Here is a 56,797-nt window from a genome sequence, read left to right as displayed (position 1 = left end):
GACCGTCGTACCCTCGCGCACCTCCACCTCGCGGCGCTCGACCGGGAGGCGTCGAAGGCGATCGGAGTACGGAGAGGGGACGCTCATGGACCAAGTCTATGGGCGGCTCCTCGACGCTGTCCGTGTGCCTTCGCACGGATGTCGGCACCTCGATCTACGGTGTTTCCATGCCCCCGGCTCCTTCGCTTCCGCACTGGATCACGCGCGTCGGCGTCTTCGACCTCGAGACCACCGGGGTCGATGTCGAGAACGATCGCGTCGTCACCGCACACGTCGGGCTTCTCGACGCGGACGGCCGCGAGATCGCAGCGCGCGACTGGCTCGCCGATCCCGGGATACCGATCCCCGAGGGTGCGACCGCGATTCACGGGGTGACGACCGAGCGGGCGCGGCGTCTCGGGCGTCCGGCGGGCGAGGTGGTGGGCCAGGTGACCGCAGCTCTGCGCTCGCTCCTCTCGCAGGGCGTCCCTGTCGTCGCCTACAACGCGGCGTACGATTTCTCGCTCCTGGCGCACGAGGCCCACCGCCACGGCATCGAAGCGCTGACGAATCCCGCACCGATCATCGATCCCCTCGTCATCGACAAGGCGTACGACCGATACCGCCCCGGCAAGCGGACCCTCCAGGTCGTCGCGTCGCTCTACGCGGTGCAGCTCGAGGACGCACACGAAGCCGCCGCAGACGCTGTCGCGGCCGGCCGCGTGGCTCAGGCGCTGGCGCGCCAGTTCGTGTTGCCGGAGACACTCGAAGAACTGCACACGCGGCAGGTGGGCTGGGCGCGCTCACAGGCCGCAAGCCTGACGGAGTACTTCATCCGCATCGGTCGGCTCGATCCCGAAGACCGCCTCGACGGCACCTGGCCCGTTCGTGCCCGCCGCACCGCCGAGGGGGTGGACGCGGATGCGATTCCGAACGGCTGATGTCGCGCGCGTCGAGAGCACCTGGAAGCAGTTCGTGCCCTCGGCGGTCCTGCACGATGTGGATCCCCACCGCCTCTACTTCGACTGGAAGTCCGTCGAGCTCGGCGAGTTGACTCTGGTTCGATATGACCTCGCGGCCAAGGTCCGCACGACAGCCGAACCCGAGGATCAGTTCATCGCGTGCCGTGTCGAGGGCCCCGATGCTCAGTTGCGCTCCGACCGGTCCGAGCTCGTCGCGAGTCGCCCCTGGCTGTCCGACGGCCCTCGAGTGCACGCGCAGTGGGAGCGTGGCGCCAGAGTCACCGCGCTCATCTTCGAGCGTGCCTCCCTGCAGAGCCTCGCCCAGCAGATCAGCGGAGACGACACCGTGGCACTGCACGTGGCCGACCTCGCCCCGCGTTCGGATCGCGCCGCCGACGCGTGGTCTCGCATGTTCGCGTACCTCGAGCAGAGCGCCGAGTCTCTCGACGATGACGGTGACACCGAGCTGCTCAGGAGCGAGCTCGCCCGACATGCGGCAGCGACGACTCTGGCCACCTTCTCCACGACGGGCCGGCTGCACAGGCATCGACCCGCTCAGACGACCCCTGCGCCCGCGACAGTGCGTCGCGCCCTGGACTTCATCGCAGAGAACGCGCATCGCCCGATCACCGTCGACGACGTCGCATCAGCCGTCCACATCTCGACCCGCGGGCTGCAGTACGCGTTCCGGCGTGCGCTCGACACGACCCCGGCCGAGTGCCTGAGGCGGGCGCGCCTCGACGGCGCCCACCGTGATCTCCGTTCCGGAGCCCAGAGCACCGTCGCGGCTGTCGCGCGGAAGTGGGGATTCTCCCATCCTTCGCGGTTCGCGGTCGCGTACCGCGAGAGCTTCGGCGTGCTTCCCTCCGTGACAGCGGCGACCCACCGTCGATGACACCACGCGAACAGAGTGTTCGCATCGCTCGCGCGCCGGGGCGGTCCTGTCGGGTCGGTTCCTCGGAGCGTCCTAGATTCCGAGGTATGGGTTCCCTCTACTACGGCGGCTCGGAGCCGATCCAGATCGAAGACCGAGCGCTCGCCCACCTCAAGGTCGTCGTCGCCACCAAGCTGCGCCGTAACGAGAGCTTCACCCTGACCTGGAAGCACCAGGACGGCCAGTCCGAGGGGCGCTCGACCGTCTGGCTGCATCCGTCCATCCCGCTCCGATTCGTGTTCGACGAGACCGAGGCACCGGAGCTGAGCCGCCGATGGATCGAGGATCTGGCGCACTCGGCGAACTCGAGCGGCGGGATCACTCTCGTCGACGAGCTCCTGGAGCCCGCAGGACAGCCCGACGCGTCCAAGACCCACTGACGCGCCGCGACGGAGTCTGACGCGCCGCGACAGACTGCACGGAGAGTAGGGCGGGCGGGACTTGAACCCGCGATCGTTGGGTTATGAGCCCACTGCCTTAACCAGCTTGGCCACCGCCCCGTGAGCACCAGCCTACCGGTCGACCCTGGTCAGATCGGCGTCGCCTCGGCGTGCGTCCGGAGGTGTCCCAGATAGATGTCCGCGTTCGCGATCAGTCCAGCTCTCTCTTCGTCGCTGAGCATCCTGCGCACCTTCGCAGGCACTCCGGCCACCAGCGAGCCGTCAGGGACCTCGGTACCACCGAGCACGACAGCGCCGCCCGCGATGAGGCATCCCGCACCGATGACCGCACCGCTGAGGATGACGGCGCCCATGCCGACGAGCGACCCGTCTCCGATCGTGCACCCGTGGACCACCGCGTTGTGACCGATGGAGACCTTCGCCCCGACGACGACGGGGTGGCCGGCGTCCACGTGCAGCGACACGTTGTCCTGCACGTTGCTCGCCTCGCCGATGACGATGGCGGCCGAGTCGCCGCGGAGGACCGCGTTGTACCAGACGCTCGCGCCCGCCGCGAGCGAGACCTCGCCGATGATGCGCGCGCCGTCGGCGACGAAGGTGTCTTCGGCGATCGAGGGAGCCTTCCCCGGGAGTGCGAGAACGGAGGCTCCGGCTGCGATGCTCATGAGGCGAGACTACCCTCACCTCCCCTGACTTCCGCGTGATTCCGCGGCACTAAGCCGAGCCTTCGCTTGCTTGCGGAATGTTCTCAGCTGAGTAGCGTTGTCTTCATCAGGTACGAGAAGAGCACTTCAGAGGAGCCGAAGATGAGCAAGGTACAGACCGTTTCCACCACCGCCAGCGACCCGACCGTGGCAGCTGCAGCGGCTCAGTTCCTTTCGCCCGTCGTCCTCGGACTTCAGGCTCTCACGGTCAACGGAAAGCAGGCTCACTGGCACGTCCGCGGCGCGAACTTCGTCGGTGTCCACGAGCTGCTCGACACGATCGTCGCCCATGCCGGCGACTTCGCCGACACGGCCGCTGAGCGCATCGTCGCCCTGGGCCTCCCGATCGACGCACGCATCAGCGCGGTCGCCGCGAAGGGCAGCGCGACCTCGGTCCCCGCCGGCTTCACGCAGTCCGACGAGCTCGTCCGTGCGGTCATCTCCGACATCGACGCGATCCTCGTCGACACCAAGGCCGCGATCGACGGCCTGGACGAGGTCGACCTGACCAGCCAGGACGTCGCGATCGAGATCATGCGTGGACTCGAGAAGGACCGCTGGTTCCTCGTGTCGCACATCGCCGCGTAAGCACCACGTCGAAAGGGGCACCGGGTTCTCCCGGTGCCCCTTTTCTCGTTGAGGCTCGAGGTCAAGCGCCGTGGGTGACTCGCCCGGCCACGAGCGTCGCGAGGACGGGCATACCGCGCAGATCGACACCAGACGCGGTCAGCGGGTCGAGCCCGCACAGGACGATGTCGGCGATCTCGCCCGGCCGCAGGGCCGTGCGCACGCTCGCCTGGATCGACTGCTCTCGCGTGAGCCGCTCCTCGGGATGCCACGGGTCGCGATCATCATCGGTACGCGTGACGGCCGCGGCGATCGCCTGCCACGGGTCGAGAGGCGCGACGGGGGCGTCAGAGCCGAACCTCAGCTCGACCCCTGCGTCACGCAGAGCGCCGAGGGGATACCCGATGGATGTCTGCCCCGCCCAGTGCTTCCCGACGAGGTCGCGGTCGTCCAGCGCATGCTGCGGCTGGACGCTCGCGATCACGCCGAGGCGACCGAAGCGTGCGAGATCCGCGTGCCGCACGAGCTGGGCATGCTCGATCGTCCCCACGGCACCCGACACGGTGAAGGCATCGAGAGCCCCGGTGACGGCTCGATCACCGATCGCATGCACCGCGACCGCGAGACCCGCGCCTGTCGCGACCGTCAGCAGCTCGGTGAGCTCCGCCGGCGGAACCGTGAGGATACCGAAGTTCTCGGGGTCGCCAGGGTAGGAGTGCGAGCATGCCGCCGTCCGCGTTCCGAGCGATCCGTCGCTGATGATCTTCAGCGGTCCGACGTGCACCAGACCGCGCCCGGCCTCCGGCGCGTCCGGTGCCTCGTGGAGTTCGCCTGTCCTCAGGCCCGCCGCGATGGCGCGGGTCAGATCGAACGGGTAGACGGCGAACTCGACGCGATGAGAGGCGAAGCCCGCCGCGACCCGCCGCGGCCAGGCGTCCGCGTTCCACGCCATGTCGAAGTCCACCAGGCCCGTGACACCTCGGGATGCCGCTCGCTCCCCCGCTGCACGCACAGCGATGTCGCCGCGCTCGGGATCCACGGCGTTCAGCCGACGGGAGATCTCGAACGCATCCTGCTCGCGCAGCATCCCATCGGAACTCGTGAAACCTTCGAGCGACAGCGCTGCGGAGTTGAGCCACGTGCTGTGCACGTCGGCATTGATGAGGTAAGTCGGAATCGATCCGGTCGCGTTGTCGAGGAGGTCGAGAGTGGGCGCGTCCGGCCACATCGCGTCGCGGAATCCGCTGCCGACCTTGCGACCGTCGGGCAGCGGCGCGGATGCGGACATGATCGCCGCCGCCTCCGCTGCAGACGCCGCCCCGCCCAGAGCGACGCGTTCCGTCGCGAGAGCCCACTGCACCGTGTGCACATGATTGTCCCAGAGACCAGGCACCACCCAGGCGCCGTTCCCTTCGAGCACCTCACCCCGGGGAGGGATCGCTCCCGCCGGTGCGATATCGCTGATGAGGCCCTCGTCGATGAAGATGTCGACCGGTTCATCGTCGATCAGGAACTCTCGTCCCGGTCCCGCGATCCGTACGGAGGTGATCGTGCCGATCAGAGAGTCGATGCCGGTCATCGGAGCCCACCCGTGCGCGCTTCGTGCGCGCGCCTCATCTCGGCGGCAAGCCCGGGATGCGCGTAGGGCCCGTCGCCCTCGAGCTCCGCGATGACCGTCTCGACCGTTTCCGCAGACTTGTTCTGACTGAGTTTGCGCTTCGCCACCACGCGCGTCGGAGTGAGTCGGAACCCGACCGTCCCCGAGGCGAGGCGGGTGACGAACGCGGGATCGTTGGGACGCTCCCACATGCGCCGAGGCTCCGGCATCCTTCCCTCGAACCGGTCGACGAGCCGATCGAGAACCGCGAGGTTCTCCTCGTCGCTCAGGATCTCGGGGACTCCTGCCAGGTGCACCGCCGTGTAGTTCCAGGTCGGCACGGCCTGGACATCGCCGTACCACCCCGGCGAGATGTAGCCGTGGGGCCCCTGGAAGACGACGAGGAGCTCCCGCTCTCCCATTCCGTGGATCAGATCGTCGGGACGCCCGACATGTCCGACGATCGTCAGGTCGTCACGATCGTCGTCGAGCAGCGCCACATAGTGCGATGACACGAGTCCGTCCGGACCGTTGCTGACGATCGTCGTCCACGGGTTCGCATCGATGACCCGCCGGATCTCGGTGACGTCCGCGAGCGTGAAGCTGGGGTTCTGACGCATCCTCTCAGCCTATGGCCGAAGGCTCACGCCTGACAGCGCGGACACCAGTAGAGCTTGCGGGCACCGATCTCCTCCAGCGCGATCTCCGTTCCGCAGACACGACACGGAAGTCCCGCCCGGTGGTAGACCCAGTGCCGGTCGTCGCGGCTCGCCATCGCCGCGCGATACTGGTCGGGCGAGAGGTCGTCCATGGTCATCATCTGCCCGGTCTCGACCCCGATCGCCAGCAGGGTCACCCAATCACGCCAGAGCGCACGGACCACACCCTCGGGCACGTCGCGGCCCGGCGTATGCGGGTTCAGCCTCTGACGGAAGAGCATCTCGGCGCGGTACACGTTTCCGATGCCGCTCACCACCGCCTGGTCCATCAGGAGCAACGCGATCACGGTCGGCTTCTTGCGCACCGCCTGCACGAAACGCTCTTCGTTCAGCGCCGGGTCGCCGACCAGCGGGTCGGGGCCGAGCTTGGCGACGCTGGCGAGCATCTCCTCCGGGGTCTGCAGCACGCACGCGGTCGGCCCGCGGAGGTCGGCAGCCGTGATGTCGGTCATCAGACGCAGGCGCACCTGGCCGACCACCGGAGGCGGCCACTCCATGCCCTCGTCCGCGAGTCCCTTCGTCTGCTCGGACATGCGCACGTGCACGCGGGTGCGCCGAGGGGCGCCGATCGATGCGAGGGAGTTCTCCCCCGCGTCGTCGAGGATCGCCTCGCCGACGTCCGTCCCTCGCTGATTCGTCTGTCCCATGCGGCCGTTCGCGGACGCGATGGTGGGATCGACGAGGATCTCCCCGGCGAAGTCCCATGCCCCGTACAGGCCGAGGTGCACGCGCAGCCAGAGGTCGCCCTCGGCCTCGAGGAACATCTGCTTGCCGACCGCCTGGACGCTGAGCGCCTCGCGGCCGTCGAGCACGGCTGCTCCCTCCGCGAAGCGCCCTTGCGGGCTGGACGCCCTCATCGTCTTGCCGACGAAGTTCCGCTCGAACTGACGAGCGATGCGGTGGACGGAGTGTCCCTCAGGCATGTCAGGCCCGCGGATCCGGAAGGAGCGAGCCGTCGCGTTCGAAGTCGGCGATCTGACCGATCCGGCGCACGTGACGCTCGTCCTGCGAGAACGGCGTCACGATGAACGTGTCGATGAACGAGGTGACCTCGTCGAAGGTGTGCTGGCGCGCTCCGATCGAGATCACGTTGGCGTCGTTGTGCTCGCGCGCGAGTTCGGCCGTCGAGGTGTTCCACACCAGAGCGGCGCGGATTCCCTCGACCTTGTTCGCGGCGATCTGCTCGCCGTTGCCCGATCCTCCGAAGACGACGCCCAGAGTCTCGATACCGGCCGCCTGATCGGCGACCACAGCCTGCGCAGCACGGATGCAGAACGCGGGGTAGTCATCCAGGGCGTCGTACTCCACCGGCCCGTGGTCGACGACCTCGTGACCGGCGCCGCGCAGGTGGTCCTGCAACTGCGTGGAGAAGTCGAGACCGGCGTGATCGGTGGCGATATGGATGCGCATGGCATCCATCCTAGAAGCGCAGAGGGTCAGCCGGTGATCATGGGGCGACGCCGGCGGCGGCCGGCTTGAAACCCGCACGGACGTTCTCGCAGCATCCGGGACGGCACACGTCGAACGCACCGGGCAGCGCGGTGACGTGCGGTCGCTCCGCGTTCGGCCGTCCTTCGAGACGCTCGACGATCAGATCGACGATTCCGGTGACGAATGACGGCGCCACACCGGGCGTCGGCGTGCGCGTGAAGGCGAGCCCCGCCTCCTCTGCGGCTTCCGCCGCCTCGGTGTCGAGGTCCCACAGGACCTCCATGTGGTCGCTCATGAAGCCGACGGGAACCACCGCGACCGCCTTTCGGCCGCGCGCGGGGAGCTCGCCGATCACGTCGCACACGTCGGGCTCGAGCCACGGCTGCGACGCAGGACCCGAGCGGGACTGGTACACAAGTTCCCACGAGACGTCAGCGGCGGCGGGGATGCTCTCGCGAACCCGGTCCATGACCCACGCGGCGACGGCGAGATGCTGCGCCGCATAGGCGCCGCCTTCGCCCCATTCGATGTCCCGGGCGCCCGAGCGCTCGGCATCCGCGGTCGGGATGCTGTGGGTCGAGAAGAGGATCTGGATGTCCTCGGCGGCGATGCCCTGCGCGAGGAACGTCTCGACCGCCTCGCGCACGCCCGTCTCGAACGACTCCACGAAGCCGGGGTGGTCGTAGAACGGACGGATCTTGTCGATCGTGACCGTGTCGCCGAGACCTGTCTCCTCGAGCACGCGGGCGAAGTCCTCGCGATACTGACGGCAGCTCGAGAACGAGCTGTAGGCGCTGGTCGCGAAGGCGAGCAGAGTGGTGCGGCCGTCGGCCGCCGCCTCGGTCACCACCTCCTCGAGGTACGGGCTCCAGTTGCGGTTGCCCCAGTACACCGGCAGGTCGATGTCGCGGCGCGCGAGTTCCGCCTCGAGTGCGTCCTTGAGGATGCGATTCTGACCGTTGATCGGGCTGACGCCGCCGAAATGACGGTAGTGGTGCGCGACCTCTTCGAGACGCTCGTCAGGGATCCCGCGCCCCCGGGTGACGTTACGGAGGAAGGGGATGACGTCATCCTGTCCTTCCGGTCCCCCGAACCCGGCGAGGAGGATGCCGTCGTAGGCCACCGGGGTGGTCACATACGGCGCGCCGGAGGCAGCGGCATCGGAGGCAAAGCGGACGGTGTTCGGCTCGATCGCGGTCACCCCTCCATTCTTTCATCTCCTGAGAGCGAGAGCGTCCGTCCCGCTGGCGTAGGCTGTCATGGTTGCCGTGGGCGCCAACTGCGCTGGGTTGCGGCAGCATCCCCTCACCCCTGGGAGTACAGCTGTGCCTGGAGAGAACCTCACCCGCATCGAAGCGCAGGAGCGCCGCGACGTCGTCGACACCCAGTCGTACGAGGTCTCGCTCGACCTGACGAAGGGTGCCGAGGTCTTCGGCTCCCGCAGCGTCGTGCGCTTCACCGCGACGCCGGAGAGCTTCACCTTCATCGACCTGATCGCCCGCGAGGTCCGTGAGATCTCGCTGAACGGCGAACAGCTCGACCCCGACGACGTCTTCGCCGACTCACGCATCGCTCTCTCCGGCCTCCAGGTCGAGAACGTCCTCGTCGTCGACGCCGACTGCGAGTACACGAACACCGGCGAGGGGCTGCATCGGTTCGTCGACCCGGTCGACGGCGAGGTCTACCTCTACTCGCAGTTCGAGGTGCCGGATTCGCGCCGGGTGTTCGCCGTCTTCGAGCAGCCCGATCTGAAGGCCACCTTCCAGTTCACGGTGACCGCACCGGCCTCCTGGAAGGTCGTCTCCAACTCCCCCACGCCCGAGCCGATCGTGCATGACGACGACACGGTCGCCACGTGGGGCTTCGAGCCCACTCCTCGCATCTCCTCGTACATCACGGCCCTCGTCGCGGGTCCCTACGAATCCACGTTCTCCGAGCTGACCAGCGCGTCGGGTCGTGTGATCCCGCTCGGCGTCTACGGCCGCAAGAGCCTGTGGCAGCACCTCGATGCCGACTACATCTTCGACAAGACCCGTGAGGGCTTCGCCTACTTCGAGTCGAAGTTCGGCGTGCCGTACCCCTTCGCGAAGTACGACCAGCTCTTCGTCCCCGAGTTCAACGCGGGTGCCATGGAGAACGCGGGAGCGGTGACGTTCACCGAGACCTACGTCTTCCGCAGCAAGGTGACCGACGCCGTCAAGGAGCGTCGCGTCGTCACGATCCTGCACGAGCTCGCGCACATGTGGTTCGGCGACCTCGTCACGATGAAGTGGTGGAACGACCTCTGGCTCAACGAGTCGTTCGCCGAGTGGGCGTCGACGATCGCGACGGCCGAGGCCACTGAGTGGACAGAGGCGTGGACCACGTTCAACGCGATGGAGAAGACCTGGGCGTATCGCCAGGACCAGCTGCCCTCCACGCACCCGATCGTCGCCACGATCAACGACCTCGAAGACGTGCAGGTCAATTTCGACGGCATCACGTATGCCAAGGGCGGCTCGGTCCTCAAGCAGCTCGCCGCCTGGGTGGGCATCGAGGAGTTCTTCGCCGGCGTCTCGCAGTACTTCCAGAAGCACTCCTGGGGCAACACCGAGCTGAGCGACCTCCTCGTCGAGCTCGAGGCCACCAGTGGTCGCGACCTCAGCACCTGGTCGAAGAAGTGGCTCGAGACCGCCGGTGTGAACACGCTGGAGCCGGTCATCGCCGAAGACTCCGACGGCACGATCTCGCGTTTCGCCGTCACCCAGACCGCACCCGCCGACTACCCGACGATCCGCCCCCACCGTCTCGGAATCGGGTTCTACACGCTCACGGACGGTGCGCTGGTGCGCACCCACTACGCCGAGGTCGATGTCGACGGCGACCGCACCGAGGTGCCGGAGCTGCACGGCCACAAGCGCCCCGATCTCGTGCTCCTCAACGACAATGACCTCGCATACGCGAAGATCCGCCTCGACGAGCGTTCCCTCGCCACCGCGATCGCGCACCTCGCCGACATCAGCGACCCACTGGCCCGCGCGCTCGTCTGGGGCGCCGCCTGGGATCAGACGCGTGACGCCGAGACCGCCGCGTCCGACTACATCGACCTCGTCCTGGGCAACATCGGTCGAGAGACCGAATCCACCACCGTCCGCACCACGCTCGCGCAGCTGCGCACGGCGGCGACCCTCTACGTCACGCCGGCAGATCGCCGCGCGGCACGTCAGAAGGTGGCCGACGGACTCTGGAACCTCGCGGAGTCGGCGGAATCAGGCAGCGACAGTCAGCTCCAGTTCGTCACGGCATTCGCCGGGGCACTGGTGACGCCCGAGCACGCCGGCATCATCGGTCGTCTGCGTTCTGGCGAGGAGACGCTTCCCGGACTCGAGATCGACGCCGACCTGAGCTGGCAGCTGCTCGTCGGCCTCGCCACGATCGGTGCCACGGACGCGGCGTCGATCGACGCCGCACTGGCTTCGGACAACACGTCGAAGGGTGGCGAGTTCGCCGCTCAGGCCCGCGCCGCTCTACCCGACTCTGCGTCGAAGAAGGCCGCCTGGGCATCGCTGATCGAACGCGACGATGCCCCGAACACGATCGTGCGCTCCGCAGCGCTCGGCTTCGTGCACCCGGCCGGCGCCGATGCACTCCGTGAGTTCGTCCCGGCGTACTTCGACATGCTGATCCCGATCTGGGAGGCGCGCACCTACCAGATCGCGCAGTACCTCGTCGTCGGCCTGTTCCCGACCGCGATCGCCGATGTCGAACTGCGCAACGCGACCCGCGCGTGGCTCTCCGCGCACCAGGACGCCGCTCCCGCGCTGCGTCGCCTCGTACTCGAGAACCTCGCCGACGTCGAGCGCGCGCTCGCGGCACAGTCCCGCGACGCGGAGGACTGAGACCCGGTTCCACGATCAGGCCTCTGTGCGGTGCATCCAGCCCGCACAGAGGCCTGATCGCTACTCTGGAGGTGATGATGCAGCCATTCGAAGCCACTCCCGAGCCCGTCGCGACCGAGGTCCCCAAAGTGTGGTCCGACATCCTCAGTGTGCTCGGCGTCGTCGGAGGAAAAGCGCTGCAGGTCGCGCTGATCATCGTCGCCTGCGTGGTCATCGCCCTGGTGCTGCGTGTGGTCATCAGGCGTGTCGTGCACCGGATCGTCGACAGCGCGAAGAACAAGGCCGCGGTCGACGACACGCAGGCCCTCGAGCGCTCCCCGCTCGCGGACATGCGACTCGTGCAGCGCACGCGCACTCTCGGGACGATCCTGCAGAACATCGTCAACGTGATGCTCGTCGTGATCGCGCTGGTCCTGGTCGTGAACGCCCTGGACAACAGCCTGCTCGGCTCCCTCACCCTCCTCACGGCAGCGGTCGGTGCCGGTCTCGGTTTCGGTGCGCAGAACATCGTCAAGGACGTCCTGAACGGCATCTTCCTCGTCGCCGAGGACCAGATCGGCATCGGCGATGTGGTCGACCTCGGCCTCGCGACGGGAGTCGTCGAGTACGTCAGCGTGCGGATCACTCAGGTCCGCGATGTGAACGGAACGCTCTGGTATGTGCGCAACGGCGAGGTGCTGCGCATCGGCAACATGTCTCAGGGCTGGGCGCGCGCGATCATCGACCTCGGCGTGCCGGTCGATTCCGACCTCGACAAGGTCGAGAAGATCATGCTCGAGACCGCTCAGGGGCTCGCCAAGGATCCGAAGTGGCGCACCCGCATCATCGAGAAGCCCGAGCTCTGGGGCCTGGAATCAGTGGGCGGCGATGCCCTCGTCGTGCGCCTGGTGATCAAGGCCCGCGCGAATGCGAAAGACGACGTCGCGCAGGAACTGCGCAAGCGTCTGCGTGCTGCCATGCTCGAGAACGAGATCTCCTTCCCGAGCATGACCACCGTCATCCCCACCGGTCTCGACGGGGCTCGTCGCGTGCGTGGCGCCAATCCGCCCAAGACGCGCCCGAACGCGGTCACGGGTGTGCCCGTCATTCCCGACCGCGGAATCTGGCGACGCAAGAAGACGACCGATGACGGGAGCCCCCAGAAGTGACGTTCTACGACGAGGTCGGCGGTCGCGAGACGTTCGCGAAGATCGTCTCGGTGTTCTACCGCGAGGTCGCTCTCGATCCGGTGCTCAAGCCCATGTATCCCGAAGACGATCTGGGTCCCGCCGAACAGCGGCTGCTGATGTTCCTCGAGCAGTACTGGGGCGGTCCGACCACCTACGGCGAGACACGAGGTCACCCTCGGCTGCGGATGCGGCACATGCCGTTCCACGTCGACCCCGATGCCCGCGACAGGTGGCTTCGACACATGCGGACCGCGGTGGACGAGGCACAGTTGTCGCCGCTCCACGAATCCACGCTGTGGGACTATCTCGAGCGCGCCGCATATGCCATGGTGAACACATTCGAGCCGTCCGGCATCGGCACGTCCGCCGCCGGGCGCCCCACGCTCGAGACGCGATCACGTCAGGAATCAACGGAGAACACATGACGCACACGCCCCTGTCTGCAGACGTCCTGATCATCGGATGGGGGCTCGCCGGTCTTGTCGCGGCGAGTGAGGCGCTGGATGCCGGACGCCGCGTGATCCTGATCGATCAGGAGCCACGCACGAACCTCGGCGGACAGGCATGGTGGTCGTTCGGTGGGCTGTTCTTCATCGACTCCCCCGAGCAGCGACGCATGGGCATCCGCGACTCGCTCGCTCTCGCCACTCAGGACTGGTTCGGGACGGCAGCTTTCGATCGCCCGGAAGACGACTGGCCCAGGCGCTGGGCCGAGGCCTATCTGCAGTTCGCCGCGGGCGAGAAGCGTGCATGGCTGCGTGAGCGCGGAGTGAGCTTCTTCCCCGTGGTCGGATGGGCCGAGCGCGGCGGATACGGGGCACTGGGGCCCGGCAACTCCGTGCCCCGCTTCCACATCACCTGGGGCACCGGCCCCGGTGTCGTCGCGCCGTTCGCCGCCGCCGTCGAGCAGGGCGAGAGAGAGGGACGAATCACGATCCTCCCCCGCCACAGGGTGACGGAGCTCATCACGACGGACGGAGCCGTGACCGGGGCTCGCGGGAGCATCCTGGAATCCAGCCCGGCGGCTCGAGGCGTCGAATCCTCCCGCGCGGTGATCGGCGACTTCGAGATCAGCGCCGGCGCGACGATCGTGTCGTCCGGAGGTATCGGCGGCAACCACGACCTCGTGCGTGCGGCCTGGCCGGCGAGCCTCGGGGTGCCGCCCACCCAGATGCTCACGGGTGTGCCCGCGTACGTCGACGGATCGATGCACGCCGTGTCGGAGGCCACCGGAGCGCGCCTGATCAACGGTGACCGGATGTGGCACTACGTCGAGGGGATCAAGAACTGGGATCCGGTGTGGCCGTCGCACGGCATCCGGATCCTGCCGGGGCCGTCCTCCCTCTGGCTGGATGCGACGGGCAAGCGACTGCCTGTTCCTCTGTTCCCCGGGTTCGACACCCTGGGAACTCTCGCGCATCTGCGCACGACGGGATACGACCACTCGTGGTTCGTCACGTCGCGCCAGATCATCGAGAAGGAGTTCGCGCTCTCGGGCAGTGAGCAGAACCCGGACCTGACCGGCAAGGACGTGGGCCTGCTGCTCAAGTCGCGGCTGGCCAAGGGGCCCACCGGGCCCGTCCAGGCCTTTCTCGACGAGGGCGAGGACTTCATCGTCGAGAACGATCTCGAATCTCTGCTGGAGCAGATGCACCGTCACCCGGGCGGCGATGCTCTCGACATCGATCACGTCCGCCGCGAGATCGTCGCACGCGACAGGGAGATGGACAACGAGTTCACCAAGGATGCGCAGATCGGCATGCTCCGCTCCATGCGCGGATACCGGGGCGACAAGCTGATCCGCACCGCCGCGCCGCACCGTCTGCAGGACCCCGCAGCAGGCCCTCTCGTCGCGGTGAAGCTGCACGTGCTCACGAGGAAGTCGCTCGGCGGCATCAACACCGATCTCGACGGACGCGCTCTCGGCGCCGACGGCGAGCCGATCCCCGGGCTGTTCGCCGCGGGTGAGGCGAGCGGCTTCGGTGGAGGCGGTGTGCACGGGTACCGCGCTCTCGAGGGCACCTTCCTCGGCGGCTGCCTGTTCTCCGGGAGGCAGGCGGGGCGCGCCGCAGCGCGATGACGCCGCGGCGTCGCGGTATGACGCCGAGCTAGTCGGTCGCGCCGGTGCCCCGCACGGCCGTGAGGCCGCTGGCGACGGGCCCGCGGGCGAGCACATGACCGCGGCGGAAGGCGAGGCGCGTCCATCGCCCCGAGGTCATGACGGACACGTCCTCTTCACCGGAGATGAAACCGAATGCATCCGCTGCGAAGGCCACTCCCCTCGGCAGACCACCGAGGTCCTCATCGGGCTCGCCCCAGATCGCCGCGCGCAGCGCACGAACGGCTTCTTCGCCGGATCCCGGTGTCGCGCCTCGAGCGACGGCGCTGATCCCCCACTGCGCGCGCTGGGCGATGACGGATGCCGCAAGGCTCGACGTCGCCTGCCACTGGCCCCGCGGCGGTGCGACCCCTGCCCACGCGGGAGAGAGACCGGTTTCGGGGAGCGTGAGCACGCGATCGTCATCCGTGGCGCTGAGAGATGCGACGACCACATCGCACTCGAGCTCCGGGTCGACCCGCACGATGCGCATCGCGAGCACCGTCGGGGTCTGATCGAACAGGCCGTGGGGCGCGAGAGCAGCGCCCGTGAGTGCGAGAACTCCGTCCGCCGCCTGGAGTCGCACGCCTTCGTCGGAGATGCGCGTCGCTCGTCCGAGGAACGTCAGGACGTCTTTGGACGTGTCGGAATCGGCGAGAAGGAGCTGGTGCGGCACACCCTCTAAACTAGCAACGCCAGCGGCATCCGCAGTCGCGGAAAGGAAGTCATGACCGCCGACGCACACGCGATCCGCACCGTCGAACAGCTCCTCGAAGTGCTGGACCTCGACTCCACGCAGGCACGCACGACCGAGGACATCTTCACCGGCTCGTCGCACGCGATGCCGTCAGGCCGTATCTACGGGGGCCAGGTTCTCGCTCAGAGCCTTCTCGCCGCCGAGAGGACCCTTCCCGAGGACCGCGCGGTCCACTCGATGCACGGGTACTTCCTTCGCCCGGGCGACGCCGACCAGGGCATCACGATCGCCGTCGACCGCATCCACGACGGCCGCTCATTCTCCACGCGTCGCTCGCAGGCCTACCAGAACGGCGTTCCGATCTTCTCGATGATCGCGTCGTTCCAGGACGAGGGTCCCGGAGTCGAGCATGCCGTCTCGATGCCCGACGGTGTGCCTTCGCCGGACTCGCTGCTGCCCGACGAGCAGCGTGTCGAGGGACTGCCGCCGGGAACCGCGCGCATGCTGAGCGACCGAGCAGCCGACGTGCGCCACATCGATTCGCCCCTGTTCCTGCCGAGTGATGACGCCCGCGTGCCCCATCAGGGTGTGTGGATGCGGCTGCGCGCTCCCCTGCCGGACGATCAGCGCATCCATCGCGCGGCTCTCGCGTACCTGAGCGACATGACCATCCAGGAGTCGATCCTCCGCGCGCATGGCGTGTACTGGGCGCTGCCCGGCCTCAAGGTCGCGAGTCTCGACCACGCGATGTGGTGGCATCGCCCGGCTCGGGTCGATGACTGGCTGCTGTACATGCAGGAGTCACCGAATGCCCGGGGCGGGCGCGGCCTGGCGCAGGGGCGGATCTACACGCAGGCCGGCGAGCTCGTGGCCTCGGTCGCGCAGGAGATCATGGTCAGGGTCCCGTCAGAGGACTGACGTCGCGCGCTCCATTCGGGCCGAGCACACGAGCCATACGTGTCCACCGATTCAGGTCGTGCACCCGGTCGCCTCAGACCGCCGGTTCGCGGCCGGTCAACGCGCCGGCCTGGTCAGCGGTGCGAGTACTCGATGGAGGCGCCGGTGAACGGCTGCCACGCATCGCGCATCTCCTGCGTGAGGCGGGTCGGGCGTCCTGTCGCGGCGTCGACGAGGACGATGACGGCCGTGGAACGGGCATAGATCGTCCGAGGTTCCGCCTCCGGGGAGTTGTGCACCTCGTAACAGACCTCGACGCTCGAGCCGCCCAGCTTGCCGAACCACATCTGCACCTCGAGAGGACGACGCTGGTAGGGCACGGGGGCGAGGTACTCGATCTCCTGGCGCGCGATCAGCGTCAGGATCCCCTCGTCGAGCCCGGAATCGAGCACGGCGGTGGACGGTGCCTGCTCACCGGGGCCCGCACGCCAGAACGCGCGTACGCGCGCCTCCTCGAGCAGCTTGAGCATCGAGGTGTTGTTGACGTGATTGAACGCATCCAGATCGCCCCAGCGGAGGTGGATCGGGATGTGCAGGCGGGGCCCCGGTGTCAGGTCGGACATCGTGGTCTCAGTCGCGGGTGAGCTTGCGGTGCGTAGAACGGTGCGGCTTCGCCGCGTCAGCACCGAGACGCTGGATCTTGTTCTCCTCGTACGCCTCGAAGTTACCCTCGAACCAGTACCACTGGTCGGGCTTCTCGTCGGTGCCCTCGTAGGCCAGGATGTGCGTCGCGATGCGGTCGAGGAACCACCGGTCGTGAGTGATGACCACGGCGCAGCCGGGGAACTCGAGAAGCGCATTCTCGAGCGAGCTCAGGGTCTCGACGTCGAGGTCGTTGGTCGGCTCGTCGAGGAGGAGCAGGTTGCCACCCTCCTTGAGCGTCAGAGCGAGGTTGAGACGGTTGCGCTCACCACCGGAGAGCACGCCTGCCTTCTTCTGCTGATCCGGACCCTTGAAACCGAACTTCGACACGTATGCCCGTGACGGGATCTCAGTCTTGCCGACGGTGATGAAGTCGAGGCCGTCGGAGACGACCTCCCACAGCGTCTTGTCGGGATCGATGTTCGAGCGCGACTGGTCGACGTAGCTGATCTTGACGGTCTCGCCGATCTTCAGGTCACCGCCGTCGAGCGGCTCGAGGCCGACGATCGTCTTGAAGAGGGTCGTCTTTCCGACACCGTTCGGGCCGATCACACCGACGATGCCGTTCGGCGGCAGGCTGAAGCTGAGGCCGTCGATGAGCGAGCGTCCGTCGAAGCCCTTCTGAAGCTTCTTGGCATCGATCACGATGCTTCCGAGACGAGGACCCGCAGGAATCTGGATCTCCTCGAAGTCCAGCTTCCTGGTCCGCTCCGCCTCCGTGGCCATCTCCTCATAGCGAGCGAGACGCGCCTTCGACTTGGTCTGGCGGCCCTTCGCGCTGGAGCGGACCCACTCGAGCTCCTCCTTGAGGCGCTTGGCGAGCTTGGCGTCCTTCTTCCCCTGGATCTCGAGGCGCTCGCCCTTCTTCTCCAGGTAGGTGGAGTAGTTGCCCTCGTAGCCGATCAGGCGACCACGGTCGACCTCTGCGATCCACTCGGCGACGTGGTCGAGGAAGTACCGGTCGTGGGTGATGGCGATGACAGCGCCCTTGTAGGCCTGCAGGTGCTGCTCGAGCCAGAGCACGCTCTCGGCGTCGAGGTGGTTGGTCGGCTCGTCGAGGAGCAGCAGATCGGGCTTCTGGAGGAGCAGCTTCGCCAGTGCGACGCGACGCTTCTCTCCACCGGAGAGCGGCGCGATCGCAGCGTCTCCCGGTGGCGTGCGCAGTGCGTCCATCGCCTGCTCGAGCTGCGAGTCGAGGTCCCAGCCGTCTGCCGCGTCGATCTCCTCCTGAAGTGTTCCCATCTCGGCGAGAAGCGAATCGAAGTCCGCATCCGGATCGGCCATCAGCATCGAGATCTCGTTGAAACGATCGACCTTCGCCTTGATCGCGATGCCGTCCTGGACGTTCTCCAGCACGGTCTTGGTCTCATCGAGCTCCGGCTCCTGCATGAGGATTCCGACGGAGAACCCCGGGGAGAGCTTCGCCTCACCGTTCGACGGCGTGTCCATGCCGGCCATGATCTTGAGGATCGTCGACTTGCCGGCACCGTTCGGGCCCACCATGCCGATCTTGGCACCGGGGAGGAACGCCATCGTGACGTCGTCGAGGATGAGCTTCTCGCCCACTGCCTTGCGCGCACGAACCATCGAGTAGATGTACTCAGCCACCGAAAAACGCTCCTTCTGTTGGCGTCGAAGATCGACACTCCAGCCTACCGGCCTCTCAGCGGGTCACCGTCGGATCACACTCAGGGTCGGTGAACGTCATGCTCCGACGCCGGAGCGATGATCACCAGTCGATGGCGCGAGTGGCACCGATCAGACAGCGCCCCTCCGCGAGCTGCGGCATCACCGCCGTCACGGGCGCACCCGTCGACGGGCCCACCTGCCCGACCAGGCACTCGGAGTCTCCCCAGCGCACCGAGAACTGGATGCTCTCGGCCGGATTGCCGACGGTCGACACATCCTGTGTGACCTGCATCGCTTCGCGATCGAACCCCGCGGCGATGAGCGCGTCGATGTAGGCGCGGCCCGAGACCTTCTGATCGGAGGCCCACACCTGCGCGGTCACCGCCGCGAACAACGGCAGGTTGTCATCGGCAGTCCCATCCGCCACGTACACCGGCGTCGTCGGAGTCGCCGACGGAGTCGGAGAAACACCAGCTTCCGTCGGTGCGGGCGTCGGGGACGGTGTCGGTCCGCACGAGGTCAGCACGGCTGTGAGCACGACCGCGATACCGGCCATGATTGCCGCACGCGATGCGGAGGAGTCCGGTCGTCGAAGCACGACCCGAGTCTACGGGCGGACTCCCCCGCTCGCGCGAACGCCGATATCGAACCGGCGCCGAGTTCTGAGACCGCGATCTCGGCCCGCCGCCTCAGAAAGTGAGCCTCGCGGAAGGCGACGACTGATCGACGAGCTCGCGGTCTGGACCGGGGACGGCGTCTCTGTCCGCCCACGACGTGTCGACATCCGCCGGCTCCCTGCGAGACGACGCGGGCGGAGCATCGTCGCCGTCCTCGACTCGGCCCCTCTCCTTCTGATCCGGGGTCGACCGCGCGCTGCGACGGTACGCGGTGGTGCCCCAGCGCAGGTCATGACCGATCACATCCGCGTCGATGTCGACGCTCGTACCCTGCTTGCCGTTGTTCTCCCACGCCCTGATCTTCATCCTGCCGGTGACGATCACGCTGTCCCCCGAGCGGAGCGACACCTTCGCGTGCTCCGCGAGCTGGCGGAATGCGGCGACGGAGTACCAGTTCGTCGCCACATCGATCCAGGTCTGGGTCGCGTCATCGAATCGGCGATGCGTGCTCGCCAAGCGGAAGTTCGTGACGGGAATGCCACTGGCGGTCCGCCCCAGCGTCGGATCGGTGGCGACGTTGCCGACGATTGTCACGGTGTCATGCATGATCTTCTCCTCAAAGACCCGGGTCGCTCGCCCGGATGCCTCCAGAGTGCGCGCTCACTCCCTACGCTCCGGGTGCAGAACACGCGATCGGCGCACAACGAACGAACGATCCGGGCCGTGCAGGACGAGTGACAGTCATGCCGTGGCGCATGCGGAAGAGCAATGTCGGTGGTCGGTCATATGTTCGAACGACGAAAGGAGAGATCGAATGTCCGACGCCCTGATCACATCCCCGCCCGAGGTTCCGTACGCGACACCTCGGCTGTCGAGCCCGCGAGAGCACCTGGTTCGAGCCGCAGCTCACCTGTGGCGTGTACAGGACGCGAGAGGCCGGGTGCTCGGACACCTCCGGCTCGTCCACCACCCGCTCGGAGTGCGGTATCGGGCCGAGCGTCTGCACCTCGCCACCGCGACTTTTCGCCTCGTCGGAGACTTCTGGAAGGCAGATGACGCCGTGGCTGCCCTGCGCAACGGCTGAACAGACACCCGGCAGAGGATGTGCCCCCGGCAGGATTCGAACCTGCGACCAAGAGATTAGAAGGCTCCTGCTCTATCCCCTGAGCTACGGAGGCGCACAGATATACCGTACCGCCCCGGCTCTGATGTCGGTGCCGTCGATAGGATGGCCGAATGGTATCTGCGTCAGAGAACGACCGTCTCGTCTGGATCGATTGCGAGATGACCGGCCTCGATCTCTCAGTCGATGAGCTCGTCGAGATCGCCGTCGTCATCACCGACTTCGAGTTGCGCCCCGTCGATCCGGGCTTCCAGGTCGTCATCCGCGCGAGTGATGCGGCGCTCGAGAACATGAACGACTTCGTCACGAAGATGCACGAGACGTCGGGGCTCATCACCGAGATCCCCGACGGCATCTCGCTCGCCGACGCCCAAGAGCAGACCCTCGCCTACATCAAGCGCTTCGCGCCGCTCGAGCGCAAGGCACCGCTGGCCGGCAACACGATCGGCACCGATCGGATGTTCCTGGCCAAGTACATGCCTCAGGTCGATCAATGGCTGCACTACCGCAACGTCGATGTGTCGAGCATCAAAGAGCTGTCGCGACGCTGGTATCCGCGCGTCTTCTTCCAGGCGCCCGCCAAGGACGGCGGCCACAGGGCGCTGGCCGACATCCTCGAGTCGATCCGAGAGCTTCGCTACTACCGCGAAGCGGTGTTCGTCGACGAGCCGGGGCCGTCGAGCGACGATGCCCGAGACATCGCGACGCGCACCGTGTCAGAGTTCACTCCAAACATGTAATAGACTCGTCTGGTTGCCAACTCCGGTTGGCACATGGTGGGTATAGCTCAGCTGGTAGAGCGCTGGCTTGTGGTGCCGGATGTCGCGGGTTCGAGTCCCGTTACTCACCCCATCAAGAAGAGGTCCGAGTCTGTTGACTCGGGCCTCTTCTGTATTCGCGATCCCGCAGTTCGGAATACCCCTAGGGGGTATCTGGTTCCTCTGAGTGACCACACCGAAGGGACCGGACATGACTCATCTGGCTGAATCGACACCGACCGATCATTCCTCACACGACATGGGACACGGAACACCGACTCCGGCAGAGCACACCGGGCATGACGCTCACACAGGCCATCGCGCTCATGCCGGGCACACAGGCCATACCTCACGATTCCGACGCCTGTTCTGGATCATGCTCGCCGTGGCCGTCCCGGTCGTCGCAGCATCCCCGATGTTCGCGATGATCATCGGGTACGACGTACCGGGGTGGGCCCGATACATCGCACCAGCCCTCGGCTCCGTGATGTACGTCTGGGGTGGTGCACCGTTCCTCACCGGTGCGTGGAGTGAGCTGCGCGGCCGCAAGCCCGGGATGATGCTTCTGATCGCACTCGCGATCACCGTTGCCTTCCTCGCATCGTGGGGAGCGACCCTCGGCCTGCTGCATCATGAACTGGAGTTCTGGTGGGAGCTGGCGCTGCTGATCGTCATCATGCTTCTGGGCCACTGGATCGAGATGCGCTCGCTGGCGCAGACGACCTCCGCGCTCGATTCTCTCGCCGCGCTGCTGCCGGACGAGGCCGAACGCATCGAACACGGCGAGACGGTCCGGGTCTCCCCCGCCGAGCTCAGGATCGGAGACATCGTCGTCGTCCGGCCGGGCGGGCGCCTGCCCGCAGACGGACGCATCACCCAGGGTGCCGCGAGCATCGACGAGTCCATGATCACGGGCGAGTCACGAGCCGTCGGCCGGACCGTCGGCGATCAGGTCGTCGCCGGAACCGTGGCGACAGATTCGGGACTCCGCGTCGAGATCACAGCTGTCGGTTCGGATACGACTCTCGCCGGCATCCGGAGACTCGTCGCAGAGGCTCAGGCGTCGTCATCACGGGCGCAGCGGATCGCCGATCGCGCGGCCGCATGGCTCTTCTGGTTCGCGCTCGGAGCCGCCGCGATCACCGCCATCGCCTGGTCCGCCGTCGGCATGCCCGACGAGGCCGTCGTCCGCACGATCACCGTCCTGGTCATCGCGTGCCCACACGCTCTCGGCCTCGCGATCCCTCTGGTCGTGTCGATCGCGACCGAGCGTGCGGCACGCGCAGGCATCCTCGTGAAGGATCGGCTCGCCCTCGAGACGATGCGCACCATCGACACCGTCCTCTTCGACAAGACGGGAACGCTCACGAAGGGCACGCCGGCCGTCACCGCCATCGAGCCCCTCTCTCCGTACACGAGCGACGACCTCATCTCCCTCGCGGCGGCGACCGAGCAGGATTCCGAGCACCCTCTCGCGAAGGCGATCGTGAACGCCGCACATGATCGAAACGTGAAGGTGCCGACCGCCAGCGACTTCCGATCGTCGCCCGCCGTCGGAGTGAGCGCTCTCGTCGACGGCCGCTCGGTGAAGGTCGGCGGACCGCACCTGCTCAGCGAGACTCGTTCCTCGGAGCTTCCGATCGCCGAAGCATGGCGCACGGAGGGCGCGATCATCCTCCACGTTCTCGTCGACGATCAGGTCGTCGGTGCCCTGAGGCTCGCCGACGAGATTCGTGCTGAATCGATCTCGGCCGTCGAATCGCTGCACGCAAGGGGCATCGAGGTCGTGATGATCACGGGTGACGCGCAGGCCGTCGCGGAGAGCGTCGCAGGCCGGATCGGCATCGAGCGGGTGTTCGCCGGGGTACGACCGGAGGACAAGGCCGCCAGAGTGCGCTCGCTGCAGTCCGAGGGACGCAGAGTCGCGATGGTGGGCGACGGTGTGAACGACGCGCCCGCGCTCGCGCAGGCCGATGTCGGGCTGGCCATCGGCGCCGGGACGGATGTGGCGATCGCGTCCGCCGGCGTGATCCTCGCCGGCGATGACCCCCGCGCGGTCCTCTCGGTCATCGATCTCTCGCGGGCGGGATACCGCAAGATGACCCAGAACCTCTGGTGGGCAGCGGGGTACAACCTCCTGTCCGTGCCGCTGGCCGCAGGCGTCCTCGCACCGATCGGATTCGTGCTCCCGATGTCCGTCGGTGCGGTTCTGATGTCGCTTTCGACGATCGTCGTGGCTCTGAACGCACAGATGCTCCGCCGACTCGACCTGCGTCTGCCGAACATCGCCGCCGACGGCTGAACACGGCGAAGGAGCGAGAGCCCTAGGATTGCGTGGTGTCACTCGCCGTGTGGTTCTCGCTCCTGACCGCCTGCGTGGTGATCAGCTTCACGCCGGGCGCCGGCGCCATCAACACGATGTCGAACGCGCTCAGCCAAGGATGGCGTCGGTCGATCTGGGGAATCGTCGGCCAGCAGCTGGCCCTCATCGTTCACGTCGCGATCGTCGCCGCCGGGCTCGGCCTGATCGTGTCGCAGTCGGAGATGTTGTTCAATGTCATCCGCTACGCCGGAGCCGCCTACCTCGTGTTCCTCGGGATCCGACTGATCCTGGCCAAGCCGGCCGTCACCGACATGGAGGATGAGACCGGCATCGATCTGCGCGAGGGGCACTGGTCGATGATCCGTCGCGGATTCTGGGTGAACCTCCTCAATCCGAAGGCGATCGTCTTCTTCCTGGCTTTCATCCCCCAGTTCATCCGCCTGGACGAGCCCCAGCTGCCCCAGTACCTCACACTGATCATCACCGTGATGGTCGTCGATGTCGTCGTGATGTGGGGCTTCTTCGCGACAGCAGCCCGGCCGTTCCGCCGCCTGACCCGCTCAGTGCGGGGGCAGCGGATCCTGAACAGCGTCTTCGGCATCCTGTTCATCGCGGTCGCCGCACTCCTCGTCTTCCTGCACTGACGCCGGGCGGGCGCTCGCGGCAATAGGCTGGAACCGATGGAGATGGATGCTGCGCCCTTCGAGGAACTCGTGATCGACGAACTCGACCGGCTGCCCGATGAGATGGTCGACGGACTCGAGAACGTCGTCTTCGTCGTCGAGGACCGCCCCGAGGACGGGAGCCTCGACCTCCTCGGCCTCTACGACGGTCTGGCATTGACCGAGCGCACCCAGTACGGGTCCGGGGAGCTGCCCGACCGGATCGTCGTCTACCGCGAGCCGCACCTCGCGGTCTGCGAAGACGAGGACGATCTGCGCGACGAGATCCACACGACCCTGGTGCACGAGATCGCCCATTTCTACGGCATCGATGACGCGCAGCTGCACGAGCTGGGGTGGGCATGAGTCCCCTGGCCACGCCCGACATCGAGGAGGTCACGAATCTCGCGGCCGCGCCCCTCGAGCCGTGGGAGGTCGTCGTGTGGAACGACCCGGTCAATCTGATGAGCTATGTCGTGCGCGTGTTCCGCACCTACTTCGGGTACTCGCTCGAGCGCGCGACGCAGCTCATGCGTGCCGTGCATCACGAAGGCCAGGCCATCGTGGCCACGGGGCCCCGCGAGACGATGGAGGTGCACGCTCAGGCGATGCACGACTACGGCCTGTGGGCGACAGTGCGAAAGGCCGCGCGATGACCGAACACATGGTGCACGTGCGGATGGCCAGGGTCGAGGGCGCGCAGCTCGCACAGCTGGTCGACGATTTCCGTGAACTCGTCGGCACGGACCGGGACGTGACCGACCCCGCGATCGAGCGCATGGCACCCGACCCGTATCCCGAAGACGCTGATGCATCGAGCGCCTTTCGGGAGGCGACGCGCGACGACCTGCTCGACCGACGAGCTCTCGATGCCGACATCGTCCGGACGGCGCTGTCGGAGCTCCGGGGTGATCTGGACTCCATGTCTCAGGAAGAGGCGTTCGCCGAGCACGATCTGTTGATCCGACTCGCCGATGTCGACGCGTGGTTGCGCACCCTCACTGCACTGCGCCTGGTGATCGCGGAGCGCCTCGGCATCGAGAACGATGACGATCATGACCCTGACGATGCGCGATTCGGCGTCTACGACTGGCTCGGATACCGGCTGGAACTCACGATCGAGGCTGCGGACGAGTTCCTCTGAACCCTCAGAGGAACTCGACCCCTCAGGGGATCTCGATCACTCGGGTCGCGAGCGCGCGAGGATCATCTCTCGCGATATGGGCGCGTTCCTGCTCGGCCCAGCGTTCCCAATGCGGCCGATAGGTCTCACCGTCTCGGTTCAACGCTCGCGCCTTGCGACCGGCCTCGCCGGACTCCAACCAGACGCGCACATCGGCGATGGCGGCGGTCTTCGGGGTCAGGATCCCACTTCCTTCGATCAGCACTCCGAGCGACGGGTCCACGGCGTGGCTCTCCGCTTCGGCATGGCGTTCCCAATCCCACCGGCGCCATTCCCCGAGGTAGCCGCGGCCGTGCGGACGGAGGATGCCGTCGAGCGCGTGCTCGACACCGGCCTCGAGGCCGTCCCAGCCGGGATAGATCGAGTCGAGGGCGACCAGCTGCACCCTGCCGACGATCGGCCAGCGCTCGACCAGCATGCGCGCGAGGGTGGTCTTGCCGGCTCCGCTGCGGCCGTCGAGGATGACGACGGGGTTCGCCGCGGAAAGGGCGTGGATGTCGTCGACGATCAGCGTCGCGGCGCGCTCGAGCGCCGCCGCGACGGGATCGTCACTTCTTGAGGGCACGGATGATGCGAGAGAGTGCTCGTCCGGCGACCCAGACGAACGGCACAGCGACGACCAGCAGGGTCACGATGTTGGGCTCGAACCGAAGCCCCTCTTCGCGACGCACGTAGACGCCGACCGGCACGGAGATTCCCCCACCGCCGCCGCCTTCGGCACCGTCACCGCTTCCACCGCCGAATCCCGAGTATGTGAAGGCGACCGGGGTGATGCTCACGCCGTCGACGTCCTGCGGCTCTCCGTACGCGGTCTTGACGCCGAACGAGGCGGCCTGCTTTCCGAGTTCCAGTGCAATGTTGGGCATGGCTCCACGCTAGCCCAGGAATCGAGCCACGGAAGGGTCAATCCAGCCCGTGCGCCTTCGGGTGCTGAGCTGCTCCTCGCCCCTCACCACGGCCGATGTGTCTGGCGCGACCGATCATCGCCGAGCCGAAACGCGCGACCGCATCGTCCACCGCGCCCTCGACCCGTCGCCAGTCCTCATCGTCGTCCCACAGCCCGATACCGCCGCCGCCTGCCGGTCGCAGTTTCTCGGCGCGCACACCGACGAGTCGTACGGGATCGCGACGGTCGATCTGCTCGAACAGTGCCTGTGCCGCCTCGCCGATCCGTCGACCGACCGCCGTGGGCTCGGCGAGGGTCTGCGACCGACTCAGGGTGCGGAAGTCGTCGAACCTGATCTTGATCGCGACCGTCGACGTCTCCCAGCCGGCCTTGCGCAGACGTGCGGCGACGCGATCAGCCAGCCTGAGCAGTTCGGCACGCAGGTACGTGCGGTCGGTGACATCGGTGTCGAAGGTCTCTTCATGACCGATGCTCTTCTCGATGCGCTCGGTCTCGACCGCGCGCGCGTCCTCGCCCCGAGACAGCTGCACGAGCCGAGCGGTCAGCGCCGGACCGACCGCTCGGTCGAGCATGTCGATCGACGACGTGCGAATGTCGCGGATGGTGCGGATGCCGCGCCCCTCCAGGGCCTCGGCGGCCTTCGGGCCCACGCCCCACATCGCCCGCACCGGTCGAGGGTCGAGGAAGTCCTGCGTCTCGGATGCGGCGACGACGAGCATGCCGTCGGGTTTGGAGATCGTCGACGCCATCTTCGCGACGTGCTTGGTGGCCGCGACGCCGACACTGCAGGTGATGCCGACCTCGTCGCTCACCCGCTCACGCACGAGCCTGGCGATCTGCACGGGACTCCCCCACAGCCGCCGGACACCACGCACGTCGAGGAACGCCTCGTCGACCGAGAGAGGCTCGACCAACGGAGTGATCGATTCGAAGATTCCCATCACCTGGCGTGACACCGCCTGGTAGCGGTGGAAATGCGGCGGCACGACCCTCGCCGACGGACAGAGCCGAATCGCCTGCGACACCGGCATCGCGGCGCGGACTCCGTACCGACGAGCCTCGTAGGAGGCACTCGACACGACGGACCGGCCGTCGGGCGCGCCGATGATCAGCGGGAGCCCGCGAAGACTCGGATCGTCGAGCACCTCGACCGCCGCATAGAACGCGTCCATGTCGACGTGCAGGATGCTCGTACCGGTGTCGTCAGCGTCGGCGGACGACACGATGCGCCCTCTGCCGTCACCGTGTCCCATGAGACCATTCTCCCCCGGACCTCAGACATGAGGCCCGGGGGATGCGGTCACTGCGCAGCGCGCTCGAGGACGAGTTCGCGGACCCTGGCGGCATCCGCCTGGGCCTTCATCGCCTTCATCACGGCGCCGATGACGGCGCCGGCCGCCTGGACCTTGCCGTCCTTGATCTTCGCGAGCACGTCGGGCTGTGCAGCGAGGGCCTCGTCGATCGCGGCGATCAGCGCACCGTCGTCCGAGACGACGGCGAGTCCGCGGCTGTCGACGACTTCCTGCGGCGTGCCTTCGCCCGCGATGACGCCCTCGAGCACCTGACGAGCCAGCTTGTCGGTGAGGGTTCCGGCATCCACGAGCTTCTGCAGGGCGGCGACGTTCTCGGGCGATACGAGCTCGGTCGCGTCCTTCTCCTGCGCGTTGGCGAGGCGGGTGATCTCACCCGTCCACCACTTGCGCGCGGTGGCAGGAGTGGCGCCCGCCTCGATGGTCGCGACGACGACGTCGAGGAGACCGCCGTTGCGCACGTCCTGGAACTCGAGGTCGGTGAAGCCCCACTCGGCCATCAGACGACGTCGGCGGGCGACCGGCTGCTCCGGGAGCTCGGCGCGCAGCGCCTCGATCAGCTCGGGGGCCGGCTCGACCGGAACCAGATCGGGCTCGGGGAAGTAGCGGTAGTCATCGGCGTCCGACTTCGGGCGACCCGGCGAGGTCGTTCCGGTGTCCTCATGCCAGTGCCGCGTCTCCTGTGTGATCGTCCCGCCGTCGGCGAGGATCTGTGCCTGACGCTGGATCTCGTACCGGACCGCTCGCTCGACCGACCGCATCGAGTTGACGTTCTTCGTCTCCGTGCGGGTACCGAGCTTCTCCTGACCACGGGGACGCAGCGACACGTTGGCGTCGCAACGCAGGTTTCCGCGCTCCAGGCGAGCCTCGGAGATCCCGAGGCTGCGCACGATGTCTCGGATCGTCGCGACGTAGGCCTTGGCGACCTCGGGGGCACGATGCTCAGTGCCGAAGATCGTCTTCGTGACGATCTCGACGAGCGGCACGCCCGCACGGTTGTAGTCGACGAGCGAGTATTCCGCGCCCTGGATGCGACCGGTCGCGCCGCCCATGTGGGTGAGCTTGCCCGCATCCTCCTCCATGTGCGCGCGCTCGATCGGGATCTGCACGATCGTGCCGTCTTCGAGCTCGACCTCGACGGATCCTTCGAAGGCGATCGGCTCGTCGAACTGCGAGATCTGGTAGTTCTTGCCGAGATCGGGGTAGAAGTAGTTCTTCCGCGCGAATCGGCTCGACGGGGCGATCGAGCAGCCGAGCGCAAGCCCCAGGCTGATCGACGACCTGATCGCCGTCTCGTTGACGACGGGGAGCGAGCCCGGAAGACCGAGGTCGACGGGCGCGATCAGCGTGTTCGGTTCGGCCGCGTGATAGAGCTCGTTGGCCGGGTTCGGCGCGTCCGAGAACATCTTCGTGTTCGTGTTGAGCTCGACGTGCACCTCGAACCCGAGGACGGGCTCGAACATCTCGAGAGCCTTGTCGAAGTCCATGAGCTTTGCGGTGGCCATCAGCGGTTCCCTCCTGCGAGCTGGGGTGCACGGGTGAGGAGCGGCGCACCCCACGAGTCGACCAGCAGAGTCTCGACGGCGGCGCCGACCTTGTAGAGTCGCGCGTCCTCTCGTGCCGGTGCGATGAACTGGATGCCGACGGGAAGACCGTCTTCCGCGGCCAGGCCGCTCGGGATCGAGATGCCGGGAACACCGGCGAGGTTCACCGGGATAGTCGTGATGTCGTTGAGGTACATCTGCAGCGGGTCGTCGATCTTCTCGCCGATCTTGAACGCGGTCGTCGGAGCCGACGGCGTCGCGATGACGTCCACCTCGGCGAACGCCTGGGCGAAGTCCTGCTGGATGAGCGTGCGGACCTTCTGCGCGCTGCCGTAGTAGGCGTCGTAGTATCCGGCCGACAGCGCGTAGGTGCCGAGGATGATGCGGCGCTTGACCTCGTCGCCGAAGCCGGCGTCACGCGTCGCCGACATGACATCCTCGACCGTCGGGTTGCCGTCGGGGGTCACGCGCAGGCCGAAGCGCACCGAGTCGAACTTCGCCAGATTGCTGGAGGCCTCGGCGGGGAGGATCAGGTAGTACGCGGCGACACCGTATTCGAAGTGCGGAGCGCCGATCTCGACGATCTCCGCTCCCTGCGCCTCCATCAGTGCGAGTGCGCTGCGGAACGACTCCGCCACACCGGCCTGGAATCCGCTGTCGGGCAGCTCGCGGATCACGCCGACCCTGAGCCCCTTGAGCACGTCTCCGCGGGCACCCTCACGAGCCGCGTCCGCGAATGAGGGCCACTCGTCGCGCAGCGACGTGGAGTCCTTCGGGTCGTGGCCGCCGATGGCGTCGTGCAGCAGACCGGCGTCGAGCACCGTGCGGCTCACGGGTCCGACCTGGTCGAGGCTCGAGGCGAGGGCGATCGCGCCGTAGCGGCTCACGCCGCCGTAGGTCGGCTTCACGCCCACCGTGCCGGTCACATGAGCGGGCTGGCGGATCGAGCCACCCGTGTCCGAACCGAGAGCGAGGGGTGCCTCGAAAGCGGCCACCGCAGCCGCGGATCCGCCGCCCGAGCCGCCGGGGATCCGGTCGAGATCCCACGGGTTGCGGGTGGGGCCGTACGCGGAGTGCTCGGTGGAGGACCCCATCGCGAACTCGTCCATGTTGGTCTTGCCGAGCGGGATCAGTCCGGCTGCACGCGAGCGGGCGACGACAGTGGCGTCGTACGGCGAGCGGTAGCCCTCAAGGATCCGCGAACCGCTCGTGGTCGGCTGGTCGGTCGTGACGAGCACGTCCTTGATCGCCAGGGGCACGCCGGCGATCGGTCCGAGCTGCTCGCCCGCCGCACGCCGCGCGTCGACGGCCGCGGCGGCATCGAGCGCGCCCTCGTTGACGTGCAGGAAGGCATGGACGTCGCCGTCGACGGCGGCGATCCGGTCGAGGTGAGCGCGAGTCGCCTCGACGCTCGAGATCTCGCGGCTGGCGAGCTTGTCCGCAAGCTCCGCCGCGGTCATGCGGATGATGTCGCTCACTGCTCTTCTCCCAGGATCGCGGTGACGCGGAACCGGCCGTCCGCCTGGTCCGGCGCGTTCTGGAGCACCTGCTCATGCGTGAGGGTCTCGCCCACCACGTCGGGGCGGTAGACGTTGCTCAGCGGGATCGGATGACTCGTCGCGGCGACGTCGGGGCTTGCGACCTCCGACACCTTGGCGATGTTGTCGACGATGGCGTCGAGCTGGCCCGTGAGCCTCGTCACCTCGTCGTCGTTGAGCTGGATGCGCGCGAGCACGCCGAGATGGCGCACAAGATCAGGGGTGATTTCAGACACACCCCGAGTCTAGTTGCCGTGCCCGCCGAGTCCCTGCAGTCCGGCGACGCCCGCCCTATGCTGGGCGGGTGAGCTCGTATCAGCCTCCTCGTCCGTGGGTCGCCAGCTACGCCGAAGGCGTCCCGGAAGACCTCTCCCCCGTGACCGGATCCCTGGTCGACATCGTCGCCGCATCCGCTCGCGATTACCCGGACGCTCCCGCCCTGCAGTTCTTCGGGCGCGAGACGACGTACTCGGAGCTGCAGGAAGCGATCGCCCGCGCCGCCTCGGGCCTGCGGGATCTCGGGGTGCGGGCGGGCGACCCGGTTGCGATCGTCCTTCCGAACTGCCCACAGCACATCGTGGCGTTCTACGCCGTGCTGCGCCTCGGCGCTGTCGTCGTCGAGCACAACCCGCTCTACACACCGCGGGAGCTGCGCAAACAGTTCGAAGACCATGGTGCGAAGCATGCGATCGTGTGGAACAAGGTCGTCTCGACGGTGCAGGAGTTCCCAGCCGACCTCTCGGTGGCGAACCTGATCTCGGTGGATGTCACTCGCGCGATGCCGTTCCTCACGCGGGTCGCGCTGCGACTTCCGGTCGCGAAGGCCCGAGAGTCGCGCGCGGCCCTCACGGAGAAGGTGCGTGGGACGGTCACCTGGGACTCGCTGGTTCAGTCCGTGCCTCTCCCGGCATCGCACCCGAAGCCAGCCACCGACGACCTCGCCATCATCCAGTACACCTCCGGCACCACGGGCACGCCGAAGGGCGCAGCTCTGACACACCACAACCTGCTGGCGAACGCCGCACAGTCGCAGGCCTGGGTGCCGTCGATCCAGCGGGGCAAGGGATGCGTCGTCTACGCGGTGCTCCCGATGTTCCACGCCTACGGTCTGACGCTCTGCCTGACCTTCGCGATGTCCATGGGCGCACGACTCGTGCTCTTCCCGAAGTTCGACCCCGACCTCGTGCTCGATGTGATGAAGAAGCACCCCGCGACCTTCCTGCCTCTGGTGCCTCCGATCGCCGACCGGCTGCTGGCGGCCGCGAATGCCAAGGGCGTATCGCTCGACGGCATCGAGGTCGCGATCTCGGGTGCGATGGCGCTGCCGCACGAGCTCGTCGTCCCGTTCGAGGCGGCGACCCACGGATTCCTCGTCGAGGGCTACGGACTCAGCGAGTGCTCGCCGGTGCTGATGGCGAACCCCGTCGCGGACAATCGCGTGCCCGGAACCGTCGGGCTGCCGCTGCCCGGCACCGAGTGCCGCGTGGTCGATCCGGAGAATCCGACCGTCGATATGCCTTCAGGATCCGCCGGCGAACTCCTCGTACGCGGGCCCCAGGTGTTCACCGGGTACTACGGCAAGCCGGAGGAGACCGAGGCCGTCTTCGTGGATGGGTGGTTCCGCACCGGCGACATCGTCACAGTCGACGACGCAGGCTTCATCCGCATCGTCGACCGCATCAAGGAGCTCATCATCACGGGTGGATTCAATGTCGCGCCCACCGAGGTCGAGAGCGCACTGCGTCAGCATCCTCAGGTCTCGGATGCCGCCGTCGTCGGGCTCCCCAGCGATCACTCGGGCGAGGAGGTCGTCGCGGCGATCGTCGTCGACGGCGATTCGGATGTCGATGTCGAGGCGATCCGCGAGTACGCGCGCAGCATCCTCACCCCGTACAAGGTGCCCCGCCGTATCTTCATCGTCGATGAGCTGCCCAAGTCCCTGATCGGCAAGGTGCTGCGCCGTCAGGTCAAAGAGAGGCTCCTCGCCCTCACATCCGGCTCCTGAGGGCGCCCTCACAGGCGCGGAATCCCGCGAAGCGCTACCCTTGGTCAGTGACTCCTGAAGACGCTGTGCCCACCGACGCCCCCGAGACCCCTGGATTCGAGGAGCTCGGCATCACCGGCCCCGTCCTCAAGGCCATCAAGGACCTCGGCTACGAGACCCCCTCCCCCATCCAGGCCGCGACCATCCCGACGCTCCTCTCGGGTCGCGATGTCGTCGGCATGGCGCAGACCGGAACGGGAAAGACCGCGGCCTTCGCGCTCCCCGTCCTCGAGCGCCTCGATGTATCGCAGAAGACCCCGCAGGCCCTCGTGCTCGCACCCACCCGCGAACTCGCCCTACAGGTCTGCGAGGCTTTCGAGTCGTACGCCTCGAAGATGAAGGGCGTCCACGTCCTCCCCGTCTACGGCGGACAGGGCTACGGCGTGCAGCTGTCGGCGCTCCGCCGAGGCGTGCATGTGATCGTCGGAACCCCCGGTCGCATCATGGACCACCTCGCCAAGGGCACGCTCGACCTGTCGCAGCTGCAGTACCTGGTGCTCGACGAGGCCGACGAGATGCTGAAGATGGGCTTCGCTGAGGACGTCGAGCAGATCCTCGCGCAGACGCCCGAGGAGAAGCAGGTCGCCCTGTTCTCGGCGACCATGCCTCCGCAGATCCGCCGCCTCGCGCAGAAGTACCTGCGCGAGCCCGAAGAGATCAGCATCAAGTCGAAGACCGCGACCGGCACGAACATCACGCAGCGCTATCTCGTGGTGTCGTACGCGCAGAAGGTCGACGCGCTCACCCGCATCCTCGAGGTCGAGAACTTCGACGGCATGATCGTGTTCGTCCGCACGAAGAACGAGACCGAGACGCTGGCCGAGAAGCTCCGCGCTCGCGGATACTCCGCTGCCGCGATCAACGGCGACGTCCCCCAGGTGCAGCGAGAGCGCAGCGTCAACCAGCTGAAGGCGAGCAAGCTCGACATCCTCGTCGCGACCGACGTCGCGGCCCGTGGTCTCGACGTCGAGCGCATCAGCCACGTCGTCAACTTCGACATCCCGACCGACACCGAGTCCTACGTGCACCGCATCGGTCGCACGGGCCGTGCCGGTCGTACCGGTGACGCGATCAGCTTCATCACGCCGCGTGAGCGCTACCTGCTGAAGTCCATCGAGAAGGCGACGCGTCAGCAGCCCACGCAGATGCAGCTCCCGACTCTGGACGACGTGAACACCACACGTCTCACCAGGTTCGACGACGCGATCACGGCGGCTCTCGGCGATGCCGCGCGGATCGAGAAGTTCCGCGACGTCATCGACCACTACGTGCGCAATCACGATGTGCCGGAGGCCAATGTGGCTGCTGCTCTCGCTGTCGTCGCGCAGGGAGACACTCCTCTACTGCTCGACCCGGCCGATGACCCGCTGTCGAAGGCCGTCGAGTACGACAATCGTCCGCCGCGTGAGAACAGCAAGGGCGATCGTCGTGAGAGTCGTGAGCCTCGCGAGCGTCGTGGGCGCGGCGACTACAAGCCGTACCGTATCGAGGTCGGACGCCGTCACCGCGTCGAGCCCCGTCAGATCGTCGGCGCCCTCGCGAACGAGGGCGGTCTCGGTCGCGACGACTTCGGCGCCATCAACATCCGCCCGGACTTCACCGTCGTCGAACTGCCCGCGAACCTCGACTCGTCGGTGCTCGACAAGCTCAAGGACACCCGCATCTCGGGCCGTCTGATCGAGATCAAGCCGGACCGCGGACCGGGAGCCCGTCGCAACGACGGTCCTCGTGACGGCGCTCGTGGTGGGTTCGACCGCCGCGACGACCGCCCGCGATACGACCGGGACGAGCGCCCGGCTCGCAACGACGAGCGAGGCGAGAAGCCGTACCGCAAGCCCCGCCACAAGGACTGACAGGCACGAACGTGCACATCGAGCGCGCCGGCTCCCGGGACATCCGGGGGCTGGCGCGCGTCAGGTGGAGAGACCGATCCGACCACCCCGCGGATGACGAGGCCTTCGACTCGTTCGTGAGCGACCTCTCGTCCTGGTGGGAGACGCATCACGACACCCACTCGGCGTTCGTCGCCCGCACCGACGACGGGGTGATCATCGGTGCCGCCTGGGTCGCCCTGCTCCCCCGCGTACCGAGCCCCGGTTCCACCTCCCGCCTGTCGGCGGACATCCAGAGCGTCTTCGTGGTTCCCGAGCACCGCGGTGAAGGTCTCGGCACCGCTCTCGTCGACGCGGCGAGCAGGCACGCCGAAGACGCCGGCGCCCTTCGGATCACGGTGCACTCGAGTGCACGGGCGGTATCGCTGTACCGACGGCTGCAGTACGCCGGGTCTCCGACACTGCTCCAGCGCACCGCCGAGGCCTGAGCACACGGTTCCGTGGCCGACTCACTCGCGAGTGAGCTGCTCGACGACCTCGAGAAGCGGTTCCCTAGTCAGATGAGCACGAGCGTGGCTCCGGCCGTCACTCGGCAGCGCCCCGGGATGATGATCGCGACCTTCACGCGTCACCCGAGCGCGTCCGGCCCTTCGGTGACGAGGATGTGGAACTGTGCGGCGTCGAGGATCCGGATGCCGAGTTCCTCCGCCTTGCCGAGCTTCGAGCCCGCACCCGGCCCCGCGGCGACGAAGTCGGTCTTCTTCGAGACGCTCGATGCCGCTTTGCCGCCGGCCTTGATGATGGCCTCCTGAGCGCCGTCACGGGTGTAGCCGTCGAGCGATCCCGTCGCCACTATGGTGAGCCCGTCGAGCACACCGCCTTCGACGACGGCGGCGCCCGGTCCGGGGTGGCCGGGCGTCGCCCACTGCACGCCGGCCTCGGTCCACTGCCGCACGATCTCCTGGTGCCAGTCGACGTCGAACCACGCGAGCAGAGAGTCGGCGATGATGCCGCCCACCCCCTCGACCGCAGCGAGCTCGTCTCGAGAGGCGGCGCGGATGGCGTCGAGAGAACCGAACCACTGCGCGAGTGCGCGAGCGGCCACGGGCCCGACGTGGCGGATGTTCAACGAGACGAGAAGACGCCAGAGGTCCTTCGTCTTGGCCTTCTCGAGCTCGGCCAGAAGCGTGAGCGCCTGAGACGACGGCTGGGGTCCTTCGAGCCCGGACTTCTTCTCCGCCGCCGTGGGATTGCGCCGGAACGGCGCGCGGGTCTTCGAGAGGCCGTCCTCGTCTTCCTTGGGCAGACCCGTCTCGGCATCGCGCACGAAGAGTTCGATGGGCACGAGCTCGTCGAGCGTCAGCGCGAACAGACCGGCTTCGGTCTCGAGAGGGGGGATCTCCGGGAACGTCGGCTGCGTCAGGGCAGCTGCGGTGACCTCGCCCAGCGCCTCGACATCGAGGGCGCCGCGGGATCCGATGTGCTCGACGCGCCCGCGCACCTGCGCGGGGCATGACCGTGCGTTCGGGCAGCGCAGATCGATGTCGCCCTCCTTCATCGCACGCAGCGGTGTGCCGCACTCGGGACATTCGACCGGCATCACGAACTCCCGTTCGGTGCCGTCGCGCTTCTCGACGACCGGGCCCAGGACCTCGGGGATCACGTCGCCCGCTTTGCGCAGCACGACGGTGTCGCCGATCAGCACGCCCTTCGCCTTCACGACATCCTTGTTGTGCAGCGTCGCCTGCCTGACGACGGACCCGGCGACCTGAGCCGGTGCCATCACCGCGAACGGCGTGGCGCGCCCCGTGCGCCCGACCGACACGACGATGTCGAGGAGCTTCGTCTGCACCTCTTCGGGCGGGTACTTGTAGGCGATCGCCCAGCGGGGCGCGCGGCTCGTGGCGCCGAGCTCGTCGTGCAGCGAGAGCTCGTCGACCTTGACCACGATCCCGTCGAGCTCGTGCTCGACGTCGTGGCGGTGCTCACCGAAGTGCTCGACGAACGCCACGACCTCGTCGACGCTCGTGCAGACCTTCGTGTGCGGGCTCGTGGGGAGCCCCCACTCGGCCAGCCTGTCGTACACCTGGCTCTGCGCTGCCACGGGCGGGTTCTCCCAGGCGCCGATGCCGTGCACGTAGAGTGCCAGCGACTCGATGCGCAGCATCCCCGCTTCGAGCTCGAGGCCGTCCTTCTTGTCGATCTGCTGACGAAGACCGCCGCTCGCGGCGTTCCGCGGATTGGCGAATGAGGGGAACCGTCGGGCCGCCGCCGTTCGCGCCTTCTCTTCGTCGAACGGCTTCTTCGCACCACCCCGAGCCTCCCATCGGGCCAGCGCATCGGCATACGCCCGGTCGCGGAAAGCCGCCTGAGCGGCATTCAGCCGTTCGAAGGCGGCAACGGGGATGAACACCTCACCGCGGACCTCGACGATCGGAGGATGCCCGTCGCCGCTGAGCTCGAGGGGGATCTCGGGCAGGCGCAGGGCGTTCTCGGTGACGATCTCTCCGACGCGGCCGTCTCCTCGCGTGGCCGCCGACGTCAGGCGTCCGTTCTCGTAACGCAGATTGATCGCGAGTCCGTCGATCTTGAGCTCGGTGAGCCAGTCGACATCGCGCCCCGCAGCAGCTCGCGTCTTCGCGGCCCACTCGCGGAGTTCGTCGATCGAGAACACGTTGTCGAGGCTCAGCATGCGCTCGGCGTGCTCGATGGTCGCGAGCCCCGTCGCCTCGGCCGCGCCGACCATCTGCGTGGGCGAGTCCTGCCCCTGCAGCTCCGGGTGCAGCCGCTCGAGCTCCTCGAGCCGGTGCATCCAGCCGTCGTACGTGAAGTCGTCGACGACGGAGGTGTCGCGCCCGTAGTACGCGTCCTTCGCCTCGAGGATGCGAGTGGTCAGCCCGTCGGCTTCGATACGGGCGTCTTCCAGCGAGATGTTCTCCGGCACCCCGCCAGTCTACGAGCGGCCACCGACATCCAGAGGCAGACGCTACGCGTCGACGGGAACCGCCGACACCGTGCGATCGATCGTGAACTGACCGAGCACGCGCGTGCCGACGTACAGGACAGCCGTCTGCCCCGGTGCCACGCCGTTCAGCGGCTCCTCGGGGACGACGCGCACGCCCTCGGATATGACGAAGGCGCGAGCGACCTCAGGCTCGGCGTGAGCGCGGATCTGCACCTCGCAGTCGAACTCCGAATCGACGGGCGCGGCTCCCGCCCAGCTGAACCGCTCGCCGGCGATCTCGCGGATCGCGAGCGCCTCCTTCGGGCCGACCACGACCGTGTTCGAGACGGGTCGCACTTCGAGGACGAATCGCGGCTTGCCGTCGGCGGCCGGAACCCCGAGATTGAGGCCGCGGCGCTGACCCACCGTGAACGCATGCGCACCCTCGTGCGACCCCACGACCTCACCCGTGCGGTCGAGGATCTCGCCCGTCGCCGTGCCGACCTTCTCTGCGAGCCACCCACGGGTGTCGCCGTCGGGGATGAAGCAGATGTCGTGGCTGTCGGGCTTCTGGGCGACGGTCAACCCGCGCTCCGCCGCCTCCGCCCGCACGACGGCCTTCGAGGGTGTCGTACCGAGTGGGAAGTATGTGTGGGCGAGCTGCTCGGCGGTCAATACGCCGAGCACATACGACTGGTCCTTCGCATTGTCGGCGGCGCGGTGCAGCTCCAGGCCCGCATCCGTCGGGATCAGGGTGGCGTAGTGCCCTGTGCACACCGCGTCGAAGCCGAGCTCGATCGCACGCTCGAGGAGGGCGGCGAACTTGATCTTCTCGTTGCAGCGCATGCAGGGATTCGGGGTGCGCCCCGCCTGGTACTCCGAGACGAAATCGGCGATCACGTCTTCGCGGAACCGCTCGGAGAAGTCCCAGACGTAGAAGGGGATGCCGAGCAGATCCGCCGCACGCCGGGCGTCGAGCGCGTCCTCGATCGTGCAGCATCCCCGGCTACCGGTGCGCAGGGTTCCCCCCGCACGGGACAGCGCGAGGTGCACGCCGACGACGTCATGACCGGCATCGACCGCACGGGCGGCCGCGACGGCGGAGTCCACCCCACCGCTCATGGCCGCAAGAATCCTCATGATCCCAGTCTACGAGCGTGTGGCTGAGCCGGAGCCGGATGCGCGAGAGTACGCGTCGGCGATCGATGCGACCACCGCATCGACGTCCGCATCCGTCGACGTGCGGCCGAGAGAGAACCGAAGCACGCTGCGCGCGTCCTGCTCGCTGCGTCCCATGGCCATCACGACGTGCGAAGGCTCCGCCACGCCCGCCTGGCATGCTGATCCTGTCGAGGCCGCGATCCCCGCCATGTCGAGCAGGAAGAGCAGGCTCTCCCCCACCGCTCCGGGGAACAGGACGTGCGCGTTCCCCGGAAGCCTCTCGACGGGGTCCCCCAGGACCTCAGCCGTCGGGACACGAGCGAGGATGCCCTCGATCAGACGGTCGCGCATCGCACTCAGCCGGGTGCTCTCGGCCTGACGCTCGACCTCGGCCAGTTCCAGGGCCACGGCGAACGCGGCGGCGCCCGCGACGTCCTGGGTTCCCGCGCGGAGGCCGCGTTGCTGCGCGCCCCCGCGCAGGATCGCGGCGAGTTTCGCGGTGCGCGAGGTGACGAGGGCGCCGACGCCGACGGGGGCACCGATCTTATGGCCGGCGACGCTCATCGCGACCAGCCCAACGGCATCCGCAGCGTCACCCCTCAGAGCACGGAACGACAGGGGAACATGACCGAGCGCCGACACGGCATCGAAGTGCATCGGCACCTGGGCGACAGCGGCCGACGACGCCAGCGCCTGGGCATCGTTGATCGTTCCCGCCTCGTTGTTGGCGATGAGCGCAGTCGCCAGGGCTGACCCGGGAAGTTGCGCGGCGAACGCGTCCACGTCGATCGCCGCCGTGCGAAATACCGGTACAGCGCGCAGCACCGCACCCTCGGCGACAAGTGCCTCCACCGTGTCCATGGTCGCGTGATGCTCGGCATCCGGCATCACGATCGCTTCGGTACCCGCTCGGCGCGCGTGCCAGAGCCCCTGCAGCGCGAGATTGATCGACTCCGTCCCGCCGGAGGTGAAGACCACCTCGATGGGATCGCATCCGAGCACCGCTGCGGCGCGCTCCCGGGAGTCCTCGAGGAGACGTCGGGCGTCCTGCCCCGCGCCGTGCGTCGACGACGCATTACCCACGGTCTCGCTCGCGGCCAGCCATGCTTCGCGCGCCTCCGGGCGCAGCGGGGTCGTGGCGGCGTGATCGAGATAGTGCTGCATCCCTCAACTCTCCCCCATTTTCACGGTCGGGAGCGCACATGGAACTGAGTGCATGCGGTCCTGAGACCCGAGCGCAGCCCCCTATGGTGTATTCATGCCCGCGATCCGAGACATCACCGTGCCCGGCGGTACTGCACTCGACAACCTCGGCGTTCGCCTTCACGACGGCGTCGGAACCCTCCGCGTCTGGTCGCAGAACGCGTCGTCGATCGAACTCGTCGTCTTCGACGCCACCGACCTCGACTGGGTGACCGATCAGGTCGACCTCGAGCGACTCCCCGGCGGCGTCTGGGAGGTCACGACCGAGTTGCTGCAGCCCGGCACCCGCTATGCGATCCGAGTCGGCGGACCCCACGGCCCCGGCAACACCTTCAATCCCGAGACGCTCCTGCTCGACCCGTACGCGCGCGGCCTCGCCCAGGGTGACGGGTACGAGGAGTGGCGATCCGTCGTCATCGTCGACGGCTTCGACTGGGGCGACTCCGTGAAGCCGCGTATCCCGCTCGATCGCACAGTCATCTACGAGGGACATCTGAAGGGTCTCACCAAGCGACAGCCCGACATCCCACCCGCGCTGCACGGAACCTACGCCGGCCTCGCGCACCCGGCGATGATCGAGTACTTCCACGGGCTCGGCATCACCTCGATCGAGCTTCTCCCCGTCCACGCGTTCGTGCCCGAGCCTCGCCTGCTCGAGCGCGGCCTCACCAACTATTGGGGCTACAACACCCTCAACTTCTTCACCCCGCACAACGCGTATGCGACCGAGGATGCCCGCAAGGGCGGTCCGGAAGCGGTGCTCGCCGAGTTCAAAGGCATGGTGCGCCTGCTGCACGAGGCCGGTCTCGAGGTCATCCTCGACGTCGTCTACAACCACACGTCGGAGGAGGGTCTCGGAGGCCCTCGCTCGAGCCTGCGTGGCATCGACAACGCGGGCTACTACCGACAGGATTCCTCGGGCGCGTACATCGACACCACCGGTTGCGGCAACACGCTCGACACCTCGACGGATGCCGGTGCCCGTCTCGTGCTCGACTCGCTGCGCTACTGGGCGCAGGAGATGCAGATCGACGGCTTCCGGTTCGACCTGGCGGCCGCCATCGCGCGCGACGCGTCGCACACCTACACGCCCGAGCATCCACTGCTGACGGCGATCGCGAACGACCCCATCCTCAAGGACACGAAGCTCATCGCCGAGCCCTGGGACGTCGGCATGGGTGGCTGGCAGACCGGCAACTTCCCCCAGGGCTGGCTGGAGTGGAACGACCGATACCGCGACCGTGTGCGCAACTTCTGGTTGAGCGACATCGACTACGCGCGCAGGGCCTCGGCCCCGGTCGGCATCGGCGGCTTCGCCACACGCCTCGCCGGTTCGTCGAACACCTTCGCGGATGAGCGCGGACCGCTCGCGAGCATCAACTTCGTGACGGCGCACGACGGCTTCACCCTCAACGACCTCGTCTCGTACGACGTCAAGCACAACGAGGCCAACGGGGAGCACAACCGCGACGGTGCCGACATGAACCGCGCCTTCAACCACGGGATCGAGGGGCCCACGGACGACCCCGCGATCCTCGCGGCCCGACGCAAAGCCATGCGCAATCTGCTGGGCACCCTGCTGCTGTCCGCCGGCATCCCCATGCTCACCGCCGGTGACGAGGTCGGGCGCACGCAGCGGGGGAACAACAACGCGTATGCGCAGGATTCGGCGATGACCTGGCTCGGCTGGGACCCGGAACCCTGGCAGGAGGATCTGCGTGCCCACGTCAGCAGGCTGATCGAGCTCCGCTCCGAGAACCCCGCGTTGCGTCCGAGCAAGTACGCACGCCTGGGCGAGCACATCCCGAATGCCTCAGTCATGGACTGGTTCGACCAGAACGGCGAGACGATGGAGAGCGACCAGTGGACCGACCCCGGCAACCGCACGCTCCAGTACGTCGCCGCGTCGACTCCGGATCGTGAGGCCGCGAACCGCATCCTCCTGATCGTGCACGGCACGGAGTCGCCGATCGATGTGCGACTGCCCGAGGAACTCGAGGATGCGACGCGATTCGTGTCGCTCTGGTCCAGCGCAGACGAGCGCCCCGACGCGGGCGGGGAGACATTCGCCCCCGGAGACATCCTGCCCATCCCCGGCACCTCCATGAGGCTCTTCCGTGTCGAGTGACGCGCGGCGCGCCGGTACCGTCTGCTCGCTACCCGCCGTGCGTCGGTAGCGGTACATTCGGGGGGTGGCCGCACGTACGAGCAGCACCCGTTCCAAGACTCTCCGGAGTCCCGCTCAGATCCCGCTGCGTCCGCTGGGCGCCGTGTCGGACGGTGAGACGCTCACAGCCACTCGCATTCCGCTGCTGAACGCGACGCCCGCCGTCCCCGGCGGGTTCGCCCCCAAGGCGTTCGTCGGCGAGATCGTGCCCTTCACGGTGGTCGCCTTCCGCGAAGGCCACGACATCATCGGTGTGCAGCTGCGGTTGACCTCTCCCGACGGCGAGGAGTCGCTTCACCGCCTCTCCCCCCTGCTCGACGGGACCGATCGGTGGAGCGCCGAGATCGCGATCGACGTGCAGGGGCGATGGACGTTCCGCTTCGAAGCGTTCTCCGACGATTTCGCGACCTGGGCGCACGCCGCCGAGCTGAAAGTGGCGGCCGGCGTGGATGTGCCCGTGATGGCCGCGCTCGGGGCCGAACTGCTCGCACGAGCCGCCTCGGAGAAAGACCGCCCTCTCGCGCAGCGCAAGCGCCTCACTGCCGACTCCGCCGCTCTTCTCGCCGGAGACGGAGCGACGACCATCGCTCTCTCGACCGATGCCGACCTCGCTCGAGTGTTCCTCGAGCGGCCGCTGACCTCCCTCCGCTCCGCGTCTGCGACGCACACCCTGCTGGTGGAGCGCACCGCGGCGGGCGTCGGTGCCTGGTACGAGTTCTTCCCCCGCTCCGAGGGGGCGAAGCGGCTGAAGGACGGCACGATCAAGAGCGGAACGTTCCGCACCGCGACGAAGCGCCTCCCCGCGGTCGCGGCGATGGGGTTCGACGTGATCTATCTGGTGCCCATCCACCCGATCGGCATCACGAACCGCAAGGGCCGCAACAACACGCTGACCACCGAGCCCGACGACCCCGGCTCCCCCTACGCGATCGGCGCCGCCGAGGGCGGACACGACGCGATCCACCCCGACCTCGGCAAGCCCGCCGACTTCCGCGCCTTCGTGCGGGCTGCGCGGGCTGAGGGCCTGGAGGTGGCACTCGACCTCGCTCTTCAGGCGTCGCCCGACCACCCCTGGGTCGACGAGCACCCCGAGTGGTTCACCACACTGCCTGACGGCACGATCGCCTATGCCGAGAACCCGCCGAAGAAGTACCAGGACATCTATCCGCTGAACTTCGACAACGACCCCGAGGGCATCTACCAGGAGATGCTGAGGGTCGTGCAGCACTGGGTGCACGAAGGCGTGAAGATCTTCCGCGTCGACAACCCGCACACCAAGCCGCTGCAGTTCTGGGAGTGGCTGATCGCCACGGTGAACGCCGAAGACCCCGACGTCATCTTCCTCGCCGAAGCCTTCACCCGACCCGCCGTCATGCGCGCGCTCGCCGCCGTGGGCTTCCAGCAGAGCTACAGCTACTTCACCTGGCGGAACACCAAGTCGGAGCTCGAGGAGTTCCTCAGCAGCGTGTCGCACGAGACGAGCGACTACATGCGGCCGAACCTCTTCGTCAACACGCACGACATCCTCACCGAGTACCTTCAGTTCGGCGGGCGTGCCGCCTACCGCATCCGCGCCTGCATCGCCGCGACGGCGGCACCCGTCTACGGCGTCTACGCCGGCTACGAGCTCTTCGAGAACGTGGCACGCCCGGGGTCTGAAGAGAACATCGACAACGAGAAGTACGAGTACAAGCTCCGCGACTGGGAGGGAGCCGAAGCCGCAGGCGACTCTCTGGCCCCACTTCTACGTCGTCTGAACGAGATCCGTCGCACCCATCCGGCGCTCCGCCAGCTCCGCAACCTCGCGGTCCACTGGAGCGACGATGACTCGGTGCTGGTCTACAGCAAGCATCTCGACGCCGACTTCACCGGCACCGGGGATGCGGACACGATCCTCGTCGTGGCGAACGTCGACCCGCATTCCGTGCGCGAGACCACGGTCCACCTCGACACGACGATCTGGGGCGTGCCTCTCGGCGAGCCTTTCGAGGTCGAGGATCTCCTCACCGGCGCCGTCTGGGCCTGGACCGATCACAACTACGTGCGCCTCGACGCCTTCGCCGAACCGGTGCACATCCTGAAGGTGAGGAAGCGAGCATGAGCTACGTGGAAGATGCGACGACGTCGTCCGAGTGGGCCGCGGTGGCCGCCGGAACCCATCACGATCCGCACGCTGTCCTGGGCGCCCACCCGTCCACCGACGCGGGTGACCGCACGGTCACGGTGATCCGAGCTCGACGCCCCCTCGCCGCCTCGGTCGCGGCGGTGTTCGGAGACGGCTCGCGGTTGGCGCTGGAGCACGTCGCGCACGGCATCTGGGAAGCCCAGCACGACGGCGCTCCGGTGCCGTATCGTCTCGCGACCGCGTACGGCGACGACGACGAGAGCACCGTCGGCGACCCCTATCGACACCTCCCCACCCTCGGCGACATCGATCTTCACCTGATCGCCGAGGGCCGTCACGAGCGTCTCTGGCAGGTCCTCGGCGCCCACCCGCGGACGGCGGAGGGCGACACCGGCGTGGCATTCGCGGTGTGGGCACCCAATGCGACCGCTGTGCGCGTCGTCGGCGACCACAACGGGTGGAACGGCGAATCGCACGCGATGCGATCGATGGGCGTGAGCGGCATCTGGGAGCTCTTCATCCCCGACATCGCGATCGGCTCGACCTACAAGTTCGAGATCAGGACGCGCGACGGAGCGTGGATCTTCAAGGCCGACCCGATGGCCCAGGCGGCGCAGATCCCACCCGAGACGGCATCGGTGGTCACGCAGTCGACCTACGCCTGGTCGGACGGCGCATGGATGACCCGCCGAGCAGCGACGCACGCGGTCGCACAGCCGTTGTCGATCTACGAGGTTCATCTCGGGTCGTGGCGCGGCGGTCTGAGCTACCGGGACGCCGCCGAGCCTCTCATCGCTCACGTCACCGAGGCGGGGTTCACCCACGTCGAGTTCATGCCCCTCGCCGAGCATCCTTTCGGAGGCTCGTGGGGCTATCAGGTGAGCGGCTACTACGCGGCGACCAGCCGGTTCGGCAGCCCGGACGACCTGCGCTATCTGATCGACCGCCTGCACCAGGCGGGCGTCGGCGTCATCATGGACTGGGTCCCCGGGCATTTCCCGAAGGATGCGTTCGCGCTCGCTCGGTTCGACGGCCAGCCGCTCTACGAGCACCCGGACCCCCGGCGAGGCGAACACCAGGACTGGGGCACGCTCATCTTCGACTACGGGCGTCCGGAGGTACGGGGCTTCCTCGTGGCGAACGCCCTCTTCTGGCTCAGCGAGTTCCATGTCGATGGGCTCAGGGTCGATGCGGTGGCGTCGATGCTGTACCTCGACTATTCGCGGAACGACGGCGAGTGGGAACCCAACATCCACGGCGGACGCGAGAACCTCGAAGCGATCCGGTTCCTGCAGGAGGTCAACGCGACCGCCTACCGCGTGCACCCCGGTGTGCTCATGATCGCGGAGGAGTCGACCAGTTTCCCCGGTGTCACCGCGCCGACCGATCATGCGGGACTCGGTTTCGGGTTCAAATGGAACATGGGTTGGATGAACGACTCTCTCCAGTACATCGAGCGAGACCCCATGTACCGGTCCCATCACGAGGGCGAGATGACGTTCTCCTTCGTCTACGCGTTCGGCGAGAACTATCTCCTTCCGATCAGCCACGACGAGGTCGTGCATGGCAAGGGAAGCCTGCTCACGAAGATGCCGGGCGATCACTGGCACAAGCTCGCGAACGTCCGCGCCTACCTCGCGTACATGTGGGGCCATCCGGGCAAGAAGCTGCTCTTCATGGGCCAGGAGTTCGGCCAGATAGCCGAGTGGTCCGAATCCCGCGAACTCGACTGGTGGCTGCTCGAACAGCCGTCCCACGCGCAGCTGCAGGGCTTCGTCGGTCAGCTCAACCACACCTACCGTGCGCAGGCACCGCTCTGGGAACGCGACAACGACGCATCATGCTTCTCGCGCCTCGGCGCACCGACCTGGGATCCGAACGTCATCGCCTTCGAACGTCGCGACGCCCACGGTGGGCGGCTCGTCGTCATCAGCAACTTCGCCGGCGTGGAACGAAGCGGCTACCGTCTCGATCTGCCCAGCTCGGGGGTCTGGGAAGAGGTCCTCAACACGGACGCGTCAGAGTACGGTGGGCGCGGATCCGGGAATCTGGGGGTGGTCGTGGCTCCCCTCGACGACCGTGGCGTCGCAACGGCGACCATGACGATCCCCGCTCTGTCGACGATCTGGCTCCGTCACCAGAGCGACCCTCACGTCCCGACGGTCAGCCACGGCTGACCGTCGCCGCGGACCGAGGTCAGAACAGCAGGGACGAGAGCCTGTTGCGCGCGGAGATCACCCGCGGGTCGGCCGCGCCGATCAGACCGAACAGCTCGACCAGCCTTTCGCGAACGGGAGTGCGCTGGTCTGACGGCAGCTGAGCGAAAAGGTCGAGGAGGCGTCCGAAGGCATCGTCCACGTGTCCGCCGGCGAGGTCGAGGTCGGCGACATCGAACTGAGCCTTCACGTCCAACGGCCCTGCCGCGGCAGCCGCGCGGGCATCCTGCAGATCGAGCTTCTGCACACGGTCGAGCAGACGCACCTGGCCGAGGCCGGCGATCGCATCCTCATCCCGGGGGTTCTCTGCGAGTGCCTTCTCGTAGGCGACGATCGCCGCGGCGTAATCGCCGAGCTCGATGGCCGCGAACGCCTCGGCGTGCAGCGGGGGCAGCGGCGGCTCTTCGGGGGTCTCGTCCGCGCCCGCGGGAGCCTCTCCGATGTCGAGCGACCCTGTGACACCGTTCTGAGCGGCGAGCTGGAGCAGCTGCGCGAAGACCTCTCGAACCTGCTGCTCGGGGACCGCTCCGGTGAACATAGGAACGGGCTGCCCGGCGATGAGAGCGACGACCATCGGGATCGACTGCGCACGGAAGCCCTGCGCGAGCTGCGGGTTGGCATCGACGTCGACCTTGGCGAGGAGCACTTTGCCGCCGAGCTCACGCGTCACCTTCTCGATGATCGGGCTCAGCTGCTTGCACGGTCCGCACCACTCGGCCCACAGGTCGACCACCACGGGAACCGTACGAGAGAGTTCGAGGATCTGACCGAAGGACTCGTCGGTCGCATCGACGACGACATCCGTCACGCCGCCCCCGGCTGCTGCAGCAGCGCCGCCGGAGCCCGTGGCCTGCGCCGGGGCTGCGGGACGGTTTCGCAGGCTGGAGAGGTCGACGGCTCCACGGAGCGCGGCGGGAGAGATATCGGTCACTTGATCACCTCGACGGAGAGAAGATCCTGGCGCACGGCCAGGAGCCGGATCTGCTCCGTGGACCCCTGTGCGGGGACGGAGAAGAACAACTGGAATTCGTACTTGGTCGTCACGCCCTTCGCGGACTCCGTCACCCCGGTGAGAGCCTTCGCCTGCGCGTTGTCACCGAAGCGGATGACCGCATCGGCCGACGTCGGGGTCACGGTCTCGGTGTCGATGAGAGACAGGGCGACGATCGCACCGCTGTCGAGCGTGGTCAACGAGACGGGTGCCACGTCGGCCGGAGCGATGTCGAACGCCGTCTTGGACGTCTTGGCCGCGCCGTTGTCCGCGAGGTTCTGCACCACCGCCTGACGGCTGTCACGGATCGACGTCGCGAGATTCTGCGACAGCTCGTCGAAGAGGCCGTAGGACTCGCTCTTCTCCCCCGCGTCGACGACATCCGAGAACTTCTCCGCGAGCTCCCCGGGCGGGATGCTCAGGAAGGCGGAATCGTCGGGGACGAGCGAGGTCCCGAGCCATGCGGCCGCCACATCCGGGAAGACGGCATCCGCAGACATCTCGGCCATGTTGGTGACCTTGTAGTTCGACCACGGGTCCTGCTGCGTCATGGTGAGGATCACGGGCGGAACCGTGTCGTCGCCCTTGCTCTTCGAGAGCAGGAGCACTGTCCGCGGCCAGCGGTCGCTGGCTTCAGGGAGCACGACCTCGATGTCATCGGTCGGAATGGCCGCCGGCGGAGTCGTGTCCGGAAGAGCGGTGCGCAGCGTGTACTCGGTCGTGCGAGCCGTCAGCGCGGGACCGTCGAGGCGCGTTCCCGCCAGATCGATGTCCATCGTGGCATCCGCCTCGGAGAGCGTGGACGACACCTCGTCGAGGATGCGCTTCGCCTGAGACTCGGTCACGGCCGGCGGCTTCTGGTTGTCGGGAGCGATGACGGTCGCGCTCGGCGAGGGAGTCGGGCTGCTCTCTCCGAACTGGGGCCAGGAATCAGCCGAGCAACCGCTCGCGAGCAGTGCGGTCAACGCGATCGCCGGGATGGCGATCAGGCGGCGTCTGCGGGTCGGTGTCGCCGCGCGCAGCTCCGACGTGCGCTCGCCCGTCGTCTTCTCCGACTCCGCAGGACTCTGCGCGTCCCCGTCGGAGGTCTTCGGGTCTGCGGTGCCGTCGGAGACCGCCGCGTCGTCCGATCCGGGCACGGAAGAATCCTCGATCGCCGCGCGTTCGGCCGGGGGCAGCTGCGCGACGTCTATCGGCTCGGTCGCGGGCAACGGTCCTGGCCCCTTGCGCCGGGGTCCGCGACCGCGACGCTGATGGCGGATGGCCAGAACGTAGAGGATCAGACCGACGAGGAGCACCGCGGCGCCCGCTGCCATCAGCGGACCTGCGAGCGGGGTCGAGTTGTCGATCGGCCAGGACACGACGATGTCATCGGGTGCGTCCTGGGTGCCGTCCTGAGCGATGAGCACGCTCACTCCTTCGGGGAGCTGCATGTCGGCGATCAGCGCATCCGTGTCGGTGAAGGAGTTCAGCCAGAGATCGGAACCGGCGGGATTGCGCCCGGGGGTCGGCTCGGCGGCACCGTCCTCGGCAGGCGTCTCTGTGGGAGCCGGTGTCGCAGTTTCATCGCCCCCGTCCTCCGATGCGCCCGCGGCGACGAGTTCGACATCGAGTGTGCCGCTCTTGCCGACGGTGACGTGGTTGTAGGTCGCGTCGGCGAGCCATGCCTCCATGTCAGCCGTCCGGCCGTAGGCGGCGAAGATGTCGCCATCGCCCTTGACCAGCAGAGTCTGCGCACCCGGGTTCTCCCGAAGCACGTCGCCGTCCACGAGCACATAGGGAGCGGGTTCTTCCACGGAAACCGAGACCTTCTGGGTCGCCGGACCCTGGAAGATGGTTCGCTGGGCGATGCCCGCAGCGATCAGTCCGGCAGCCAGCACGAGGGCCACGACGGCCCATACGAAACGCACGAATAGTCTCCTCACACGGCCCGGACACGCGCCCGAGCCGGAACACTCGACATTTCAGACTAGCGAAATCACCTGTGCGTTGCCCACGAGCACGTTGCTCGGCATCACTCGGCACGTCGTGGGGTCGAGCCACCGGACGCTCGATAACCTTGCAGCATCCGCCGTTTCGAGGAGCTCCGATGAAGATCCACAACCCGTTCCGCACCGCCCTCGTGGCGACGCTCGGCGTCGGGTTGGGGATCCTGCTGATCGGAAGTCTCGAGAACCTCTCGACTGTTCTTCTCTACGTCGGCACCGCTCTCTTCCTGAGTCTGGGCCTGGACCCCCTGGTCACCTTCCTCGAGCGCAAGAGACTCCCCCGCTGGCTCGCGGTCCTGATCACGATCCTCGGCGTCCTCGGGATCTTCGCCGGGATCATCCTGATCGTGATCCCCGTGCTGGTCGACCAGATCTCCCAGCTGATCGCGCAGATCACCGCGATCGTTCAGCGAGGCACGTTCCTTCCTGACCTCAGGGAATGGATGGTCGAGACCTTCCCCAATCTCAAGGTCGACGACGTCTTCGCGTATGTGACCACCTGGCTCGAGACGAACCTCACGCAGATCGGCGGCTCGATCGGACAGAGCGTCCTCGCGGCCAGCGGCGCGGTGGTCAGCGGCCTGTTCGGAGCATTCATCGTGCTCATCCTGACGATCTATCTGACGGCCTCGACCCCTTCCCTGAAGCGTGCCGTCTATCAGCTCGCTCCCGCGTCGAAGCGCGAACGGTTCATCGACCTCGCCGAGCAGATCACCGACTCCGTCGGGTACTACGTCATGGGCCAGGTCACGCAGGGCGTCATCAACGGTGTCCTGAGCATGATCTTCCTGACGATCATCGATGCTCCGTTCCCCGCGGTGCTGGCCGTCGTGGCGTTCTTCTTCTCGCTGATCCCGCTCGTCGGCACCTTGACCGGATCGACGATCATCGTGCTCGTCTGCCTGATACCTGGACTGGGTTCGCCTGCCACGGCGATCGCGGCGGCCATCTACTACCTGATCTACATGCAGATCGAGGCCTACGTGATCTCACCGAGGATCATGAGCCGTGCCGTCTCGGTGCCCGGAGCGGTCGTCGTGGTCGCGGCGCTGGCCGGCGGCAGCCTGCTCGGCCTTCTCGGCGCGCTGATCGCCATCCCGGTGGCGGCGAGCATCCTGATCCTCTACCGCCAGGTGCTCATCCCGCGGATGAACGAGCTCTAGGCGACCGGCCATTCGGTCGGAAGCGGAAGCGCGGCCGGATTGACCGCGGCGACGACCTCGGTGAGGACCCGTCGAGTCTGGCTCTCTCCCACCCACAGATGCTTGCCGCCCTCGACCGCGATCAGATTCGCATGAGGGATCGTCGAGAACCGCTCTCGTGCTTCATCCGGACGCAGGTAGTCGTCGAGTTCCGGCACGAGGATGACCACCTCGACGTCGGCTCCGGCCCAGGCAGCCACCTCTTCGTCGGTGGCCCGATGCAGGGGCGGAGAGAGCAGGATGATGCCTTCGACGTCATGCTCCCGCCCGTATTTCAGCGCGAGCTCCGTGCCGAACGACCATCCGAGAAGCCAGGGGCGGGGAAGACCACGCTCGCGGACGAATTCCATCGCCGCCGCGACGTCGAACTGCTCCGCCGCTCCCCCGTCGAATGCGCCGTCGCTCGTCCCGCGAGGCGAGGTCGTACCCCGCGTGTTGAACCGAAGGACGGCGAGGTCCGCCAGGGCCGGCAGACGTGCGGCCGCCTTGCGGATGATGTGCGAGTCCATGAACCCGCCCGCGGTCGGCAACGGATGCAGCGTGACGAGCGTGGCGACCGGTGGCGCCGATTCAGGCAGCGCAAGCTCCCCGACGAGCGTCAGCTCGTCCGCCGTCTCCAACACGATGTCCTCGCGCAGCGCGGGAAGTTCGATAGGGCCACGGATCTCGATGCTCACGCAATCCTCCAACAGTGTGTGTGCCAGTGCCGCCGGGCTGCGAGGTCGGCCGCGTCTCCCAGCACGCCGTCGGCGCGCCAGACCACGAGGTGGGCCGTGCCAGTCGCGACGTCGCGTCCGCAACCCGGGCAGATGTAGTCCTTCTGCGCCTGAACAGCCGAGATGGGCTGGACTGTCCACTCGATGCCGCGCCGGGATTCCGTGCGCTTCCATGAGGCCAGGAGTCGATCGAGCGAATCCTCGGTCTCAGGGCGCGTCGGACGGCGCTTGCGGGAGCGGGCCATGAAGCCTGCTCACCACCAGTGGTTGTTGGACCAGAATGCCTGGGCGCCGGCCCAGCTGCCGTAACGACCCGTCGCGTATCCGGTCGCCCAGCGCAGGTTGTCGACGGGGTCGTAGCCGTTGCCGGGGACCTTGCTGCAGGGCAGAGCCTGTACGAGGCCGCAGGCACCCGACGAGGAGTTCGTCGCGTTCGGGTTCCATCCGCTCTCGCGCGAGACGATGTAGTCGACGTAGCCCCAGTCGGACTCTGCGATACCCGCCGCAGCCATCCACTGCGCAGGAGCTCCACCACCGGTGTAGAAGAGCGGTCCGCCTCCGGAGTTGGACGACTTCGAGGAATCGGACGACGCCACCTTGGGGGTGGGCTTCGGAGTCGGCTTCGGGGTGACGTATACGGAGAACGTTCCGCGCTGGACAGGCGCGATCGCCGCGCCCTCGACGGTCACCGTCAGATTCTGCGTCTCACCGAGGGCAGCGGAGTACGCGGATTCCGGCGCTGCTTCAGCCGGCGGGTCGGCAAGCGCGACGCCGGTGGGAGCCACCATCGCCGCGGCGAATCCGACCACCGCGAGTGCGCTGAAGAACCCCACGAGGCCACGGCGACGGCTGCCCTTGCGCGGCGACAGAGCCGCCGACGAAGGCACAGGGGTGACGTCGTTTCGATGAGGAGTCATGTCGTTTCGGGAGTTCACGATGCAAGGAGTCTACCCGGTGAGGCCTGTGACGGCCACGGGAACGCTCAGCGAACCGCCAGGATCACGTCGACGGTCGCATCGAGGAGGGCATCGACCTGCTCTTCGCGATAGCCCCCACGCTGCATCCGGAACGCCGCAGAACGAAGCTGCTCGGCGGTCAGCGGCTCTCCGTCTCGCAGGTATCGGGCGATGCGCGTGCTCACGTGATCCACCTCGTCGATGCGGTACCCGAAGGAGAGGATGCCGGTGCGTCCGAATCGCTGACGCTTCGGACGAGCCAGGTGATCGAGGATGACCTGAGCATCGTCACGCGCCTGTTCCACCCATGCTCCGGCGCCCTCGGCCCGCACGGCCCGTTCTCGAGCGCGCGCAGCGAATGCGTCCTCCACGCGGCCGAGCGCGGCGTCGACCTCCGACACCACGTACCCGTTCTTCACGAGAGGGAAGGACGCGACCCGGACTTCCGCAGCGCTGAGGTCGTCCGAATCTCCCTCGAACGCCGCGCGTGCAGCGGCGAGGAAGGTGTCCACCGCCGCGCGGTGGTAGCCGCGGACGCGACCGCTTGTCAACGAGAACGCGGGCGGCGCCTGCTCGGCCTCGTCCGGAGTCTGGACGTCGTCCGAGACCTGCACATCATCTGACACCATCACAGCACCGCCCAGGAGGAGAAGAGGAAGTAGAGGCACAGAGCCGGGATCGTCGACGGCAGGATGCTGTCGAGCCGATCGAGCAATCCGCCATGGCCGGGGAGCCAGGAACTCATGTCCTTGATCCCGAGGTCGCGCTTGAGCATCGACTCGCCGAGGTCGCCGAGCGTGGCGGAGAGCAGGATCGCGACGCCGAAGATGACACCGATCCACCACGGCACATGCAGGAGGAAGATCGCGAGGAGCACTCCGGCCGCGATCGAACCCACCACAGCTCCGCCGAAACCTTCCCAGGTCTTCTTCGGGCTGATCTTGGGGGCCATCGGATGCCGCCCGAACGAGAGGCCGGCGGCATACGCGCCCGTGTCGGCGACGACCGCGATGGCGATGAAGCTCAGGACCCACCACTGACCGCCCTCCTGCTTGAGCAGGATCAGCGCGACAGCCGCGAGGAAGGGCACATAGATCTGGACGAAGCCACCGATGACCGCATCCGTGAGCACATCGCCGTAGGTCCTGCCGTCCTTGGCGACCATCTGGGCGACGAGTCTCCACACGATCACGAATGCGACGGCGAGGAAGAGCACGACCCACACGAGCCAGAGGTCGAGGAAGAACGCGGAGAGCACCAGCATCGTCGCTGCGATGAACTGCGGCACCACGTCGATCCGACGGCCGGAGGCGCGCAGGGCGAGCGACAGCTCGTACACGCCGAGAAGGGCTGCGGCCAGCGCGAACGGCACGAACAGCACCTTGATGAACAGCAGAGACGCGAGCAGCGCCGCTCCGAACGCGAGACCGATCAGGGTTGCGAGGATCAGATCTCGGCCCGTGCGCTCCTTGATGCGTTCGTTGGCCTGGTCGAGCTGCCCTCGAGCATGCGAGACGTGGTTGCCCAGCTCGTCGCGGGCGGCGCGCCACTGCTCCCGGATCGCGTTGTGGTCAGCGGTGTCCAGAGGAGATGCCGCGAACACGGGCACCTCTGCGGGAAGCGGAGGTCGTGGCGGGATGCTCGTGGTGTCGAATGCCGGGAAGGCGCCGTCAACCAGGGGTATCCCGCCGGTCGAGGTCGACGAGTCGCGCGCCTCACGGCGCGTCTGCGGCTTGTCGGTACCGTCACCGGTGGGTTCGTCGGACATGCCGCCTACACCTCGAGGAGTTCAGCCTCTTTGCGCTTAAGTGCGTCGTCGATGAGGTCGACGTGCTGGCGCGTGAGGGCGTCGAGTTCCTTCTCTCCCCTGGCGATCTCGTCTTCACCGAGTTCGCTCTTCAGGGCGTCGAGCTCGTCCTTGCCCTTGCGGCGGATTCCACGGACATGGACCTTGGCGTCCTCGGCCTTGGTCTTGACGAGCTTGACGTACTCCTTGCGGCGCTCGGCCGTCAGCTCGGGCATCGTCACCCGCACGAGGTTGCCGTCGTTGGTGGGGTTCGCTCCGAGATTCGGCATGTCGCGAATGGCCTGTTCGATGCCCTTCAGCGCCGACTTGTCGTACGGCGTGATGATGAGAGTGCGTGCTTCCTGGTTCGCCAGCGAAGCGAGCTGGGCGAGCGGAGTCGGCGTTCCGTAGTAGTCGACCAGAACCTTCTGGAAGAGCTGCGGGTTGGCGCGGCCGGTGCGCACCGTGGAGAAGTCCTCCTTGGCAGCCTCGACGGCTCGTGCCATACGGGAGGTGGTTTCAGCGAGGACATCCGCGATCACGGTGACTCCTATCGTCGGGGTGTTCTGAAATTCTATCGGGCCGGGCCCTCGAGCACCGGCAGGCGCTCAGGCCGTGACCAGAGTTCCGATGTGCTCACCGAGGAGAGCACGCGTGACGTTGCCCGCCGGCTCCATGCCGAAGACGCGCATGTCCATGTTGTTGTCCATGCACAGGCTGAACGCGGTCGAGTCGACGACCTTGAGGCCACGCTGGAGGGCGTCGCGATACGTGACGCGCTCGATGCGCTCGGCGTCCGCGTGCTTGTTCGGGTCGGCGGTGTAGATCGCATCGACACCGTTCTTGGCGACGAGGACCTCCTCCGCGCCGATCTCGAGAGCCCGCTGCGCGGCGACCGTATCGGTCGAGAAGTACGGCAGGCCGGCGCCGGCACCGAAGATGACCACCCGACCCTTCTCCATGTGACGCTCCGCACGCAGGGGGATGTAAGGCTCGGCGACCTGGGTCATGGAGATGGCGGACTGCACGCGCGTGGGTGCGCCCGCCTGCTCGAGGAAGTCCTGAAGGGCGAGAGCGTTCATCACCGTTCCGAGCATGCCCATGTAGTCGGCGCGACCACGATCCATACCGCGCTGGCTGAGTTCGGCTCCGCGGAAGAAGTTCCCTCCGCCGACGACGATGGCGATCTCGACGCGGTCGACCGCTGCGGCGATGTCGCGCGCGATCTGGCTGACGACGTCGGGGTTGACTCCGAGCTGGCCGGCGCCGAACGCCTCACCGGAGAGCTTGAGAAGAACGCGGCGGCGTCCTGTGCGGTCGGTCATGGGGGTGATCCTCTCGTCCCGATTCAAGATAGTGCCTTCTGGGCATGAAGAAGGGGTCCGGATCGCGTTGATCCGAACCCCTTCGACGATGTTACGCGCCGACCTTGAAGCGCGCGAAGTCCGTCACGGTGATACCGGCGTCCTTCGCCACCTGGGCGACAGAGAGCTTGTTGTCCTTCGCGTAGTCCTGCTCGAGCAGGGCGACCTGCTTGATGAACGCGGAGACACGGCCCTCGACGATCTTGGGCAGAGCCGCTTCCGGCTTGCCCTCGTTGCGGGAGATCTCGGTGACGATCTCGCGCTCCTTCTCCACGGCGTCGGACGGAACGTCCTCGCGGGAGAGGTACGACGGGTTCGCGAACGAGATGTGCTGCGCGATGCTGCGAGCGGTCTCGGCGTCGTCACCCGAGTAGGCGACGACGACACCGATCTGCGGCGGCAGGTCCTTGCTCGTGCGGTGCAGGTAGACCTCGACCTTGTCGCCCGAGACCGTGCGCACGCGACGCAGTTCGACCTTCTCGCCGATGATCGCAGCCTCTTCCGAGATGACCTGCTCGACGCTCTTGTCGCCCGCCTGCGCGGCGAGACCGGACTCGACCGAGTCGGCCTTGACCGCTGCGACAGCGTCGGCGACCTTGTCGGCCAGCGCGATGAAGCGCTCGTTCTTCGCGACGAAGTCCGTCTCGCAGGCGAGCTCGATCAGCGTCACTGCGCCGTCCTGCTCCCGAGCGACGATGAGGCCCTCGCTGGTGGAACGGTCAGCACGCTTCGCGTTGCCCTTGGCACCCTTCAGGCGCAGGATCTCGGTGGCCTTCTCGACGTCTCCGTCAGCCTCCTCGAGCGCCTTCTTGGTGTCGACCATTCCCGTGCCGAGCTGCTCACGCAGCGCCTTGAGGTCGGCGATGGTGAAGTTGGCCATGTGTGGTGGCTCCTTGCTTCGTGATGTGTGTGGTGGTCGCGGAATTACTTGGCGTCTGCCTCAGCGGGGGCCTCTGCGGCCTCTGCTGCGGGAGCCTCGGTGGCCTCGGCGTCTGCGGCCGGAGCCTCGACGGCTGCGTCCTCAGCAGCTGCATCCTCGGCCGGAGCCTCGGTGGCAGCGTCTGCGGCCGGAGCCTCGGCAGCGGCGTCAGCCGGCGTCTCGAGGAGTTCCTTCTCCCAGTCGGCCAGCGGCTCGGCGTCGCCCGTCTCGGGGTTGTGCTTCTGCTGGAGGCCCTCTGCTGCGGCGTCCGCGATGATGCGGGTGAGCAGCGAGACCGAGCGGATCGCGTCGTCGTTACCGGGGATCGGGTACTGGAAGTCGTCCGGGTCGGCGTTCGTGTCGAGGATTCCGATCACGGGGATGCCGAGCTTCTTGGCCTCGTCGATGGCGAGGTGCTCACGCTTGGCGTCCACGACCCAGATGGCGGACGGCGTCTTGGTGAGGTTGCGGATACCACCGAGCGACTTGTGCAGCTTGTCGAGCTCGCGCTTCTTGAGCAGCAGCTCCTTCTTCGTGAAACCGCTGTTCGCCGGGGTCTCGTAGTCGAGCTCCTCGAGCTCCTTCATGCGTGCGAGACGCTTGGAGATCGTCTGGAAGTTGGTGAGGAGTCCACCGAGCCAACGCTGGTTGACGAAGGGCTGACCCACGCGGGTCGCCTGCTCGGCGAGGATCTCCTGCGCCTGCTTCTTCGTACCGACGAAGAGGATCGTGCCGCCGTGGGCGACGGTCTCCTTGACGAAGTCGTAGGCCTTGTCGATGTAGCCGAGCGACTGCTGGAGGTCGATGATGTGGATGCCGCTGCGCTCGGTGAGGATGAAGCGCTTGACCTTCGG

The 56,797-nt window shown here is 67.4% G+C and carries 55 protein-coding genes and 3 tRNA genes (2 of these 58 running past the window's edge); 24 read left to right on the top strand and 34 right to left on the bottom strand.

Annotated features, from left to right (window positions below; all coding sequences use genetic code 11):
* Nucleotides 1–87, bottom strand: partial view of an alpha/beta fold hydrolase gene (locus JOF42_RS10920; protein ID WP_210097878.1) — the start only. The gene continues 813 nt to the left of window position 1, outside the view; only the first 87 of its 900 coding nucleotides appear in the window; it begins with the start codon at nt 85–87; the stop codon falls past the left edge of the window.
* Nucleotides 88–167: 80 nt separating this feature from the next.
* On the opposite strand from JOF42_RS10920, the gene JOF42_RS10915 reads away from it, so the two are divergent.
* The 3 genes from JOF42_RS10915 (at nt 168) to JOF42_RS10905 (ending at nt 2,255) form a co-directional block, all read left to right on the top strand.
* Complete coding sequence (locus tag JOF42_RS10915) at nt 168–920, top strand: exonuclease domain-containing protein (RefSeq protein WP_245340784.1); 753 nt, start codon at nt 168–170, stop codon at nt 918–920.
* Complete coding sequence (locus JOF42_RS10910) at nt 901–1,836, top strand: helix-turn-helix transcriptional regulator (protein WP_210097876.1); 936 nt, start codon at nt 901–903, stop codon at nt 1,834–1,836. The genes JOF42_RS10915 and JOF42_RS10910 overlap by 20 nt, the downstream gene beginning before the upstream one ends.
* A gap of 86 nt (nt 1,837–1,922) precedes the next feature.
* On the top strand, nt 1,923–2,255 hold the full coding sequence (locus JOF42_RS10905) for a DUF7882 family protein (protein ID WP_210097875.1): 333 nt from the start codon (nt 1,923–1,925) through the stop codon (nt 2,253–2,255).
* Between the two features lie 46 nt (nt 2,256–2,301).
* On the opposite strand, the gene JOF42_RS10900 is transcribed toward JOF42_RS10905, so the two are convergent.
* A tRNA-Ile gene (locus JOF42_RS10900) sits at nt 2,302–2,375 on the bottom strand.
* A gap of 29 nt (nt 2,376–2,404) precedes the next feature.
* The gene (locus tag JOF42_RS10895) at nt 2,405–2,941 is read right to left on the bottom strand and encodes a gamma carbonic anhydrase family protein (protein WP_210097874.1); all 537 of its coding nucleotides are present in this window, start codon (nt 2,939–2,941) and stop codon (nt 2,405–2,407) included.
* 141 nt (nt 2,942–3,082) lie between these two features.
* Between JOF42_RS10895 and JOF42_RS10890 the strand changes: the two genes are divergently transcribed.
* Nucleotides 3,083–3,568: a Dps family protein gene (locus JOF42_RS10890; protein WP_210097873.1), complete on the top strand. Its 486-nt coding sequence runs from the start codon at nt 3,083–3,085 to the stop codon at nt 3,566–3,568.
* Between the two features lie 61 nt (nt 3,569–3,629).
* Here JOF42_RS10890 and JOF42_RS10885 read toward each other — a convergent pair whose 3' ends face one another.
* Genes JOF42_RS10885 through JOF42_RS10865 form a run of 5 tightly spaced genes read right to left on the bottom strand, consistent with a single transcriptional unit; the run spans nt 3,630 to nt 8,495 of the window.
* The gene (locus JOF42_RS10885) at nt 3,630–5,126 is read right to left on the bottom strand and encodes an amidohydrolase (protein WP_210097872.1); all 1,497 of its coding nucleotides are present in this window, start codon (nt 5,124–5,126) and stop codon (nt 3,630–3,632) included.
* The gene (locus tag JOF42_RS10880; protein ID WP_210097871.1) at nt 5,123–5,764 is read right to left on the bottom strand and encodes an FMN-binding negative transcriptional regulator; all 642 of its coding nucleotides are present in this window, start codon (nt 5,762–5,764) and stop codon (nt 5,123–5,125) included. The genes JOF42_RS10885 and JOF42_RS10880 overlap by 4 nt, the downstream gene beginning before the upstream one ends.
* 23 nt (nt 5,765–5,787) lie before the next feature.
* A complete protein-coding gene (locus tag JOF42_RS10875) occupies nt 5,788–6,786 on the bottom strand; it encodes an Fpg/Nei family DNA glycosylase (RefSeq protein WP_210097870.1) in 999 nt (332 codons plus the stop codon).
* A 1-nt stretch (nt 6,787) separates the two neighbouring features.
* Nucleotides 6,788–7,273 (bottom strand): ribose-5-phosphate isomerase, encoded by a 486-nt coding sequence (locus JOF42_RS10870; protein ID WP_210097869.1) that lies wholly within the window; start codon nt 7,271–7,273, stop codon nt 6,788–6,790.
* A 37-nt stretch (nt 7,274–7,310) separates the two neighbouring features.
* The gene (locus tag JOF42_RS10865) at nt 7,311–8,495 is read right to left on the bottom strand and encodes a ferrochelatase (protein ID WP_210097868.1); all 1,185 of its coding nucleotides are present in this window, start codon (nt 8,493–8,495) and stop codon (nt 7,311–7,313) included.
* Nucleotides 8,496–8,619: 124 nt separating this feature from the next.
* Here JOF42_RS10865 and pepN point away from each other — a divergent pair, with 124 nt between their 5' ends.
* From pepN to JOF42_RS10845, 4 genes are all read left to right on the top strand, one after another.
* Nucleotides 8,620–11,172 carry an aminopeptidase N gene (pepN, locus tag JOF42_RS10860; protein ID WP_210097867.1) on the top strand — a complete coding sequence of 851 codons (2,553 nt, stop codon included), beginning with the start codon at nt 8,620–8,622 and terminating at the stop codon, nt 11,170–11,172.
* A 74-nt stretch (nt 11,173–11,246) separates the two neighbouring features.
* Complete coding sequence (locus JOF42_RS10855; RefSeq protein WP_210097866.1) at nt 11,247–12,320, top strand: mechanosensitive ion channel family protein; 1,074 nt, start codon at nt 11,247–11,249, stop codon at nt 12,318–12,320.
* Nucleotides 12,317–12,766 carry a globin gene (locus JOF42_RS10850; protein ID WP_210097865.1) on the top strand — a complete coding sequence of 150 codons (450 nt, stop codon included), beginning with the start codon at nt 12,317–12,319 and terminating at the stop codon, nt 12,764–12,766. Before JOF42_RS10855 ends, JOF42_RS10850 begins: the two co-directional genes overlap by 4 nt.
* The gene (locus JOF42_RS10845; protein WP_210097864.1) at nt 12,763–14,421 is read left to right on the top strand and encodes an FAD-binding dehydrogenase; all 1,659 of its coding nucleotides are present in this window, start codon (nt 12,763–12,765) and stop codon (nt 14,419–14,421) included. The genes JOF42_RS10850 and JOF42_RS10845 overlap by 4 nt, the downstream gene beginning before the upstream one ends.
* A gap of 28 nt (nt 14,422–14,449) precedes the next feature.
* Here JOF42_RS10845 and JOF42_RS10840 read toward each other — a convergent pair whose 3' ends face one another.
* Entirely contained in the window at nt 14,450–15,115 is a 666-nt protein-coding gene (locus tag JOF42_RS10840; RefSeq protein ID WP_210097863.1) for a DUF8185 domain-containing protein, read from the bottom strand.
* A 51-nt stretch (nt 15,116–15,166) separates the two neighbouring features.
* Between JOF42_RS10840 and JOF42_RS10835 the strand changes: the two genes are divergently transcribed.
* Nucleotides 15,167–16,054, top strand: a complete 888-nt coding sequence (locus JOF42_RS10835; protein ID WP_210097862.1) for an acyl-CoA thioesterase — start codon at nt 15,167–15,169, stop codon at nt 16,052–16,054.
* Between the two features lie 113 nt (nt 16,055–16,167).
* Here the strand turns inward: JOF42_RS10835 and JOF42_RS10830 are convergent, their stop codons facing one another.
* From JOF42_RS10830 to ssb, 4 genes are all read right to left on the bottom strand, one after another.
* Complete coding sequence (locus JOF42_RS10830) at nt 16,168–16,656, bottom strand: acyl-CoA thioesterase (protein WP_210097861.1); 489 nt, start codon at nt 16,654–16,656, stop codon at nt 16,168–16,170.
* A 7-nt stretch (nt 16,657–16,663) separates the two neighbouring features.
* Nucleotides 16,664–18,343: an energy-dependent translational throttle protein EttA gene (gene ettA, locus JOF42_RS10825; RefSeq protein WP_210097860.1), complete on the bottom strand. Its 1,680-nt coding sequence runs from the start codon at nt 18,341–18,343 to the stop codon at nt 16,664–16,666.
* Nucleotides 18,344–18,464: 121 nt separating this feature from the next.
* On the bottom strand, nt 18,465–18,962 hold the full coding sequence (locus tag JOF42_RS10820; RefSeq protein ID WP_307803586.1) for a DUF6993 domain-containing protein: 498 nt from the start codon (nt 18,960–18,962) through the stop codon (nt 18,465–18,467).
* A 91-nt stretch (nt 18,963–19,053) separates the two neighbouring features.
* Nucleotides 19,054–19,587 carry a single-stranded DNA-binding protein gene (ssb, locus tag JOF42_RS10815; protein WP_210097859.1) on the bottom strand — a complete coding sequence of 178 codons (534 nt, stop codon included), beginning with the start codon at nt 19,585–19,587 and terminating at the stop codon, nt 19,054–19,056.
* Between the two features lie 208 nt (nt 19,588–19,795).
* Here ssb and JOF42_RS10810 point away from each other — a divergent pair, with 208 nt between their 5' ends.
* Nucleotides 19,796–20,065 (top strand): hypothetical protein, encoded by a 270-nt coding sequence (locus JOF42_RS10810; protein WP_210097858.1) that lies wholly within the window; start codon nt 19,796–19,798, stop codon nt 20,063–20,065.
* Between the two features lie 21 nt (nt 20,066–20,086).
* On the opposite strand, the gene JOF42_RS10805 is transcribed toward JOF42_RS10810, so the two are convergent.
* Nucleotides 20,087–20,159 (bottom strand) — tRNA-Arg (locus tag JOF42_RS10805).
* A 58-nt stretch (nt 20,160–20,217) separates the two neighbouring features.
* Between JOF42_RS10805 and orn the strand changes: the two genes are divergently transcribed.
* From orn to JOF42_RS10770, 7 genes are all read left to right on the top strand, one after another.
* Complete coding sequence (orn, locus tag JOF42_RS10800) at nt 20,218–20,844, top strand: oligoribonuclease (RefSeq protein WP_210097857.1); 627 nt, start codon at nt 20,218–20,220, stop codon at nt 20,842–20,844.
* A gap of 36 nt (nt 20,845–20,880) precedes the next feature.
* Nucleotides 20,881–20,956, top strand: a tRNA-His gene (locus tag JOF42_RS10795).
* Between the two features lie 117 nt (nt 20,957–21,073).
* Nucleotides 21,074–23,164: a heavy metal translocating P-type ATPase gene (locus JOF42_RS10790; protein ID WP_210097856.1), complete on the top strand. Its 2,091-nt coding sequence runs from the start codon at nt 21,074–21,076 to the stop codon at nt 23,162–23,164.
* A 35-nt stretch (nt 23,165–23,199) separates the two neighbouring features.
* On the top strand, nt 23,200–23,829 hold the full coding sequence (locus JOF42_RS10785; RefSeq protein WP_210097855.1) for a LysE family transporter: 630 nt from the start codon (nt 23,200–23,202) through the stop codon (nt 23,827–23,829).
* Between the two features lie 36 nt (nt 23,830–23,865).
* Nucleotides 23,866–24,213, top strand: coding sequence for a metallopeptidase family protein (locus JOF42_RS10780; RefSeq protein ID WP_210097854.1), 348 nt, complete (start codon nt 23,866–23,868; stop codon nt 24,211–24,213).
* Nucleotides 24,210–24,503 carry an ATP-dependent Clp protease adapter ClpS gene (clpS, locus tag JOF42_RS10775; protein WP_210097853.1) on the top strand — a complete coding sequence of 98 codons (294 nt, stop codon included), beginning with the start codon at nt 24,210–24,212 and terminating at the stop codon, nt 24,501–24,503. Before JOF42_RS10780 ends, clpS begins: the two co-directional genes overlap by 4 nt.
* Nucleotides 24,500–24,991 carry a DUF2017 family protein gene (locus JOF42_RS10770; RefSeq protein WP_210097852.1) on the top strand — a complete coding sequence of 164 codons (492 nt, stop codon included), beginning with the start codon at nt 24,500–24,502 and terminating at the stop codon, nt 24,989–24,991. The genes clpS and JOF42_RS10770 overlap by 4 nt, the downstream gene beginning before the upstream one ends.
* A gap of 22 nt (nt 24,992–25,013) precedes the next feature.
* Here the strand turns inward: JOF42_RS10770 and JOF42_RS10765 are convergent, their stop codons facing one another.
* From JOF42_RS10765 to gatC, 6 genes are read right to left on the bottom strand one after another with little or no spacing between them, the layout of a single operon-like run.
* Nucleotides 25,014–25,595: a nucleoside/nucleotide kinase family protein gene (locus JOF42_RS10765; protein WP_210097851.1), complete on the bottom strand. Its 582-nt coding sequence runs from the start codon at nt 25,593–25,595 to the stop codon at nt 25,014–25,016.
* Nucleotides 25,579–25,896 (bottom strand): hypothetical protein, encoded by a 318-nt coding sequence (locus tag JOF42_RS10760; RefSeq protein ID WP_210097850.1) that lies wholly within the window; start codon nt 25,894–25,896, stop codon nt 25,579–25,581. Before JOF42_RS10760 ends, JOF42_RS10765 begins: the two co-directional genes overlap by 17 nt.
* 37 nt (nt 25,897–25,933) lie before the next feature.
* Nucleotides 25,934–27,190, bottom strand: a complete 1,257-nt coding sequence (dinB, locus tag JOF42_RS10755; protein WP_210097849.1) for a DNA polymerase IV — start codon at nt 27,188–27,190, stop codon at nt 25,934–25,936.
* Nucleotides 27,191–27,237: 47 nt separating this feature from the next.
* On the bottom strand, nt 27,238–28,752 hold the full coding sequence (gene gatB / locus JOF42_RS10750) for an Asp-tRNA(Asn)/Glu-tRNA(Gln) amidotransferase subunit GatB (RefSeq protein WP_210097848.1): 1,515 nt from the start codon (nt 28,750–28,752) through the stop codon (nt 27,238–27,240).
* Nucleotides 28,752–30,269 (bottom strand): Asp-tRNA(Asn)/Glu-tRNA(Gln) amidotransferase subunit GatA, encoded by a 1,518-nt coding sequence (gene gatA, locus JOF42_RS10745; protein ID WP_210097847.1) that lies wholly within the window; start codon nt 30,267–30,269, stop codon nt 28,752–28,754. Before gatA ends, gatB begins: the two co-directional genes overlap by 1 nt.
* The gene (gatC, locus tag JOF42_RS10740; RefSeq protein ID WP_042536743.1) at nt 30,266–30,565 is read right to left on the bottom strand and encodes an Asp-tRNA(Asn)/Glu-tRNA(Gln) amidotransferase subunit GatC; all 300 of its coding nucleotides are present in this window, start codon (nt 30,563–30,565) and stop codon (nt 30,266–30,268) included. The genes gatA and gatC overlap by 4 nt, the downstream gene beginning before the upstream one ends.
* A 68-nt stretch (nt 30,566–30,633) precedes the next feature.
* Between gatC and JOF42_RS10735 the strand changes: the two genes are divergently transcribed.
* From JOF42_RS10735 to JOF42_RS10725, 3 genes are read left to right on the top strand one after another with little or no spacing between them, the layout of a single operon-like run.
* The gene (locus tag JOF42_RS10735; RefSeq protein ID WP_210097846.1) at nt 30,634–32,334 is read left to right on the top strand and encodes a long-chain-fatty-acid--CoA ligase; all 1,701 of its coding nucleotides are present in this window, start codon (nt 30,634–30,636) and stop codon (nt 32,332–32,334) included.
* Nucleotides 32,335–32,381: 47 nt separating this feature from the next.
* Nucleotides 32,382–34,226, top strand: a complete 1,845-nt coding sequence (locus JOF42_RS10730) for a DEAD/DEAH box helicase (RefSeq protein WP_307803585.1) — start codon at nt 32,382–32,384, stop codon at nt 34,224–34,226.
* Nucleotides 34,227–34,237: 11 nt separating this feature from the next.
* Nucleotides 34,238–34,693, top strand: coding sequence for a GNAT family N-acetyltransferase (locus tag JOF42_RS10725; protein ID WP_307803584.1), 456 nt, complete (start codon nt 34,238–34,240; stop codon nt 34,691–34,693).
* Between the two features lie 140 nt (nt 34,694–34,833).
* Here JOF42_RS10725 and ligA read toward each other — a convergent pair whose 3' ends face one another.
* From ligA to JOF42_RS10710, 3 genes are read right to left on the bottom strand one after another with little or no spacing between them, the layout of a single operon-like run.
* The gene (ligA, locus tag JOF42_RS10720; protein WP_210097844.1) at nt 34,834–37,149 is read right to left on the bottom strand and encodes an NAD-dependent DNA ligase LigA; all 2,316 of its coding nucleotides are present in this window, start codon (nt 37,147–37,149) and stop codon (nt 34,834–34,836) included.
* Between the two features lie 42 nt (nt 37,150–37,191).
* Nucleotides 37,192–38,289, bottom strand: coding sequence for a tRNA 2-thiouridine(34) synthase MnmA (gene mnmA, locus JOF42_RS10715; RefSeq protein ID WP_210097843.1), 1,098 nt, complete (start codon nt 38,287–38,289; stop codon nt 37,192–37,194).
* 9 nt (nt 38,290–38,298) lie between these two features.
* Complete coding sequence (locus JOF42_RS10710) at nt 38,299–39,474, bottom strand: cysteine desulfurase family protein (protein ID WP_210097842.1); 1,176 nt, start codon at nt 39,472–39,474, stop codon at nt 38,299–38,301.
* 94 nt (nt 39,475–39,568) lie between these two features.
* Between JOF42_RS10710 and glgX the strand changes: the two genes are divergently transcribed.
* The 3 genes from glgX to glgB all read left to right on the top strand — a co-directional run bounded on the left by glgX (nt 39,569) and on the right by glgB (nt 45,982).
* Nucleotides 39,569–41,641 (top strand): glycogen debranching protein GlgX, encoded by a 2,073-nt coding sequence (gene glgX, locus JOF42_RS10705; RefSeq protein ID WP_210097841.1) that lies wholly within the window; start codon nt 39,569–39,571, stop codon nt 41,639–41,641.
* 64 nt (nt 41,642–41,705) lie between these two features.
* On the top strand, nt 41,706–43,781 hold the full coding sequence (locus tag JOF42_RS10700) for an alpha-1,4-glucan--maltose-1-phosphate maltosyltransferase (protein WP_210097840.1): 2,076 nt from the start codon (nt 41,706–41,708) through the stop codon (nt 43,779–43,781).
* A complete protein-coding gene (gene glgB, locus JOF42_RS10695; protein ID WP_210097839.1) occupies nt 43,778–45,982 on the top strand; it encodes a 1,4-alpha-glucan branching protein GlgB in 2,205 nt (734 codons plus the stop codon). Before JOF42_RS10700 ends, glgB begins: the two co-directional genes overlap by 4 nt.
* A 19-nt stretch (nt 45,983–46,001) precedes the next feature.
* Here the strand turns inward: glgB and JOF42_RS10690 are convergent, their stop codons facing one another.
* Nucleotides 46,002–46,952: a tetratricopeptide repeat protein gene (locus tag JOF42_RS10690; RefSeq protein ID WP_210097838.1), complete on the bottom strand. Its 951-nt coding sequence runs from the start codon at nt 46,950–46,952 to the stop codon at nt 46,002–46,004.
* On the bottom strand, nt 46,949–48,922 hold the full coding sequence (locus tag JOF42_RS10685) for a DUF8094 domain-containing protein (RefSeq protein WP_210097837.1): 1,974 nt from the start codon (nt 48,920–48,922) through the stop codon (nt 46,949–46,951). Before JOF42_RS10685 ends, JOF42_RS10690 begins: the two co-directional genes overlap by 4 nt.
* Before the next feature lie 179 nt (nt 48,923–49,101).
* Between JOF42_RS10685 and JOF42_RS10680 the strand changes: the two genes are divergently transcribed.
* A complete protein-coding gene (locus tag JOF42_RS10680) occupies nt 49,102–50,163 on the top strand; it encodes an AI-2E family transporter (protein ID WP_210097836.1) in 1,062 nt (353 codons plus the stop codon).
* On the opposite strand, the gene JOF42_RS10675 is transcribed toward JOF42_RS10680, so the two are convergent.
* The 9 genes from JOF42_RS10675 to rpsB form a co-directional block, all read right to left on the bottom strand.
* A complete protein-coding gene (locus tag JOF42_RS10675; protein WP_210099167.1) occupies nt 50,160–50,873 on the bottom strand; it encodes an alpha/beta hydrolase in 714 nt (237 codons plus the stop codon). The genes JOF42_RS10680 and JOF42_RS10675 overlap by 4 nt on opposite strands.
* A gap of 2 nt (nt 50,874–50,875) precedes the next feature.
* Nucleotides 50,876–51,163 (bottom strand): Rv1322 family protein, encoded by a 288-nt coding sequence (locus tag JOF42_RS17940; protein WP_245340783.1) that lies wholly within the window; start codon nt 51,161–51,163, stop codon nt 50,876–50,878.
* Between the two features lie 9 nt (nt 51,164–51,172).
* Nucleotides 51,173–51,853 (bottom strand): aggregation-promoting factor C-terminal-like domain-containing protein, encoded by a 681-nt coding sequence (locus JOF42_RS10670; RefSeq protein WP_307803583.1) that lies wholly within the window; start codon nt 51,851–51,853, stop codon nt 51,173–51,175.
* A 47-nt stretch (nt 51,854–51,900) separates the two neighbouring features.
* Nucleotides 51,901–52,503, bottom strand: a complete 603-nt coding sequence (locus tag JOF42_RS10665; RefSeq protein WP_210097835.1) for a DivIVA domain-containing protein — start codon at nt 52,501–52,503, stop codon at nt 51,901–51,903.
* Nucleotides 52,503–53,642, bottom strand: coding sequence for a phosphatidate cytidylyltransferase (locus JOF42_RS10660; RefSeq protein WP_210097834.1), 1,140 nt, complete (start codon nt 53,640–53,642; stop codon nt 52,503–52,505). The genes JOF42_RS10665 and JOF42_RS10660 overlap by 1 nt, the downstream gene beginning before the upstream one ends.
* 5 nt (nt 53,643–53,647) lie before the next feature.
* Nucleotides 53,648–54,202 (bottom strand): ribosome recycling factor, encoded by a 555-nt coding sequence (gene frr, locus JOF42_RS10655; RefSeq protein ID WP_056307900.1) that lies wholly within the window; start codon nt 54,200–54,202, stop codon nt 53,648–53,650.
* Nucleotides 54,203–54,268: 66 nt separating this feature from the next.
* A complete protein-coding gene (gene pyrH / locus JOF42_RS10650) occupies nt 54,269–54,985 on the bottom strand; it encodes a UMP kinase (protein ID WP_056307902.1) in 717 nt (238 codons plus the stop codon).
* Nucleotides 54,986–55,076: 91 nt separating this feature from the next.
* A complete protein-coding gene (gene tsf, locus JOF42_RS10645) occupies nt 55,077–55,904 on the bottom strand; it encodes a translation elongation factor Ts (protein ID WP_056307904.1) in 828 nt (275 codons plus the stop codon).
* 44 nt (nt 55,905–55,948) lie between these two features.
* Nucleotides 55,949–56,797 carry the 3' portion of a 30S ribosomal protein S2 gene (rpsB, locus tag JOF42_RS10640; RefSeq protein WP_210097833.1) on the bottom strand. It continues 72 nt past the right edge of the window, so only the last 849 of its 921 coding nucleotides appear in the window; its start codon lies off the right edge, out of view; the stop codon is at nt 55,949–55,951.

It is taken from the genome of Microbacterium phyllosphaerae (genome assembly GCF_017876435.1).
GTDB classification, from domain to species: Bacteria; Actinomycetota; Actinomycetes; order Actinomycetales; family Microbacteriaceae; genus Microbacterium; species Microbacterium phyllosphaerae.
The sequence above is the reverse complement of the archived record's forward strand: the minus strand, read 5'-3'. Positions and strand labels throughout refer to the sequence as shown.

What these genes read in the sequence shown, in the direction of transcription:
- JOF42_RS10915 (WP_245340784.1), top strand. Translation starts at nt 168, where the DNA reads ATGCCCCCGGCTCCTTCGCTTCCGCACTGGATCACGCGCGTCGGCGTC.
- JOF42_RS10910 (WP_210097876.1), top strand. Translation starts at nt 901, where the DNA reads ATGCGATTCCGAACGGCTGATGTCGCGCGCGTCGAGAGCACCTGGAAG.
- JOF42_RS10905 (WP_210097875.1), top strand. Translation starts at nt 1,923, where the DNA reads ATGGGTTCCCTCTACTACGGCGGCTCGGAGCCGATCCAGATCGAAGAC.
- JOF42_RS10895 (WP_210097874.1), bottom strand. Translation starts at nt 2,941, where the DNA reads ATGAGCATCGCAGCCGGAGCCTCCGTTCTCGCACTCCCGGGGAAGGCT.
- JOF42_RS10890 (WP_210097873.1), top strand. Translation starts at nt 3,083, where the DNA reads ATGAGCAAGGTACAGACCGTTTCCACCACCGCCAGCGACCCGACCGTG.
- JOF42_RS10885 (WP_210097872.1), bottom strand. Translation starts at nt 5,126, where the DNA reads ATGACCGGCATCGACTCTCTGATCGGCACGATCACCTCCGTACGGATC.
- JOF42_RS10880 (WP_210097871.1), bottom strand. Translation starts at nt 5,764, where the DNA reads ATGCGTCAGAACCCCAGCTTCACGCTCGCGGACGTCACCGAGATCCGG.
- JOF42_RS10875 (WP_210097870.1), bottom strand. Translation starts at nt 6,786, where the DNA reads ATGCCTGAGGGACACTCCGTCCACCGCATCGCTCGTCAGTTCGAGCGG.
- JOF42_RS10870 (WP_210097869.1), bottom strand. Translation starts at nt 7,273, where the DNA reads ATGCGCATCCATATCGCCACCGATCACGCCGGTCTCGACTTCTCCACG.
- JOF42_RS10855 (WP_210097866.1), top strand. Translation starts at nt 11,247, where the DNA reads ATGATGCAGCCATTCGAAGCCACTCCCGAGCCCGTCGCGACCGAGGTC.
- JOF42_RS10845 (WP_210097864.1), top strand. Translation starts at nt 12,763, where the DNA reads ATGACGCACACGCCCCTGTCTGCAGACGTCCTGATCATCGGATGGGGG.
- JOF42_RS10835 (WP_210097862.1), top strand. Translation starts at nt 15,167, where the DNA reads ATGACCGCCGACGCACACGCGATCCGCACCGTCGAACAGCTCCTCGAA.
- JOF42_RS10830 (WP_210097861.1), bottom strand. Translation starts at nt 16,656, where the DNA reads ATGTCCGACCTGACACCGGGGCCCCGCCTGCACATCCCGATCCACCTC.
- ssb (WP_210097859.1), bottom strand. Translation starts at nt 19,587, where the DNA reads ATGCATGACACCGTGACAATCGTCGGCAACGTCGCCACCGATCCGACG.
- JOF42_RS10810 (WP_210097858.1), top strand. Translation starts at nt 19,796, where the DNA reads ATGTCCGACGCCCTGATCACATCCCCGCCCGAGGTTCCGTACGCGACA.
- orn (WP_210097857.1), top strand. Translation starts at nt 20,218, where the DNA reads ATGGTATCTGCGTCAGAGAACGACCGTCTCGTCTGGATCGATTGCGAG.
- JOF42_RS10790 (WP_210097856.1), top strand. Translation starts at nt 21,074, where the DNA reads ATGACTCATCTGGCTGAATCGACACCGACCGATCATTCCTCACACGAC.
- JOF42_RS10780 (WP_210097854.1), top strand. Translation starts at nt 23,866, where the DNA reads ATGGAGATGGATGCTGCGCCCTTCGAGGAACTCGTGATCGACGAACTC.
- clpS (WP_210097853.1), top strand. Translation starts at nt 24,210, where the DNA reads ATGAGTCCCCTGGCCACGCCCGACATCGAGGAGGTCACGAATCTCGCG.
- JOF42_RS10770 (WP_210097852.1), top strand. Translation starts at nt 24,500, where the DNA reads ATGACCGAACACATGGTGCACGTGCGGATGGCCAGGGTCGAGGGCGCG.
- JOF42_RS10760 (WP_210097850.1), bottom strand. Translation starts at nt 25,896, where the DNA reads ATGCCCAACATTGCACTGGAACTCGGAAAGCAGGCCGCCTCGTTCGGC.
- dinB (WP_210097849.1), bottom strand. Translation starts at nt 27,190, where the DNA reads ATGGGACACGGTGACGGCAGAGGGCGCATCGTGTCGTCCGCCGACGCT.
- gatB (WP_210097848.1), bottom strand. Translation starts at nt 28,752, where the DNA reads ATGGCCACCGCAAAGCTCATGGACTTCGACAAGGCTCTCGAGATGTTC.
- mnmA (WP_210097843.1), bottom strand. Translation starts at nt 38,289, where the DNA reads ATGAGGATTCTTGCGGCCATGAGCGGTGGGGTGGACTCCGCCGTCGCG.
- JOF42_RS10710 (WP_210097842.1), bottom strand. Translation starts at nt 39,474, where the DNA reads ATGCAGCACTATCTCGATCACGCCGCCACGACCCCGCTGCGCCCGGAG.
- glgX (WP_210097841.1), top strand. Translation starts at nt 39,569, where the DNA reads ATGCCCGCGATCCGAGACATCACCGTGCCCGGCGGTACTGCACTCGAC.
- glgB (WP_210097839.1), top strand. Translation starts at nt 43,778, where the DNA reads ATGAGCTACGTGGAAGATGCGACGACGTCGTCCGAGTGGGCCGCGGTG.
- JOF42_RS10680 (WP_210097836.1), top strand. Translation starts at nt 49,102, where the DNA reads ATGAAGATCCACAACCCGTTCCGCACCGCCCTCGTGGCGACGCTCGGC.
- JOF42_RS17940 (WP_245340783.1), bottom strand. Translation starts at nt 51,163, where the DNA reads ATGGCCCGCTCCCGCAAGCGCCGTCCGACGCGCCCTGAGACCGAGGAT.
- JOF42_RS10665 (WP_210097835.1), bottom strand. Translation starts at nt 52,503, where the DNA reads ATGGTGTCAGATGATGTGCAGGTCTCGGACGACGTCCAGACTCCGGAC.
- JOF42_RS10660 (WP_210097834.1), bottom strand. Translation starts at nt 53,642, where the DNA reads ATGTCCGACGAACCCACCGGTGACGGTACCGACAAGCCGCAGACGCGC.
- pyrH (WP_056307902.1), bottom strand. Translation starts at nt 54,985, where the DNA reads ATGACCGACCGCACAGGACGCCGCCGCGTTCTTCTCAAGCTCTCCGGT.
- tsf (WP_056307904.1), bottom strand. Translation starts at nt 55,904, where the DNA reads ATGGCCAACTTCACCATCGCCGACCTCAAGGCGCTGCGTGAGCAGCTC.